Here is a 42500-nt window from a genome sequence, read left to right as displayed (position 1 = left end):
TTCAGCGCCGGCGGATTGACCGCGTCATACTTGCCGGTCACCCAGGTGAAGGTGTCCTCGGACGCGGCTTGCACCGCCGCCTGATAGTGCTTCGGCAGCGCGTTCCACTTGTCCTTGTTTATCACATTGTGGCCCTGGCCGGTGCCTTCCCACCAGCCGGGATAGTAGTAGAACTTGGCGACCTTGACGAAGCCGAGCTTCTCATCGTCATACGGCCCGACCCATTCGGCGGCGTCGATGGTGCCTTTTTCCAGCGCCGGATAGATATCGCCGCCGGCGATCTGCTGCGGCACGCCGCCGACCTTCGCGATGATGGTGCCGGCGAAGCCGCCGACCCGGAATTTCAGCCCCTGAAAATCCGCCATCGACTTGATCTCCTTCCGGAACCAGCCGCCCATCTGGGCGCCGGTCGAACCGGTCGGAATACCGAGGCAATTGTATTCCTTGAGCAGGTCGTTGAGCAGGTCGGTGCCGCCGCCCCACTGCAGCCAGGAAATATGCTGGCGGGTGTTGAGGCCGAACGGCAGCGACGTGCCGAACGTGAAGGCGGGATTCTTGCCCCAGTAATAATACAGGGCAGTGTTGCCCATCTCGACCGTGCCGTTGGAGACGGCGTCCAGGACCTGCAATCCGGGTACGATCTCGCCGGAGGCAAAGGACTGGATCTGGAAACGATTGTCGGTGATCTCGGCGACGCGCTTGCAGAAGAATTCACACCCGCCATAGAGCGTATCGAGCGCTTTCGGCCAGCTCGCCGCGAGCCGCCATCTGACTTCGGGCATCGATTGTGCGACCGCCGGTGCCGCGACCGCCGTCGCAGCCAGGCCGACGCCGCCTGCTTTCAAGAATTCACGACGCTTCATGCAATTCCCTCCTGTTTGCCGATAGCTCGACAAGGGAACGATCTTGGTGTCGTCTTTTCTTCGCCGGTCGATCGACGTTGCTGTGGTGAGTGTGTCCGGCGGCCCTCGACGGGCTCTTGTCCGTGGAAATCCGAGTCTCTGGTTCCACCGGTCAGGATGATCGTTTGCCGGAGGAAATCAAGCGCCTGCCTTCATCGCAGGTGCGAAGGAAATCGGGCGCAGACGGATTTCATCCGGCAGGCGCCGCGACGGACGCTGTCGCCCCTGCTGCGATCTGCTACGCAGGACAGGTGGATTGATGGGAGTTCGAAGACATGGCCGCCAAGAAAGTCGTGGTCGCCGGTGCGACCGGCCTCGTGGGCGGCGCCGCCTTGCGACACTTCGGCGCATCCGGAGATTGCGAGCGCATTGCGCTGTCGCGCCGCAAGCCGCGCGATCTCCACGGCGCGCGGCACGTGCCGATCGATCTCACCAGCGCGGAGGATTGCCGCCGCGCCGCGGCCGAGCTCCGCGGCGCGACCCACCTGATCTATGCCGCGCTTTATGAAGCCCCGAGCCTGGTCGATGGCTGGCGCGATCCGGAGCAGATCGCAACCAACGACCGGATGCTGCGCAATCTGATGGGCGTGCTCGAGCCCGTCGCGCCCGATCTCAAGCATGTCGCGCTGCTGCAGGGCACCAAGGCTTACGGCGTGCACGTCCGGCCGCTCACGGTGCCGGCGCGTGAGGGCCGTTCGGAGATGTACGAGCAGCCGAACTTCTATTGGGCGCAGGAGAATTTCTTGCGCGAGCTGCAGCGGGGCAAGAACTGGTACTGGAGCATCCTGCGCCCGGTCTTGATCATCGGCGAAGCCATTGGCGGCGCGATGGACCTGATCCCGCCGCTCGGCGTCTATGCCGCGGTGCTGCGCGAGCAGGGCAGGCCGCTGGATTATCCCGGCGGCGCGCCGCGGGTCGCGCAAGCGGTCGACGTCGATCTCTTGGCGCGCGCGACCGCCTGGTCGGGCGATGCGAAGGCTGCGCGCAACGAGGCCTTCAACGTCACCAATGGCGACGTCTTCACCTGGGAGAATATCTGGCCGGCGGTATCAGATGCGCTCGAGATGGCGCCGGGCCGGCACGTGCCGCTGTCGCTGGCGCAGGAATCTCCAAAATGGATCGCAGTGTGGGATGAACTGCGCAAGAAGCACGATCTGATCGCACCTGGTCTCGAAGAGTTCGTCGGCCTGTCGTTCCAATATGCCGATTACAGCATGCGCTACGGGCAGACCGAGTCCGGCCCGCCTTCGATCGTCTCGACGGTGAAGATCAACCAGGCCGGCTTCACCGAGATGATGGATACGGAAGCGATGTTCCGCAAATGGTTCAAGCTGGCGAAGGCGAGCCGGCTGCTGCCGTAGTCATCAGGGCAATGCTCTCTCGTCTCCCTCGCCCCGCTCTTGCGGGGAGAGGGCGGGGTGAGGGGCCTCCATCCGGCGGGCACTTCGCTGCTTGCTGAGCCGCGTGCCTCGCCCCTCACCCGGATCGCATCTCGCGATGCGATCCGACCTCTCCCCGAAAAGTGCGGGGAGAGGTGAAGAAGTCGCCCCGTTCGGGCAGACGGGAGAAAACACGTTAGCGCGAGAACGCCTTCTCCATCGCCTTGCGCGTCTTGATCGTGTCGTTGGCCTCGTCGACCTCGACATCGCTCCAGCGCACCACGGCGCCGTGGGCGACGTCGTTCTTCAGCTTGACGCGATGCGCGAGCCCGATCGGCAGTGCGCCGGCGGCGAGGCTGGCGGCGGCGGGCATCAACTTGCCCCACACCGTGTAACCGCCTTCGCCGTCGAGCATCTCGCCGGCGCGCAAATTGCGCTTGGCCACCGCTGCGACGTCGCCGCGGAAGCCGCGCGGCTGTCCGGTCGGCTCGTTGCGCAGCGCCGCCGACAGCACGGAAATGTTCAGCTCGAGCCCGATCAGATGATACGGCTTGTACATCGCGGCATAGCGGCCGGACGAATCGGTCTTGAGGCCATACTGCCTGAAGCAGTCCGCGGCATAGTCGTTCGGCGCCTCCAGCACCACATAGACGCCCCAGCGCAGATCGCGGAACACCGGGCGGCCGTCGCGCTCCAGCGACGACACCACCTCGACGATGCCGGATTTCTCCAGCACGCCGCCGTTGTCGCGCGGTCGCATCACATGCGGCAGGTCGTCGACGCCGCAGGGCGGAAACAGCAATCCCTCCGAGGGCACGTCAAGCGTGCAGGCATTGGCGATCGCCGCCATCTCGATCGCGGATTTGGTGCCGTCGAGGAAGGAGTTGAACATCTGCGGGTTCATGCCGGCCGATTGCGCCTCGCTGGCGGTGAGCCCGTAATGCTGCCACACGCCTTCCGGCGTCACGTCATGATAGGCGGGCAGGTACTTCGTGCCCTTGCCGGCGGCGACGACGCGAAAGCCGGTGGCGCGCGCCCAATCGACCATCTCCGCCGTCAGCGCCGGCTGGTCGCCATAGGCAAGTGAGTAGACCACGCCGGCCTTGCGCGCTTCCTCGGCAAGCAGCGGTCCGGCCAGCACATCGGCCTCGACATTGACCATCACGACATGCTTGCCGGCGGCGATTGCCGCGCGGGCATGGCGGATGCCGACCGCGGGATTGCCGGTCGCTTCCACCACGACATCGAATGCGCCGGCGGCGATGGCGCGCGCGCCGTCGTCGGTGAAGGTGGTTGCGCCGATCCGCGCGTCGTCCCAGCCGACCGTGCGGCACGCCTCGCGCGCGCGCTCGCGGTCGAGGTCGACGATGACGGGCACCTCGAGCCCCGGCGTGTGCGGCACCTGCGACAGGAACATCGAGCCGAACTTTCCGGCGCCGATCAGGGCGACGCGAACCGGCTTGCCGGCGGCGGCACGGGTTTTGAGGAGGTGATGCAGGTTCATGATGGGTATCCGGGATCGTTGTCGTGTCCCGGACGCGGTGCGGCACGAAGTGCTGCTCCGCAGAGCCGGGACCCATGGAAGAAGTTGAACAGGAGTGTGGGCCCCGGCTCAGCAGCGCATCGCTGCGCGCTGCGCTGCGTCCGGGGCACGAACGTGTCTTACTCCGCCGCCTGCCGCGGCGCACGGGCGAGCCGCAGCAGCGCGTCGTCCGCCACGGTCTGGATCGGCGCGAAGTCGCGGTGCGCGATGTACTCCGGCCGCGTCGGGGTGCGGATGTAGTTCGAGACCGCGTTCAGCGTCAGGTAGACGATCTTGCGCGGGTAGGGCGTGATGTTGCCGCTCGAGCCGTGCACCAGATTGCCGTGGAACATCAGCATGCCGCCGGGCTTGCCGGTCGGCGCAACGATGCCGCCCTGCTTCACGAGGCGGGTCACCGTCTCTTCGTCCAGCGTCCACAGCGGGTAGGACGTGGTCTCGAGATCGTGCGACGCCTTCAGGTCGCCCGCGGTCTGGCTCTGCGGCACCAGCATCAAGGGGCCGTTGATCGGCATCACCTCGTCGAGGAAGATCGCGATGTTCATCGCGCGCGGCTCCGGCATGCCGTCGTCGCGCTTCCAGGTGCCGTAATCCTGGTGCCATTGCCAGACGTCGCCGGTGAAGGCCGCCTTCGCGTTGATCTTGAACTGGTGCATGTAGACCTTCTCGCCGAACAGCTGCTCGATCGGGTCGATCATGCGCGGATGCGCGCCGAGGAGGCCGAACGCCTCGTTGTAGAGATGCGCGGCGAAGGCGGTGCGCGGCGCGCCGCTCTTCTCGCGCCACACCTCGGGACGGTTGGCGTCATAGATCGAGACCGCCTCGCGCGCGAGGAAGTCGACCTCTTCCTGGCTGAACAGCTCGGGCAGGAACAGCCAGCCTTCGCGATGAAAAAATTCGACCTGCTCCGGGGTCAGTTTCATGGTGCTTTCCTCCTTTGATTATTGGTCTTCGTTCTTGCGACGGCGTGACAATCCTGTTCACGCCGCCACGTCGATCGCTCTCAGCTTCTCTTCCGTCATTCGTCCTGCAGTCTGCGCATGTGCCAGCGCAGCGGCTTCTGCGGCTGCAGCATTGCCGGAGAAAACATGCGCGGCGATGGTCTCGTGTTCGGTCCAGGCGCTGCCGCGGTAATCCAGCTCGGCGAGCACGGTCGCCATCGAGCGGCGCATATGCGGCCATTGCGGCGCGATCATTTCCTCGATCGCGGAATTGCCGGCGAGCCGATAGATCGCGCTGTGGAAGTCGACATCGAGCGCGATCAGGCGTGCCAGCGGCACGCTGTCGTCGATCGTGCGTCCGGCTTCGAGCGCGGCTTCGAGCTGGGTGCGCGCAACGCAATCCTCTTTCACGCGCCTCGCGGCGAGCCGCGCCGCCAGCGCATCGATGGCGCCGCGGACCTCATAGAGCTCGCGGATGCGCCGCGGATCGAGCTGCGTCACCTCGAAGCCGCGCTTGCCGCTGTCTGCGACGAGGCCCTGGCGATGCAATAGATGCAGCGCATGCGAGATCGGTTGGCGCGAGACGCCGAGCTTCTCGGCAAGCTCGTTCTGGGTGATGCGCTGGCCGGGCAGCAGCGTGCGGTCGATGATCGCTTCGAGCAACCGGCCGTAGACCTGGTCGATCAGGTTCGGGAGCGGGTCCAACGGGATCATGCCATCAGTCCAAATTGGAATACGGAATTCCGTGTTCGAAAATGAAACTACTGCGAGTGGCAGGAGCGGTCAAGGCTCCAGTTTGTGATGGCGCTAAGTGACTGAGAAAGGGATGATTTTGCGAAGCACGGGACCCGCAAGGCCGATGTTCGTCGCAGCAACGGTCGACCTCCGGACTCTCGACCACGGACCAGAAAGTGTCCACGATGTCTCCGAACACCCGTCCGCCATCTCCCCGGTCTGAACAGTGGGGGAGGGTGGGGTGGCCCTGGGCGCAGGCGCGAACGATGAACTGCCGGTGCGTCGATCGGCAGCAGAAACGTCCACTTGTTCGAGCCCGCTACTTCGCCTTGCCGAGATCCATCAGCATCCGCGTCATCAGATAGAGCCGCGGCACGATCGAGTTGGTGTCGATGTATTCGTCGCGGGCGTGATAGCCCCAGCCGGCGAGGCCGAAGCTTTCAACCACGATAGCCTTGCCGCTGCGCGCAGCGTAGCCGGCGTCGGTTGCGCCGCCGGTCATCTCGGCGATATCCAGCTTCCGGTCGAGCTCGGCGTAGATCGCCTGTCCGTCTTTCGCGAGCGCGCGGCCGCGATCGTTTGCCACGAAGGGCGGACGGCCTGCCGCGACCTTCACCGTCACTTCGGTGTCGGCGATCAGTTTGTTCTTTACCTTTTCGTCGAGCGCGGCCTGCAGCTTCTCGACGCCATCAGGAATGGTGAGGCGGATGTCGGCGCCTGCGCTGGCGTGGTCGGGGATCTGGTTGCGCACGGTGCCGGCCTTTGCGGTGGTCCAGTTCAGCTGCGTGCCCGGTATCGATTTCGCGACGTCCTGGGTCTGCAGCAATTGATGCGCGAGCTCGATCAGCGCGTTGCGGCCGAGCTGCGGCGCGGCGCCGGCATGCGAGGCCTTGCCCTTCACATCGATTGTGCCGGTGGCGGTGCCGCTGGCGCCGAGCAGCAGGCTTTCATTTTTGGCGACCGGCGGCGCAACCGTCGGCTCGCAGGACAGCACCACATCGTGCTGGTCGGCGAGCTCGGCGATGATCTCGCCGGAACCGATCGAGCCGACCTCTTCATCAGGATTGAACGACACGGTGAGCTTGGTGTAGTCGCGCCAGCCCGCATCATTCAGGATCTTGAGCGAATGCAGGATGACGGCGATGCCGCCCTTGTCGTCAGCAATGCCGGGCCCGTAGATCCTGTTGCCGTCGACCTTATAGGGCTGGGTGTCGAGGATGCCGTGCTCATAGACGGTGTCCATATGCGCGATCAGCATCAGCTTCTTGCTGCCGCTGCCTTCAAAGGTGCCGATCACCATGTCGGCGCCGGCGCCGCGCGTGGTCTTGCGCCGCTCGGTCCTGGCGCCGAGCGCCTTCAGCCGCGCTTCGGTGTAGTCGGCCATCTTCTTCAGGCCCTCGACATCGCTGGAGCCTGACTCGATCAGCACCATGTCGTGCAGGCTCTCGATCACGGCCGGCTGGGCCTGCTCGGCCGCCGCGCGCAGCTTTTCATCTGCGGCGGCAAAGGCGGGGGACGAGGCGAGGGCGAGCGAGAACACGCCGGCCGACGCGAGCAATTTGATGGTTAGTTTCATGATTGTCCTCCCTTGGTGGCGCGGGAGAACGATAGCATCGCGACCCTTCAGCCTCCAGCCGCGTCAGGTGCGGTCGAGCACCTCGACATCGAGTGTCTCGATCGCGGCAGCATCGGCGGTCGCATCGATCGCCGCGATCCTGTCGCCTGAAATCGTGACCCGCAGCACGACGCGCAGCGCGCCGCCGAAGATGACGGCAACGCCGATCGCGCCATCGACCAGCGCGGGCCGCGCCGCCTGTGCGCGTCCCTTGAAGCTTTCGGCGACCGCTGCAGCGCCGCGGATCACCGGCAGCGAGCCGAGCCTTTGCGCGGCCTGATCGGCGCGCACCACGACGTCGGGCGCGAGCACGGCGAGCAGCGCTTCGAAATCGCCGTTGCGCGATGCGGCGAGAAAGGCCTCGACGATGCCGCGCTGCCGGCCGAGATCGGCGTCCGGCGCGGGCGGCGCGCCCTGGACACGACGCCGGGCGCGGCTGGCGAGTTGCCGTGCGGCAGCCGGCGTGCGCCCGACGATCGGCGCGATCTCCTCGAACGGCACCGCGAACATGTCGTGCAGCACGAAGGCCAGCCGCTCCGCCGGCGCCAGCGTTTCCAGTACCACGAGCAGCGCCGCGCCGACGGAATCAGCCATCTCGGTCTCGCGCTCGGACGGATTGTCTGCGACCGGTTCCGGAACGTGCGGGCCGATCGGCTCCTCGCGGCGCGATTTGCGCGAGCGGAGCATGTCGAGGCAGATGCAGCGCGATCACCGTGGTCAGCCATCCCCCGAGATTGTCGACCGCAGCAGTGTCGGTGCGGCCGAGCCGCAGCCAGGCCTCCTGCACGGCATCGTCGACCTCGGCGGTCGAGCCCAGCATGCGGTAGGCCACGGCCCGCAAGCGCGGCCGGTTGGCCTCGAACTGCTTGGTGAGAGAATTTTTCTCGTCCATCGGTCACATTCCCTTTGTCCGCTCCGTCATGGCGATGACGAACGAAAGTTGGCCGATGTGACAGCAGATCGGCGCGGCGACGTCAAAAGCAAATCAGGAGAGTGACATGATGAAAGCCCGCATGAACCATCCGGTGATGGTTGTTCCCGATGCCATGAAGGCGCTGCAGGCGCTCAGCGAGAGCACCAAACAGGCTTTGCCGGAAAAGCTGCTCGAATTGGTCCATCTGCGCGCCAGCCAGATCAATGGCTGCAGCGTTTGCGTCGATATGCACCCAAAACTCGCCCGCCGCGCCGGCGAGACCGACGAGCGGCTGTTCGCGGTCGGCGCCTGGCGCGACACGCCCTATTTCAGCGACGCCGAGCGCGCCGCGCTGGCACTGACGGAGGCGGTGACCCGGCTCAGCGACCGCGAGGATCCGGTAACGGATGCGGTGTGGGACGAGGCTGCGAAGCATTTCAACGAGCAGCAGCTGGCTTCCCTGGTGCTGGGGATCGCGGCGATCAACGTCTGGAACCGGGTGAACGTCGCCGTGCGCCAGCCGGTCGGTGTTTGGAAGGTGTGAGCAGATCTCTTGCCGCGCAGGCGGTGCACCCTCTCCCTTTGTGAGAGAGGGTGGCGCGATAAAGCGCAGCGTCATCGCGCCGGGTGAGGGGTTTTCTCCGCGGAGACAGGCCCCTCACCCGGATCGCATTTCGCTTTGCTGCATGCGACATAGCCGAAGCTGCGCTTCGGCGTTCTTGAGAACGGCCGCCGTGGGCGGCCTATGCCTCTCCCACAAGGGGAGAGGTGCATTGCCTATGCCGCCAGAAACTCCAGCACGATCTCGCAGTATCGTTGCGGCGCCTGCTCGAACATCGGGTGCGTGGTGCCCGGGATCATCTCGGTGCGCGCGCCCTTCACATTGGCGGCGAGGGCGTGCAGCACCTTCGGCAGCATGCCCTTGGTGTTGGCGCCGCCGATGAACAGCGTCGGCGTCTTGATCGCTTGCGCATCTGCTTTCGAGAACGGCGGGCGCTGGTCGCGGGTCTGGCCGATCAAGGTGGTCGCGTTGTCGCGCAAGAGCTGCTTGGAGGTTGCCGGAAGCCGCTTCCAGGCGCCGAGGCCTTCGAGCGCGTCCATGAAGATCTGCAAGCCGCCATCGATGTCGCCTCCGGCAATCACGTCGGCTGAGGCCGCGATCCGCGCCGCAAGCGGCGAGGGACCGGGCTGATAGTCGAGGTCGAGCGTGCCGTCGAGCTCACCGCCGGGCTCGGCCAGGACGAGCTTGTGCAACAGATCCGGCCGCCGCTGCGCGACGCGGAAGCAGATGTGGCCGCCGCGGGAATGCCCCATAAGGTCGACGGGGCTGGTGTCGAATTGCTCGATGAAGGCGATCACGTCGTCGACATGCTGGGCGATCGAATAAGTGTCGCCGACGCCGTCCCAATGCGCCGGGAAGAAATGCCGCAGGCTGACCGCGATCACCCGATGCCGGCGTGTCAGCGGGCCGAGTACCGCCGACCAGATCCGGAAATCGCACAGCGAGCCGTGCACGCAGACCAGCGGCGGGCCCTCTCCGATATCGAGATAGGGCATGTCGAAACCCTTGACGGGAAGGCTGTGCATTTGGGGCTCGCGGGCGGGGCAGATGTTGTTGATTTAGCCCAAGTTCCCACGGAATTCGGGTGGATAGCAACATTCTCCAAGCCTAGATTTCAGGTCAGCAGCAGGCTCGCGCGCGTGAGCCCAAGGGATATATCAAGGAACATTCGGAGCGAGCCATGATCGGCCAGCATTTTGCAATCTTCGAGACCACGATCGGCGCCTGCGGCGTCGTCTGGGGCGAGCACGGCGTCACCGGCGTGCAGCTGCCGATGGGCACCGAGGAGAAGACCCGCAAGCGGATTTTTCAGCGCAATGGCGACGTCGCCGAGGCGGCGCCGCCGGCCGAGGTGCAACACGCGATCGACGGCATGATCGAACTGCTCGCCGGCAAGCCGAACGACCTCGCCGACATCGTGCTCGATCTCGACGACGTGCCGGAATTCAACCGCGGCGTCTACGACATCGCGCGGAAGATTCCGCCCGGCAAGACCGTGACCTATGGCGATATCGCCAAGCAGCTCGGCGGCGTGGAGCTGTCGCGCGACGTCGGCCAGGCGCTCGGCCGCAACCCGTGTCCGATCGTGGTGCCCTGCCACCGTGTGCTGGCGGCCGGCAACAAGCCGGGCGGCTTCTCGGCCAATGGCGGCGTGGTGACCAAGCTGAAGATGCTGCAGATCGAAGGCGCGGTCGTGAACCACACACCGAGTCTGTTTGATTGAGGCACCGGTCTTTCCGGGCTCCCTCTCCCCGTTCTTCACGGGGACAGGGTTGGGGTGAGGGGCTTTATCCGCGTGAATACTGAGAGCCGAATTCGCGGAGGGCCCCCTCACCCGGCTCGCATTTCATGCGACATTGCCGAAGCTTTGCTTCGGCGTCCTTGTGGACGGCCGCCGTAGGCGGCCTGTGCCTCTCCCAGCAGGCGGGGAGAGGCGAAGCACTACGCCGTCTCACACACAAACCCATTCCCCTTCCGCTTGATCTTGCCGACCGAGGGCGAGGGGAAATGCGCGGGGCAGCACAGCGTGTCGGTGTCGCAATAGCGCTCCAGGAAACTCCGCCGCGTCGTCGCGGCCTGCGCCTGGTCGACATCGAACTTCGCCGACAGTTCCGGATAAAGCGTCTGGATCGGCGAGTGCATCAAATCGCCGGCGAACACTGCATCGTCCTTGCCGCGGCCGAAGGTGAAGGCAACGTGGCCCGGCGTGTGGCCGGGCGTCGGCAGGATGCGCGCGTGGTCGCCGATCGCAAAATCATTGCCGACAATCTCGGCCCGCTTGGCCTCGACCACCGGCAGCACGCTGTCCACGAATGGCGGCACCTCGGCCTTCGCGTTGCTCTCGGTCCAGTAGTCGAACTCGGTCTTGTCGAACACGTAACGCGCGTTCGGGAAGGTCGGCACCCAGCGGCCGTTCTCCAGCCGCGTGTTCCAGCCGACATGATCGACGTGCAGATGCGTGCACATCACATAGTCGATGTCGCCGACCGAAAAGCCCGCCGCCGCGAGACCGCGCAGATAGCTGTCATCGGTCTTCATGTTCCATTTCGGCCGCGCCGGCCGCGGCTTGTCGTTGCCGATGCAGCTGTCGATCAGGATGGTGTGGTGCGGCGTCTTCACGATGTAGGACTGGAACGCCAGGATCAGCGTGTCGCTGTCGTCCAGCGCGCCTGCGGCTTTCATCCAGGCGCGGTTCTCGGCGAGGACTTCCGGCGTCAGCCCGGGCAGCATCTCATGCGCGGGCAGGAACGTGGTTTCCTGCTCGACGATGCGATGAATGGTGAGATCGCCGGCCGCATATTTCAGGCTCATGGGTGGTTCCTTCGGCGTTAGCGTTTTCAAGCGAAGTGGAGTCCGGTTTGCGTGAAGAAACGCGCAAAAGAATTTCTAGTGCGCGTCACGCACGGCGGGAATGATGATGTTGGCGAGGATATCCATTGCCGCAAGGCCTTCCTTCGGCTGGCCGTACTGGGCTGCCGTCGTCATCATCACAAGGTCGAGATCGGGCACGGCGATGATGCGCTGGCCGCCCCAACCGAAGGCGCCGGCCCACCTGACTTCTTTCCCCGCCGCAAATGATCGCCCCACCCACCATTGATGGCCATAGAACAGCGTGCCGCCGAAATAGCCGACCGCCTGGAAGTGCGGTGCGATCGACTGGTCCATCCATTCGGCCGGGACGATCTGCTGCTCCTTCCATCGCCCGTGGTCGAGCACGAGCTGGCCGATCTTTGCGGCGTCGCGCGGCCGCAGCCTGAGGCCGGACGCAGCAGCGATCTTGCCGTTCTTGTAGGTCTTCCATTCGAAATCGGTGATACCGAGCGGCTCGAACAACGTCTCGCGCGCGAACGCTTCGAGCGATTTGCCGGAGACTTGCTCGACGATGTTGCCGAGCAGATCGGTACCGCCGCCATTGTAGGTCCACAGCGTATCCGGCGGTGCTGCGATCGGCTTGCCCAGCACGTAGCCGATCGGATCGGTATCGAAGGCGAGATGCGGTTCGTCGTTATCGGGATCGGTCCAGGGCAGAGTCTCGTCCCATTTGATGCCTGATGACATCGTCAGCAAATGGTGCAGCGTGATTGCGTCCCAGCCGGCTGATTTCACCTGATGATGCTCGGGAAAGAACTTCACCACGGGCTCATTGGCGCTGGCGATCAGCTTGCGGTCGATGGCGATGCCGAGCAGCAGCGCCGTCACGCTCTTGGTTGCCGAACGCATGTCGTGCTTGGTCGTCGCGGTGAATTCGATGTGACCCTCGGGCTGGCCCCACGGCTGGTCGATGCCGGCAAAATACTGCTCGAACACCAGTCTGCCGTGTCGCGCCACGACAACTGAATGGATCTCTGTGCTGCGTAGCGCCAGCCGCGCGGCGATGCCGCACAGTCGTTCGCTATCCATGCCGACGCTTTCCGGCGAGGCAATCACCCAGCCGTCGTCGAGCGCGGCCGGCGATCCGCAAGGCTGGCGTTGTTGTCCAGGTGTCATATCGTCGGCCTTCAGATTGGTGATTGAGGCCGTCAACGCGAGCGCGAGGCTCGCGCCGAGACGTGAGAGGCGGGGGAAGCGTTCGCGCATCGTCATTCTCCCCGCCTTCGCTTTGCTACGCCACAGGCGGCGCCGAGATCTTCACCGACGGCCGTTCCAGCATTCGCTGGTAGAAGGCGTCGAGCTTGGGATAGGCCTTGCGCCAGCCGCAATCGGCGAAGCGGAAATCCGCATAGCCGAGCACGCAAACAAGGCCGATCTGCGCGATGTCGAACGACGAACCGTTCAGCACGTCCGGCCGGTTCTCGAACCGTGCCATGCCGGCCCAGGCCCGGTTCCAGTGATCGTCATGCCAGGCTTGCCACAGCGAGCCCTGCGGCCGCACCATCTTCTCGTAGCGGCACAGCAGCATGGAATCGAGCATGCCGTTGATCAGCGAGTGATCGGTCTTCAGCTTCCAGCGCCGCGGGCCGTAACCCGGGATCAGCCGGCCGCCGCCGATCTCGTTGAGATATTCGACGATGACATAGGAATCCAAGATGGCATCGCCATGGTCGAGGATCAGCACCGGCAGTTTCTTCAGCGGCGAGATCTTTGAATATTCATCGTTGGCCTGTCCCGGCGCAACGCTGGCCGGCACCAGCTCGATCTTATCGATCAGGCCAAGCTCGATCGCCGCGATGCGCACCTTGCGGGCGAACGGGGAGGCGGGAGAGAAGGTGAGTTTCATGGAGAACTCCTTGCGAAGGTTCTTTCCTCTGTCATAGCCGTCTGAAGGACGGCGTCGCTTTCGCTCGCCTATGCCCGGCCATCCACGACTTTGCTTCCGTACACGACCCAAGACGTGGATGCCCGGGTCAAGCCCGGGCATGACGAATTCAGGAACAATGCGTGCCGCTCACGCCGCGACGATTTCCTGGCGCTGCTCGCCGAGACCTTCGATGCCGAGCGTCACAACGTCGCCGACGTTGAGGAAGGTTGGCGGCTTCATGCCGAGGCCGACGCCGGGCGGGGTGCCGGTGGTGATGATGTCACCGGGCAGCAGCGTCATGAACTGCGAGACGTAGGCGATGCACTTTGCCATCGAGAAGATCATGGTCTTGGTCGAGCCGGTCTGGCGGCGCTGGCCGTTGACGTCGAGCCACATCGACAGGTCTTGCACGTCCTTGATCTCGTCCTTGGTGACGAGCCAGGGGCCGACCGGGCCGAACGTATCGTGCGACTTGCCCTTGGTCCACTGTCCGAGCCGCTCGGTCTGGAAGTTGCGCTCGGAGACGTCGTTGCAGACACAATAGCCGGCGACGTGGTTCAGCGCGTCGGCTTCCGAGACATATTTGGCGCGGGTGCCGATGATCGCGGCGATCTCGACTTCCCAGTCGAGCTTGGTCGAGCCGCGCGGCTTTTCGACCGCGTCGTTCGGGCCGCTCAGGGAGGTGTTCGCCTTCATGAAGATGATCGGCTCAGTCGGGATCGCCGCGCCGGTCTCCTTGGCGTGGTCGGAATAGTTCAGGCCGATCGCGACGAATTTGGAGATGCCGGTGACCGGGGCGCCGAAGCGCGGCTTGCCGGAGACGGCGGGCAGGGAGGCGGCATCGAGGGCGGCAAGCTTCTTCAGCGAGTCCGGCGAATAGGCGTCGCCGGTCAGGTCCTTCAGATGGGCCGAGAGGTCGCGCAGCTGGCCGGATTTGTCGATCAGACCGGGCTTTTCCGCACCCTTTTCGCCATAACGAACAAGCTTCATGTTGATCACTCCCTACGATGTCCTGAGGATTATTACTGGTATACCTCGACACGCTTCATGGAACAGCGCGCCGGGAAATTCAACCGCCATGAGCGCGCTGCATTGCTGCCAAGCCTTATTTTCAAGGCCAGTTCGGGCCGATCATCCCAGCGCGATGAAGCGGAACGCGTCGCCGTCGCGCTTGATGTGGCCGGCACTGAAATGGCCGCCGATCACCAGCGTCGGCGTATCGGCAAAGCGCGAGAACAAGTCGCGCCGCGTCGCGGCCGATTGCTTCGGATCGGAGTCTACGGTCGCAGACCAGTCGAGGTGATACATCTGGCAGGGATGATGCGCGGCATCGCCGGTCAGCAGCGCTTGCTCGCCGCCGGACTTGATGTGGATGCTCATGTGCCCGGGGCTGTGACCCGGCGTCGGGATCAGCGTGATCTCCTCGGTCAGCCGGTGGTCGCTCGGCACCAGCTCGGCCTTGCCGGCATCCGCGATTGGTTTCACGGAGTCCGCGAACACGGCGGCGTGGGCGGGATCGTCGCTGTGGTCGCGCCAGTAATCGTATTCGGTCTTGCCGAACACGTAACGCGCCTTGGCGAAGGTCGGCACCCATTTGCCGCCGACGAGTTTGGTGTTCCAGCCGACATGATCGACATGCAGATGCGTGCACAGCACGGTGTCGATGCTGTTAGGGGCAAATCCGGCCGCGGTCAGCTTCTCCAGGAACGGATCGCTGCGGTTATTCCAGGTCGGCACGTTGCGGCCCTGCTTGTCGTTGCCGAGCCCGGTGTCGACGATGATGCGGTGCTCCGGCGTTTCCACCAGCAGCGAATGGATCGACATTTTCAGCCGGCCCTCCTCGTTGGCGAAATGCGGGATCAGCCAGGGCAGGCTCAGGATCTCTTCCCGGCCGGCCAGCGGCAGGATGAAGCGTGTGCTGCCGACGGTCTCGAGCTCGACGACTTTTGTGATCGTGACCTTGCCGATCGTCCATTGCATGCGGCGTGTCCCCTATTATCGCTATCGTGCGCAGTCGACGATCACGGTGCCGACCTTGTCGCCCTTCTCGACGGCGAGATGGGCTTCTGCCGTCTCGACCAGTGCGAATTGCGCGGCGATGTTGTGCACCCGGGTGCCCGACTCCAGCCATTTCGTGATATCGGCCTGCGCGGCCGCGAGCAGTGGCGGCGGCAGTGCGAACAGCACCAGCGCGCGCACCGTGATGCATTTCTCCATCAATTCGCGCACCGGCAGCGTCGGCGTGCGGTTGCCGTTGGTGGCGTAGACCGCGATCGTCGAGTTCATCGCCATGATTTTCAGCGTGGTCGCGAGGTTGCCGCCGAAATCGACGTCGATCACGCGGTCGACGCCGCGGTTCTCGGTGAACGCCATCACCTTCGAGACGACGTCCTCGGTCCGGTAGTTGACGACCGTGTCGGCGCCGGCGAGCCGCGCTTCGACGTCCTTGACCTGCGAGCTCACGGTCGCGATCACCCGCGCGCCGCCCCATTTCGCGAGCTGCACGGCATAGTGGCCGACCGCGCCGGCGCCGCCGGTGACCAGCACCGTCTGCCCGGCGATCGGACCGTCCGCATACAGCGCGCACCACGCGGTCATGCAGGGGATGCCGAGCGTAGCACCGGCCGCGAACGACACGTTCTGCGGCAGCGGCGTCACCAGATAATCGGCAAGCGTGATGTATTCGGCCGCGGTGCCGAAGGCGCGGCCATTGCGCTGGCCATTGAACAGCCAGACCCGGTCGCCGACCGCAAAGCGGGTGACGCCTTCACCGACCTGGTCGACGATCCCGGCGCCGTCGCTGTTAGGGATCACGCGCGGAAATTCCATCGCGCGATAGTTGCCGCTGCGGCGGCCGACATCGGCCGGATTGACGCCTGAAGCCTCGAGGCGAACGCGGACCTCGCCGGGGCCGGCCTCAGGTGTCGGCATCTCGCCGACGGTAAGCACCGTCGGCGCCGCGCCTGTCCGCTCGTACCAGACCGCTCTCACAGCGTACCGGGGAAGGCGCCGCCATCGAGCAGGATGTTCTGCCCGGTGATGAAGCCGGCCTTGTCGCCACACAGGAAGGCGCAGGCGTAGCCGAATTCATCGGGATGACCGAAGCGGCCGGCGGGGTTCAGCTTGGCACGCTCGGTCATGACAGCCTCGATCGAAAGGCCGCGCTTTTCGGCTTCCGCCTTGCCGGTGCCGCGCAGACGGTCGGTGTCGAACGGGCCCGGCAGCAGGCCGTTGATGGTGACGTTGTTGATCACGGTCTTGCGCGACAGGCCGGCGACGAAGCCGGTGAGGCCGGCGCGGGCGCCGTTGGAGAGGCCGAGAATCTCGATCGGCGCCTTCACCGCCGCCGAGGTGATGTTGACGATGCGGCCGAACTTGCGCGCCATCATGCCGTCGACGGTCGCCTTGATCAGCTCGATCGGCGTCAGCATGTTGGCGTCGATCGCCTTGATCCAGTCGTCGCGGGTCCAGTTGCGGAAGTCGCCGGGCGGCGGGCCACCCGCATTGTTGATCAGGATATCCGGATCGGGGCAGGCCTTGAGCACGGCTTCGCGTCCTGCCGGGGTCGTGATGTCGCCGACGATCTCGGTGACGGTGACGGCGGGATGGCCTTTACGGATCTCGTCGGCGGTCTGCTTCAGCGCCTCGGCGCCGCGCGCCGTCAGCGTGACATGCACGCCCTCATTGGCGAGCGCGATCGCGCAGGCGCGGCCCAGTCCCTTGCTCGATGCGCAGACGATGGCGCGGCGGCCTTTGATTCCAAGATCCACGAGTTTCACTCCCTGTGATGTTGGGTCGGTTTGTAAGGTTTTGATGGCGCCAGTCTAGCCAAGCCCGGCGGCGCAAGTAAGGGAGGTGCAATGCATAAGTGCATGCCGGACCGGAACAGGCGGGGCGAGCACCGTGGGTTAGATGTGTTGCTCCCGCCGCAACCGCTCGATCGCCATGGCGGCTTCGGGCGGCAATGAGCGGAATCCGGCCTGTCCGGCCGCGGAAAACAACGGCCGCAATTGCGATCCGTTGAGGAATTGCGGCTGCCTGGCAACCGGCACCAGCTGATCGAACACCAGCACCAGCGTGGTCACGACAAGGCCGACCCTGATCGCGCCGAGCAGCGCGCCGCCGAGCCGGTCGCCGATCCCGACCTCCGCACCGATGGTGTCGTCGAGCATCGTCCGCGCCATCTTTCCGAGGATGACGCCGATCAGCAGGAACAGGCCGAACAGCAGCACGCCGTTGGGCGGAAACGGCGACGACGGAAGCGTCGCGATGTGCGGCCCGATCATCGCCATCGCGGCGACCGCGAGCGGCATGGCGACGAGATAAGCCAGGATCGTGACCGCGCTGCGCAGCAGGCCCGTCGTGAAGCCAGTAACCACCGCGAACAGCAACCCAAGGGTCACGACAATGTCGAAGAGGTTCATGGATAAGGATTTCCTGCCCCGATCTCCTGCGGTCCCCCGGTTGATGAAACCGGCATACATCAAGGACAATTTTAGTGATCAATCGTCCGCTTCAATCCGGCAACCTGTAGATGTCCGGCCTATGCGATGTCGGTAAAGAAATCATCCTCATCGCAGGCCGCTTCGCAGGGGCTGGGGCGGCATCGGTGCGTAGCCCGGATGAAGCGCAGCGAAATCCGGGACCCGTACACGGTCGTGGCCCTGGATTGCGCTTCGCTCCATCCGGGCAACGCTCCCTGAACTGACGATCCTGTCATTGCCGGGCTTGACCCGGCAATCCATCCGCTTCGCAAGACTCTCGCGAAGATGATGGATGCGCGGGTCAAGCCCGCGCATGACGATCCTGCTTGGTGGCCGCTATCCCGCCCGCATCTCCGCCTTGATCATGTCGGCGGCCTTTTCTCCGATCATGATGGTCGGAGCATTGGTGTTGCCGCCGATCAATGTCGGCATGATAGAGGCGTCGACCACGCGCAGCGCTTCGAGCCCGTGCACGCGCAACTTCGGATCGACCACCGCAAGCGGATCGTCGGTGCCCATCCTGCAGGTGCCGACCGGGTGGTAGACCGTGTCGGAGCGCGCCCGCAGGATGCTGCGGATGTCGTCATCGGTGCGGACATCTGATGTGAACATGTCCTTCTGCTGTAGGGCGCGTAGCGCCGGCGTGTCGAGCAGCCGCTTCGTCATCTTGAAGCCTGCGACCATGGTCTCGACGTCGCTGTCCTCGCCGAAGAAATTCGGATCGATCGCGGGGGCTGCCAGCGGGTCGGCGCTGTTCAGCCACACGCTGCCGCGGCTTGCCGGGCGCAGCAGGCAGACATGGCAGGAGAAGCCGGTGCCCCAGCGCGGCTTGCGGCCGTGGTCTTCCACCATGGCCATGCAAAAATGCAGCTGGATGTCGGGGACGTCGAGGTCCGGTCGCGTCTTCAGGAAGCCGCCGCATTCGGCGACGTTCGAAGTCATCGGGCCGCGCCGCTCGCGCCGGTATTGCCCGATGCCCTTGATGATCCGCCCGATGCCGCTCCACGACAGCCCCGAGAAATAAGGTGCGTCGGAGGCGAAGCCGAACACGAAATCGGGATGATCCTGCAGGTTCTGTCCGACACCCGGCAGATGATGCACGCTGGCGATGCCGTGCTTGCCGAGCGCCGCTGCGTCGCCTATGCCCGACAGCATCATCAATTGCGGCGACTGGAACGCGCCCGCTGAGAGGATGACCTCGCGCCGCGCGCGCAGCGCCTTCTTCTCCTTGCCTTGCATGTATTCGACGCCGACGGCGCGCTTGCCCTCGAAGATGATGCGCGTCGCCTGCGCTTGGGTCTCGATGCGCAGGTTGGGCCGGCGGCCCATTTGGGGATGGATGTAGCCGCGCGCTGCGCTCCAGCGCTCCCCATTCCTCTGAGTCACCTGGTAGATGCCGAGGCCTTCCTGCTCGGCGCCGTTGAAATCGTCGCGGATCCGGAACTGCGCCTCGCGCGCGCCCTGCAGGAACATCTCCTTGACCGGATTGTCGGACTGCAGGCCCGTGACGTTGAGCGGCCCGCCCTTGCCGTGATATTCGCCGTCGAGCTCCGTGTTGTGCTCCGAACGCTTGAAGTAGGGCAGGACGTCGTCGTAGCTCCAGCCCGTATTGCCGAGCGAAGCCCAGTGATCGTAGTCGGCGCGATGGCCGCGGATGTAGACCATGGCATTGATGGCGCTTGAGCCGCCGAGCCCCTTGCCGCGCGGCTGATAGCCGATGCGGCCGTTCAGGCCCTTCTGCGGCACCGTGTCGAACGCCCAATTGTTGATCTTGCCGGAGAGCATGAGAATGATGGCGCCGGGCGTGGTGACGACCCAATTGTCGTTCTTGCCGCCGGCATCGAGCAGCGCCACCGAGGTCGCCGCATCCTCCGACAACCGCCCCGCCACCGCGCAGCCGCCGGAGCCTGCGCCCACCACCACGAAGTCGAATGTGTCTGTCACGTTTCCCCCTTGCTTGTTCTTGTTCGTCATTCCGGGGCGATGCGCTAGCATCGAACCCGGAATCTCGAGATTCCGGGTCTGGTCCTTCGGACCATCCCGGAATGACGGCGTACGCGCTACGACAACAACCGCATCAGCTTCTCCAGCCGTGCGATCTTCGCGCCATAGGGCGGATAGAGATCGGCGAGCCGGTTGAAGCGCGAGCGGTAGAACACCGGCTTCAGCTTGGTCAGCGTCTTGAATCCCCATTCGCCGTGATAGGCGCCGGTGCCGGACGCGCCGACGCCCCCCATCGGCTGATAGGCCTGCGCGAAATGGAACAGGCAGTCGTTGACGGTGACGCCGCCGGACACCGTGCGCGTCAGCACCTCGTCGCGGGCGGCGCTGTCGGTGCCGAACCAGTACAGCGCCAGCGGGCGGTCGCGCTTGTTGATGAAGGCGATCGCCTCGGTCGCGTCGCGCGTGCCCATGACCGGCAGCAGCGGTCCAAAGATCTCCTCCTGCATCACGGTCATCTCAGGCGTGGCGTCGACGATCAAGGTGGGTGGGAATTTGCGCCTCGCCTTCCACTCGGGATCGTTCGGCGCCGCCGGTTGCATGATGGTCGCGCCCTTCGCGGCGGCGTCGGCAACCAGGCCCTCCAGCCGCGTGTAATGCCGGTCCGAGACGATCGAGCTGTAGTCGGCATTTTTCGGATCGGTGCCGAACATGTGCTGCATGTGGCCCTGCACCCGCATCGCGAAGGGCTGCACCGCGGTCTGCGGCACCAGCGCGTAGTCGGGCGCGATGCAGGTCTGGCCCGCATTGAGCAGCTGCCATAGGCGATGCGTTGCGCGGCTTCGTCGATATCGGCAGAGCCGTCGACGATCACCGGCGACTTGCCGCCGAGCTCGAGCGTCACCGGCGTCAGGTTGCGGCCGCAGGCCTCCGCGACCAGCCGACCGACCCGGGTCGAGCCGGTGAAGATCAGATGATCGAACGGCAACGCGGCAAAGGCCTTTGCGATGTCGTCGTCGATATCGGTGACCGCGAGCTCGGTGGTGTCGAACTTCTTCTCGATCACCTCGGCCAGCAGCTCGGCGAAGCGCGGCACCAATTCGCTCGGCTTGATGATCGCCCGGTTGCCGGCCGCGATCGCGGCGACTGCGGGCGCCAAGGTCAGCTGCAGCGGATAATTCCAGGGCGCGATGATGCCGACCACGCCGAGCGGCTGCGGGATCAGCCGGTTTTTGGCCGGCGCGAACTGCACCGTGGTCGGGATCTTCTCGGGTGCCATCCAGCCCTTGAGGTGCTTGGCCGCATGCTTGATCTCGCCGAGCACCAGCATGGTCTCGGCGATCGCGGTCTCGACAGTAGAGCGGTGGCCGAAATCGGCCGAGATCGCCGCCTCGAATCGCGCCTCGTTCTCGGTCAGCGCGGCGCGCAGGCGGCGCAGCCGGTCGAGCCGCGCCTGCAATGTCGGCGCCGGCTCGCTCCGCGACAGCTCGATCTGGCGGTGAAAGGCCTCCTCAAGCGCATGCAGCCCCGGGCTCTTCAATGGCCGGTCCATGGCGTTCCCCTCGGCGTTCCCCCTCGGATGACGTGTCCTTGACGGACTTTGTTGGGCGCCAAGCTCCGCTTTTGCGCGCGATCTGGCAAGAGCGGGTTCCCGGCGGTAAATTTGCGAGGAAAACCACAGATTTCGGCGTCACAAAAACCTCAAAAACCCGCATCCGGGGCTTTCCAAACCGCACTCACGTTGATACATACCCCTCGCACCCGGACGGCTTCGGCCCGGGTCGCCTTCTCAGGAAGCCTCCGGACGGATCGATCGGCGCCATCTGATGCGTTGGCCGACCGGCTCGGGCTCTCTTTCAGCAAGGCACGCAACGGTTTAACGCGGGGTGGAGCAGCCCGGTAGCTCGTCAGGCTCATAACCTGAAGGTCATAGGTTCAAATCCTATCCCCGCAACCAAGATCGACAACGGAAACCCAGCAATCTCAATGGATTGCTGGGTTTTTGTTTTTGAGGTCGAGCAGTCGCTCCGACAAGATCAATGGCTTGGTTTCGTAGGTTCAAATCACCCGCAACCAATTGCGGTCGGCATAATCACATCGGGTGTCCCATGCGGCTTGAGTGAGGTCTCTCGCGGCTTGTCGAGCGCGTATCATGACCAGGGCGACGAGGCGTGGATTTCGTAATGTGATGCCGAGCGCGGAGGGCTGGGCTCTCACTGGCTCATCCAGCGAAAACGACCACCATCACCGATCCCCACGTCGTGAGCAGAATGTTCGAGATCGGATAGGCGGGCGTGTAGCCAAGCACCACCACAGAGCTCGCCGAGCGCTCCTGAATGGCAGCCATCGCCGCCGTGACCGTCTGCGCTCCAGTCAATGCGCCGAGCAGGAGGATCGGGTTCATGCGCAAGATGAAATGGCCAAAGCAGAAGCCGACGATCTGGGGCAGCAGGGTTACGATCATGCCGCCCAGAAGCAGGCCGATGCCCGACTCCCGTATGGCGGAAAGGAAGATCGGTCCGGCATGAATCCCGGTAAGACCGACAAAGGCCGCCAGTCCGAGCGACGTCATCAGGCTGATCGCGCCGTCGGGGATCCGGCCGAAATACGGTAGACGTGTGCGGAGATAGCCGACTAGAAGTCCGGCGAGCAGGGTGCCGACGCTGGTGCTCAGCGAGATCGTGATACCACCAACCGAAAAGCTCAGGAGAACGCCAACGAGGCCGCCGAGGAAAATCGCGAGCCCCAGCACCACGAAATCGATGCTGGTGCTCGGCGCAACGATGACGCCGATGCTCTTGGCTGCATTTTGCACCACCGGTTCAGGACCCACGACGCGAAGCAGATCGCCGCGTTGCAGGACGACGCCGGCAGCAATGGGAAGTGCCTCGCCACCCCGGCTTATCGAGCGCAAGTAGAGGCCGCGGGCCCAGCTCTGTTCCGACGCCTGCTGGAGACTGCTGCCCGCGAGCTTCGGGTTGATCAGGAACACGTCGGCCGAGATCAGCGGGATATCGAGCAGCTCCTGGTCTTCGACCTCCTCGCCGCGCGGTTCGATCAGCTCCACGATGATGTGGCGCGGTGCGGACAGTGCGACGACATCGCCTGCCGCGAGCATCGTTCCAAGCTCCGCCTCGAGGATGCGTTCTCCGCGACGAATGCGGTGGATGAACACGCGCTGCCCGGGCACGCGAGCTTCGGCGGCGGCAACGGTCAGTCCGGCAATCGCCGCGTCGTTATCCAGCCGGTAGGCGCGCAGCTCGAACTTGCGCCAGGCGGACACCAGGCCGGGCCTGGTGCGCGTGATGCCCAGGGCCTGCTCCAGCTTGAGCGCTTCCGTCTTCAGATCGATCTTCAGCAGCGCCGGAACAATGATCGTGCAGAATGTGATCACGCCGGCATAGCCGAAGATGTAGCAGACCGCATCGGCCACCGCGATGTGCGAGACGAACAAGGCGCGCTGTGCTTCGGACACGGGCAGCCCATTCACTGCGTCGGTGGCCGTTCCCATTGCAGCGCTCTGGCTCAAGGCGCCTGACAGGAGCCCCGCCGCAAAGCCGGGGTCAAGTTTCAGCACGCGCCCCACAACGATTGCGGCCGCAAGACCGGTGAGGCTCACGACAATGGCCATCAGCATCGGCTTCAGCCCGTCACGCTTCATCGCCAGCACGAATTGCGGACCGACCGAATAGCCCACCCCGAACAGGAACAGCAGGAACAGGAACGATTTGGTCATGCTGGAGACGGGCACATGGGCGAAATCGCCGACCGCGAGGCCGGCGAACAGCGAGCCCGTCACCGGGCCAAGGCTGAAGGCGCCGATCCTGAAGCTGCCGATCCAGTAGCCCGCCGCGATCACCAGGAACAGTGCGAGTTCCGGATAACGGACGAGAAACTGCTGCAGCCAAATAATCATCGTTTCAACATCGTCGCTCGCCGCGGCTATGTCATCATCATCACCAGTACCATGCCCCAGATCGTCAGCAGCGTGTTTCCGACCGCGTAGGTGACGGTATAGCCAAGGCCGGGAATCTGGCTCTTCGCGCGATCATTGATCATGCCCAGCGAGGCGGTGGTCGTGCGCGCGCCAGAGCAGCATCCGAGCAGGATCGCGTCGTGGAAACGGAACACGTATTTGCCGACGAACATCGCCAGGATCAGCGGCACGGTGGTCACGACGACGCCCCAGAGGAACAGGCTGAAGCCGAGCTTTTGCAATCCGGCGACAAATCCCGGTCCCGAGGAGATGCCGACCACCGCAATGAAGACGTTCAGGCCGACCGAGTTCATGAACCATACGGTGGGTGACGGGATGCGGCCGAAAGTCGGGTGCACGGATCGGAGCCAGCCGAAAAACAGACCGGAGATCAGCGCGCCGCCGGAGGTGGACAGGGTGAGCGGCACGCTTCCGATCTTGTAGACGAAGGCGCCGACAAGGGCGCCGATCGCAATCGCGGCGCCGATGAACGCGACGTCGGCAATGTCGGTCGCACGATCCGGCCGGCCCAGCATCTTTGTGGTGGCAGCGACGTCGGACGTGCGGCCGACCAGGGTGACGATGTCGCCCCGATTTATCTTTGTGTTCGGCAGGATCGGGATTTCGGTCGCGATCGCGCCCCGGGCGATCTTGCGCAGGAATACGCCGCGAGCGCCCGGCGCTTTCGCCAGTTCCTCCAGCGTCTTGCCATCGACGTCCTTGCTGGTCACGTAGACATCGACGCCCTCGATCGGCACCGCAAGCAGCTCGCGATCGTCAACTTCCTCCGCCTGCTCGCCGATCAGCTGCACGAGCACATCGCGGCGGCCAGCAACGGCGACGACATCGCCGGCATGTATCACGGTGTCGGAAGTTGCCTCCACGATCTTGCCAGCTTGCCGAAGCCGGAGGACGAAGATGCGATGATCGGGAATCAGCGCCTCGGCCTGCGCGACGGTCTTGCCGACGACAGGCCCGCGCTCGCGAACGCGGTAGGCGCGCAAATCGAACTGGTGCCAGGCCGTTCCCGCGCCGCCCAGCTCCTTCTTGCCGCCATGCTCTTCCTCGTATTTCTTGCACGCGGTCTCGAGATCGATGCCGAGCAGCGCGGGCCCGAGCAGGGCCAGGACGATCGCCGACCCAACCGTGCCGAAAATATAGGTCACGGCATAGGCGACCGGCATGGCATCGAGCAGCTTCTTGGCTTCGTCTGCGGGCAGACCAGCGCGATTGATAGCATCGGTGGCAAGCCCCATCGACGCGGAGATTGTCTGTGAGCCGGCATAGAGCCCGACCGCCGATCCGACATCGTAGCCCGCGAGCTTCGCGCCGAGATACGCCGAGAGAAGACAGAAGACACAGACCACCGCCGCGAAAATCGCCTGCGGAATGCCGTCCTGTGCGATGCCGCGCACGAATTGCGGTCCGACGCCATATCCGATTGCGAACAGGAACATCAGAAAGAAGAATGGCTTGAGCGGGCCCGAAATGGTGATGCCGATCTGGCCGATGATGACCGCAGCGACCAGCGTCGCGGTGACGGCGCCGAGGCCGAGACCCTTATAGGTGAAGGATCCGAAATAGTAGCCCAGGGCCAGCGAGAGGAAGATCGCGATTTCGGGGTAGGTGCGGAGCGTCTGGAAGAACCAATCGATCATGATGTCACCCGTTCATGCTGTCCCGGCGCTTCGGCATGCACGCTTCGATCTCGCGCAGGGCCGAAAAGGGCGAGCAACTGTATCGATCGACATCAGGCCGCGGCTGGCGAGAAGGATGTTGATCTATGTCAATCGCAACTGCGAGAGCGTTGCGATTTCATCGTCTTGCCGACACCACCGCATGGTGCGCAGATTGCATCGTGACGCGGCTATCCGTCGCTGCGGTCGCGTCGCCTGCGCAAAGGACCGTTGACATAGATCAAGGTTCGTCACCGGCCGCCGATCATGCTTGGCGCTATCGTGCAGGCAAGGAGCGTGTCCGCCTCCATTCAACAGCTCGCATCCCCCGGGAGTGTCCAATGGCCGATCTTCTGACCTTAAAGAAATTCGAGGCGTTGAGCCCCTTCGAGATCAAGGACGAACTGATCAACCTCGCGAAGAGCGCTTCGAAGCAGAGTCAGATGGCCTTTCTGAACGCCGGGCGGGGCAACCCCAACTGGGTCGCCACCACGCCACGCGAGGGCTTCTTCCTGCTCGGACAATTCGCCATCACCGAGAGCAAGCGGGTGGCGGAGCACCCGGCGGGCATCGGCGGCATGCCGCAGGCCAAGGGCATTGCCGGGCGGTTCGAGGCCTGGCTCGCCCAGCACAAGGACATGCCGGGCGCGAGCTTCCTGACCGAGATGCTGCCCTTTGCGGTCAAGAAGTTCGGCTTCGATCCCGACGCCTTCGTCCACGAACTGGTCGATTCGATCATCGGCGACAATTACCCGGTGCCGGACCGCATGTTGGTTCATAACGAAAAGATCGTCCATGAATATCTGATGTGGGCCGTCTGCGGCGACCCGCGGCCGGCCGGAAAGTTCGACATTTATGCCGTCGAGGGCGGCACGGCGGCGATGTGCTACCTCTTCAAGTCGTTGAAAGCCAACCGGCTGCTCGTGCCTGGTGATACGATTGCGCTGGCGACGCCGATTTTCACGCCCTACATCGAGATGACGCACCTGGAAGACTACGATCTGAAGGTCGTTCAGATCAGGGCTCCGCAGGAAAACAAATTCCAGTTCACCGACGAGGAAATCAAGAAGCTGGAAGATCCGAAGGTTAAGGCCTTCTTCGTCGTCAATCCGTCCAATCCTCCGGGGATGGCGTTGAGCAAGGAGACGGTTGCCAAGTTGGCCAATTTGGTCAAGACCAAGCGCCCCGACCTGATGATCCTCACCGACGACGTCTACGGAACCTTCGTGCACAACTTCCGTTCGCTGCTGGGCGAGCTGCCGCACAACACCATCGGTGTCTACTCCTATTCGAAGTATTTCGGCTGCACGGGATGGCGGCTCGGGGCCATCGCCATCCACGAAGACAACATCTTCGACAAGATGATCGCCAAGCTTCCAGACGCCGCCGTGAAAGCGCTGGACAAGCGCTACGGGCCGCTGACGCTGGAGCCGCGCAAGCTCAAGCTGATCGACCGTATTGTGGCCGACAGCCGCGACGTGGCGCTCAATCACACGGCGGGACTATCGTTGCCGCAGCAGGTGATGATGAGCCTGTTCTCGCTCTCTGAAATGCTGGACGTGAAAAAGGCCTATCAGGCTGCCTGCATGGAAATCGTCAACAAGCGCCTGTGGTCGCTGCTCGACGGGCTCGGGCTTGCTGATAAGCTAACCCCCAACCCGAACTACGATGCCTATTACGGCCTTATCGATTTCGAGTTCTGGGCTCGAAAGAACATCGGCGACGATGCCGTTGAACACCTGAAGAAGAATGTCCATCCGTTGGATCTCGCGTTCAGGCTGGCCGAAGCCCACGGAATCGTGCTGCTGAACGGAGGCGGCTTCGATGCACCGGAATGGTCGCTTCGGGTATCGCTTGCGAACCTCCCTGACGATGTCTACGACGATATCGGACGAGGTGTCCGGGCCATCGCCAGGGGCTATCGCGATGCGTACGAAGCGGCGACCGGGAATAAGGGAGGCGCAAAGCGCTGACGAACGGGACTCTCCGCATCGTTGAAACTTGTTGATCTCCGGCGCGCGAGCTGTCGCTGACAAGGCTGCCAGGTCATTCGCCATTCAGGGCGCCGCGCGGTCAACCGGGCCACTATAGTCCGATTGGGTGAGCCAGCTTGTCGCACGCAATTCCAATCGTCTGGCACAAGCTGCACTGGTCACTCGATTTCTCCGTGATCTACCATGACCATCATGGGGAACGGCAGCGACATATTTCGGCGAGCGTTTCATCGCTGGCTTGAAGCGATCGACGGCGATTTTGCCTTCAGGTTGACGGTCGTGACGGCCGGGATGCTGTCGACTGTCGCGTTTGCCTTTGGATTGCTGTCGCTCTGAGCGAACCCCTCATCTCGAGCCTCTCATCTGAAGCTCAGCGAACTGATGTCGGCGATGAGTTCGGCGCCTGCGACCGGAGATACCAGTCCGGGGGCCATGGATGCGCTTCAAAATAGTTGCAAATTCGACCGGACGTCGAGGCCATCTGGCCGCAAGGTCAGGAATCGGGCTCTCGGCCACGATTGTCCTGTTCTGCTCTGCACAACAAACGGTCGCGGTGCCGCTAACGTCCTTCCGTTATGAAGCCCAGGCCCAGCGGCATTGTCCTGGCAATACCGTGGTCTGGCTCGATTTCCGCCGTGGACGCTATTACCTCAAAGGCCAGAGCCGCTATGGCAGGGGCTTTGACGGCAGTTTCGTGTGCAGGAACGAAGCGCGCGATAGCGGCTATCGGCGTTCGTTGCTCGGCCTCCGGTGACGTCACGGGCAGACGCGTGACGCTTGATCTGGATCAAGCGATGCGCGCCAAGGCGATGGCACCGCTTCCTGCGTGCCTGTTGACGCTCAATCGAGAGCACGTTCTTGAAAACCCTTCGCCAGCTCGTGGCCGGAGACGAATTCATCCAGCTCGCAATTCGCCTCGGATTGCTGGCGCTGCTGATCTACTGGTCGTTCGTCCTGGTCCGCCCGTTCGTGCCGATCCTGGCCTGGAGCGTCGTGCTCGCGGTCGCGCTCTATCCGGTCTTCAACTGGCTCACAGGGATGCTCGGCGGCCATGCGGGCATCGCCTCCCTGGTCCTGACCCTGATCGCACTGGCTGTCGTCATCGGACCGGCGGCCTGGCTCGGGATCGGGGCGGTGGAGGGGGTGAGGGAACTCGCCGGACAACTGAGCGCCGGTAACGTTGTCGTGCCGTCGCCGATGCCGGAGATCAAGGATTGGCCGCTGATCGGCGGCCCGCTCTACGACTTCTGGGATCGGGCGTCGACCAATCTGCGCGCCGTGCTGCGCGAGGTCGTGCCGCATCTGAAGCCGCTGGCCGGGGTCCTGTTTGCGTTTGCCGGCAATGCCGGCGTCGGGATGCTGAAGTTTCTGCTGGCGGTCGTGCTCGCGGGGTTCCTGTTTCCCCACGGCCGGCAGCTTGCCGCGGCATGCAGGGGCTTCCTGTCCCGCATCGTGCCGGAGCAAAGTGAGCACTTCCTCGACCTCGCAGGCGCGACAATTCGGGCGGTCTCCCAGGGCGTCATCGGCGTCGCCGTCCTGCAATCGCTGCTCGCCGGCATTGGGTTCAAGTTGGCGGGGATCTCGAACGCAGGTCTGCTGGCGTTTGTCGTGATGCTGCTAGCGATCGTGCAGATCGGGGCGGCGATCGTGCTGTTCCCCGTCATCATCTGGCTCTGGTTGGCCAAGGACTTCACGACGGCACTCGCGCTGACGTTGTTCTTCCTGGTCGTCGGCGTCCTCGACAATGTGCTGAAGCCGCTGGTCATGGGGCGAGGCCTGACCACGCCGGCGCTCGTCATCTTCGTCGGCGTGATCGGAGGCACGCTTGCCCACGGCATCGTAGGCCTGTTCATCGGCCCAATCATTCTCGCGGTCGCCTGGGAGTTGATCACAGCGTGGATCCGGGACGACCGTGCCCGGCTGGCGGGTGAGCGATGATATTGTTTCAGCTCATCGTTGGATCGGCGGTCAGCGCGATCAACATCGTGCTCCATTCATTATTCACCGTCTTGGTGATCGGACTGATGCGGAACGTCGCCCTGAGTGCCGCAGGTCGGTTTGGGTTGCAGCTCAGCGGCGTGATGGTGACGACCGCGCTGATCCTGATGGTGGCTCACACCTTGGAGATCATGGTGTGGTCACTGGCCTATTTTGCAATGGGTGCAGCGCCCACGGGTAGCGATCTGATCTATTTCGCTTTTGTGAACTACACCACGCTCGGCTACGGCGACGTAATCCCGGTCAAGCAGTGGCTGCTGGTCGGACCGATGGCCGCCATGAACGGGATCCTGATGTTCGGCTGGTCGACAGCGGTCCTGTTCGAGGTGCTGCAAAGGACCATCGAACGCCAGGGGGCACTTACGAAATCCTCATAGCGTCCCGGTCAGTTGTCCAGCCTGGACAGCTGGTCGCGGTCAACCAGCATGATTTCGCGCTGGTTCGAGCCGAGGAAGTCGAGGGCTCCGTAGGCGTGCAGCTTGGATAGCGCACGCGATACGGTCTCGAGGGTCAGCCCGAGATAGTCGGCGATATCGCGCCGGCACATCGGCAGGGCGACGACGCCGACGCCGGTCAGCCGGCGATCCATTTCGAGCAGAAACGCGGCCACCCGCTCCAACGCGGTCTTGCGGCCGAGGAGCAGCATATGGTCTTCGGCATGCTGCAGGTTGCTGGTGGTCATGATCAGCAGGTTGCGAGCCAGGGCGGAATCGGAATGCGCCACCCGTTCGAGGCTCATCCGCCTGATCAGGCGCACGTCCGTGTCGACGACGGCTTCGGCTGTGAAGCGATGGGTTTCGGCGTTCTCAAGGCCGAAAATGTCCCCGACGAGGTGAAAAGCACCGATCTGACGTCGTCCGTCGGAGAGGAGCTTGTAGCTGCGGACAGCCCCTGAAACGACCTGGTAGACGTACTCCGCGGGCTCCTCCTCGCCGTAGATCTCGGCGCCCCTTCTGTAGTGGAATTCGCTGGTGATGAAGTTGGCATGGGGGGCGGTCAACCCACCGAGGACGCTCGGTACATTGGCCGGTCTGACATTGACGCGAGCGAACATGGACCAACCCTCTTCACGATGACCTTGCGGCGTCCGTAGCGGTTCGAAAATGCTTGTCCGCGTGCAATGACTACGACACGGCCCGACCAGGCTCTATTGGTCTTGAGGCCATTGTCCCAAAGGACAGGGGGCCCGGAAATGCGGCAATTTGTTCGCAATTGGTACGCGAGTGTTGGATTACTTTTCAGCATTTACGACGATAACCGTGCTAGTTTTTCTTGAACCCGTTGGTCTCCGGCTCCGAGCGCTATGGGCAAGGCAATTCGGCTCTCTGGACTGATCATCCTGCTGGCTAGCTTGCTGTCGCCGGCTGGTCTCCGGGCGCAGGAGATGCGCCCACATTCCATACTGGTGCTGGACCAGTCCGATCGACGTGGCCCGTTCTACTATCAGGTCTTTGTTGGATTGCGGGATGCCGTGAGCGCGCACGGTCACGCTCCGACGACGATCTACACGGAAAGCCTCGATCTCAATCGCTTCGGCGGTGAGGCCTATCAGGAGGGCTTTCGGCGGTTTCTCGAGACGAAATATCGCGATCGACCGATCGGTGTCGTGGTTGCCGTTGGAGCGGCTGCGCTCGAGCTTGTGCTCCGCTGGCGCCCGCAACTCTGGCCTGACACGCCAATCGTGTTTGCGCTGGTCGAAGAGAATGATTTCAAGCGATTGCGGCCGCCTGCCTATGCCACCGGCGGCATCGTAGCCTTGAAGTTCAAGGATGCCGTCTCGGTCGCCCGCGCCGTGGTGCCGGACCTCAAAACTGTCGCGATCGTCGGTGCGGAATGGGAACGGCAAGTTCTGTTTCGCAACTGGAAGGACCAGGCTGCGGCCGGCATTCCGGGCCTCGACATTATCGAGATTATCGGACGTCCGATGCCTGAGGTCATCGAGCGGGTCGCCGCGCTTCCCGACCACAGCGCGATCATCTACACGGGCCTCTATAGCGACGGCAAAGGCAACTACTATCCGCCCTCGGACGCTCTTGCATTTGTCGCAGCGAAGGCAAATCGTCCCATCGTAATCGCGGCGGAGACTTTCCTCGAACCGGGCGGCATAGGCGGTTTCGCTCTTGTCCCGTCCTTGATCGGTGCCGACGCTGCACAAAGGGCGCTGCGAATCCTCGATGGCGAAGCGCCGGAGAACCTGCCGCCGTCGGTCATCGATGCCGTGAAGCCGATCTTCAATTGGCGGCAGATGCAGCGCTGGAATGTCAGCGAAGCCAGTCTGCCGCAAGGCAGCGAAATCCGCTTCCAGGAGCCGACCTTCCTGGAAAAATATCGCTGGCCGGCCGTTGCGTTCACTGCGGCGTTGCTGCTCCAGACCATGCTGATCGCGTTCCTGCTGCACGAGCGGTACATGCGACGAGAGGCCGAAGTCGAGGCCCGCAATCGCCTGTCCCAGCTTGCTCACAGCAATCGGCAGGCGACCGCCGGAGAGCTGTCGTCCTCGATCGCCCATGAGCTCAACCAGCCGCTCGGCTCAATCCTGACCAATGCCGAGACGGCGGAGTTGATCCTCGGTTCGCCGACTCCTGACCTTCAGGAGGTGCGGGAGATCATTTCCGACATCAAGCGCGATGATTTGCGTGCGAGCGAGGTGATCCGCCGGATGCGCAGCCTGCTGAAGCGTGCGCCATTTGAGAAAAAGGAGATCGACCTCAACCAGACCATGCGGGAGGCATTCGATTTCCTCAAGCTGCAGGCCTCGACCCGCAACGTCGCGATCTACCTGCAGACGTCGCCGCAGACCCTGCTGGTGGAAGGTGATCCGGTTCAGTTGCAGCAGGTCATTCTCAACCTCGTGGTCAACAGCATGGACGCGATGGCCAGGATGCCCTACGGACGGACGATCATCGGCCGTACCGAAGTCAATGGAGGGGCGTCGGCCGTGATTTCGATCTGCGATTCCGGTCCGGGAATTCCCCAAGACAGGCTGAACGAGATTTTCGATCCATTCTTCACCACAAAGGAGCAGGGAATGGGTATTGGCCTGTCAATCGCGCGGACGATCGTTCTGGCGCATAGCGGTCAGATCTGGGCCGAGAACCAGTCCGGGGGCGGAGCGGTTTTCCATCTTTCATTGCCGCTGGCGGCATAGCGCGTTTGGGCTCTTACTTTGGCAGGAGGCAGTGCTAACTTGACGAACGCAGTCTTTGCCGTCGGTCGTGTAGGAGAGAGGGTAATGCACGCTTACGTGCATATTGTCGACGACGACGCCTCGTTTCGCACGGCACTTGAGCGCAGGCTCAAGCTCGCCGGCTACCGTGTGGCGACGTATGCATCGGCCCGGCAACTGCTCGATCAATTGCCAGGCGACGAAGACGCCGGCTGTATCCTGCTCGACGTGCGCATTCCCGGAATGAGCGGTCCGGAGCTGCAGATCCGTCTCAACGAGCTGGAGTCGACGCTTCCGATCGTATTCCTCACCGGACATGCGGACACAGCGACGACCGTGCAGGCGATCAAGGCCGGAGCCGAGGATTTTCTGACCAAGCCGATTGCATCAGAGCAGCTGATCGAGGCAATCAATCGTGCCGTTGCGCGGCACGAATTGGCCCGCAGCCAGCGAACCAGGCTCGACTCCCTCCGCGCGCTGCTGGCGAAGTTGACCCCACGCGAGCGGCAGGTGTTCGATCTGATTGTACGCGGTCGGATCAACAAGCAGGTCGGCTATGAACTCGGCACGACGGAACGCACGGTCAAGGCGCATCGTCACCAGGTCATGGAGAAGATGCAGGTGCAGTCACTTGCCGAGCTCGTCTCGATCGCGGAGCGGCTCGGCATGCACGAGCTTGATGGCGAAGTTAAGGGTTAATCCGCCGCGGCAGCTGCGGCCTCCTGTCCCATGGTACAATATGAAAGCTTTGTGACGGCGCGTATCTCCGTATTGGCCGTGGCGATGCCGTGCGCCGGTGAGATTTCAATGTGTCCTTCGTCCAGGCGTGGACGTTGGGCAGCAAGTCGAGATTTTGCTTCTCGATAGGGTAGAGGCCCACAGGATTTGCCGACCGCGAAACTAGTCTTCGTCGTGGATGATAACCCCTCCATGCTCCGTGGAATCGGACGGCTGCTGCGGGAATATGGATTTGCATCCAGATTATTCGAGACTGGAAATGCCTTGCTGAGAGATGGCAGCTTCGATGGCGCGCTGTGTCTGATCCTGGACATCAATCTCAGCGATGGTTCAGGGATCGAACTGCGGCACCGCCTGGCGGATCAGGGCATCGACGTCCCGGTCATCTACATCACCGGAAATGACAACCCGGCGACACGGATGGCCGCAATGTCATCGGGCTGCGTGGCCTATCTGACCAAGCCCTTCACGGCAAAATCGCTGATGCAGCCGATCGAACAATTGTTGGCGGGCGCAGTCTAGCGATCGCGGCTCTCAATCATTCGTCAATGGCTTGATCGAGCGTCAGCGCGGGTGCTCCCTTGCGGATGGTCGCAAAGCGGTCCAGCGGCACCGATGTCGTCACCGTCAAAATGCTGGTGTCGACGACGTCGACCGACAGCGCCTTTCCGCCATCCATTTCCTCGAGCAGCTTGGGGTCGGCAACATCGGCTGCGATGCACATGTTAGTCACGCACCAGGTATAGGGCAGGCGATGGACCTTCTGCTGGTCGACCGACAGCTTGACGCCGGCTTGCAGGTACATCCCGACCGGCAGGAATAGCTGGAGGCGGGAGGTCCCGTCTTCGCGCTCGATCAGATCGACGCGAAGGGCCGTCTGGCCGGTCCCGAGGGTGCCGGTGATCGTCGTTCGGCATAGTGTCCTGGCGCCGGCAGGGGTGAAGCAGACCTTTCGCCATTCGCCATACTTGACGTCCCGCGCCGTGCGTGCCCCTCGCGTGGCTACCTCGGCGCCGTCCTTGACCGCAGCGGACGGCGAAGGCGTCTGTTGACTGCGCGCAGCACCGATGCTGACCGCAAACAGCACCAACATCGCCAAAGGACCATACAAGGGACCATATCGGACCATGGATACTCCTCCAGCGAGATGCGCCTAGCGAACCTTGTCCAGAAATCGCTCGACCAGTGGCGACCAGATAGGAATGGAATCGGGAGAGCCGATCAGGAAATGCCCTTCGTCGCCGAACGGCGGCAGTAGATGGTACTCGGTCCTGCCGCCGGCGCGCGTGAAAGCCTCGTACATTCGCTTCGACAGAGCCGGGCCGAAGAATGTGTCGTTCTCGATGTAGAGCCACAGCATGGGCACCCGCGACGTGTGGCCGAACACGCCGGTCGCTTCGACCAGTTTGTCGGGGCCACAATTGTTGTTGGGCTTGCCATCGACGCGGCCGCCGCGGCCCGCCGCGAAGGTGATGATGGCCTTGACCTGCGGCGGGTTGAGGCTCGACAGGGCGATCGCGGCCCAGCCGCCGGCCGACTGCCCGACGACGATGACGCCGTCCGGCAGGGTGCGCTTTTCGGCGGCCATGTAGTCAATGATCCAGAGATCGACCTGCGCGACGGCGAGACCCGGGTCGAGGAAATTGGGATTGGTGCATTTCCCGATCTTGGAGAAGAACGGGCCATAAAGACCGCGTTCGGGAATATCGATAGCCGCGGCGCCATAACCGGTGCCGACCGGCGCCACCACGAGATAACCGCGCCGTGCAAACCACATTGCGGCGTCGCGAAATTCGACCAGCGGGAAGAAGCTGCGATCCCGGGCGTTCAGCGACACGCCGTGATTCATGATGACCAGCGGGAAAGGACCATCTCCGAGCGGTCGGACCAGATAAGCGAACATGGGTAGCGGCAGCGGCAAGGCCCAGATTTCTTCCTGGATGCGCTGGGACGCGCTGTTGTCGTCGGCGCGTGCCGGGGTGGCCAGACCAAGCAGCAGCAGTGTTGCAGTTGCGAGGGCTCGTAAGCCGTGCTGACGCATGTCATGCCCTCCGGCGGTTGACGTAGATGTGCAGGTTGCGACGATCGTAGTGCCGATCTGCGAGGGCGACGCTTGATCTGAATCAACGTGGATCGGTCCACCCCGGCGCAACCACATGCGTCCAATGCGGCTTGATACGGCGGACTTGATGTCAATCCAGAGCGAGACGAGTTGGGTCCGACGGTTTCCGCTGGCGAGTTGGCTGGCCGACTATCGCGCATCCTGGCTTGGTGCGGACGCCATCGCCGGGGTCACGCTGGCGGCCTACGCGATCCCGGTGTCGCTGGCCTATGCCGGGCTCGCCGGTCTGCCGCCGCAGGTCGGCGTCTACGGTTACCTGCTTGGCGGCGTGGGTTACGCCTTGCTCGGCTCGTCGCGGCAACTCGCGGTGGGACCGACCTCGGCGATCTCTCTGATGATCGCCGGCGCCGTCGGCGTGCTGGCCGGCGGCGACGCCACACGTTACGGGCAGATCGTCAGCCTCGTGGCCTTCAGCGTGGCGCTGCTCTGCCTGATTGCCTGGCTGTTCAGGCTCAGCCTGCTGGTGCGGTTGATCAGCGATAGCATTCTGGTGGGCTTCAAGGCCGGAGCAGGGCTCACCATCATCATGAGCCAGCTGCCAAGCCTGTTCGGCGTGGCAGGTGGCGGCCACAATTTTTTCGACCGTGCGATCAAGCTTGCCGGTCAGTTGGGCGATACCAGGCCGCTGGTGCTCGGCATTGGTCTGGTTGCGACCGTGCTGCTCCTGCTCGGCGAGCGCAGGCTGCCCGGAAAGCCTGTTGGCCTCGCCGTGGTCGCGCTGTCGATCCTCACGGTCTCCGTCCTTGGGCTTGCGGAAATGGGATTGCCGGTGACCGGAAAGATCCCGACCGGGTTGCCGACCCTTTCGCTACCGACCTTCGGCTTGCTCGAATTTGACGATCTCTTTCCCATCGCCGCCGGATGTCTCGTGCTGGCTTATGTAGAAGGCGTGTCCGCGGCGCGAAGCTTCGCGGCAAAGCACGGCTATGCACTGGATGTCCGGCAGGAGTTTCTGGGGCTCGGCGCGGCCAATCTCGCCGCAGCCTTCGGGCATGGCTATCCCGTCGCCGGTGGGCTGTCGCAGTCGGCCGTGAATGACGCAGCCGGTGCGCGAACGCCGCTGGCCCTCCTGTTCTGTTCGGCAACCCTTGCCCTCTGCCTGCTGTTCTTCACGGGTCTCTTGACCAATCTGCCGAAGACCGTGCTTGCCGCGATCGTTTTTTCGGCCGTCTACAAATTGGTCGATATTCCGGCGCTTGCCAGAATGTGGCGGATCAGCCGGATCGATTTCTATGCGGCGGTCATCGCGCTGGTATCGGTGCTGTTCCTCGGGATCCTGCAGGGCGTGCTGCTGGCGGCCGTCGCCTCGATCTTCCTGCTGCTGTTGCGTGCGTCCCAGCCCAATGTCGCGTTTCTTGGCCGTCTCCCTGGCAGCGGCCGCTATTCCGACCGGGCGCGCCATGACGACGTGGAACCGCTGACCGGGATCATCGCCTTCCGCCCGGAAACCTCGCTGCTTTATGTCAATGCCGAGACGATCTTCGAAACTGTGCTGGCTGCACTGCAGACGTCCACGGACGTCAAGCTGGTGGCCTGCGACCTGTCGGCCTCGCCGTTCATCGACCTGGCGGGGTCGCGCATGCTGCACGATCTTCACCAGGAACTCGCCTCGCGCGGCATCAAATTCTGCATCGTCGGCGCGCACGCGCAGTTGCGCGATCTGCTTCAGGCGGATGGTCTTGCAGACAAGACCGACAGCGGCGACTGGATGCGGACGCTCGACAGCGTATTAAGCAGCAGGAAGCCGCAGGCAAACGACTGATGTGCGCTGTCCCGCGGACCGTTCCCCGACATTCGAGCTCTGCTGCATCGCAAGACGTTGCGCTCGCTCGATGGCGACAAGGTTGTCTCAACCGCTGCGGATTGATTTGGATCAAAGGGAGCGGTGTGCGCGGTTCGTACGCTTTGACGGGGAACACCGTCAAGATCGGAACACCGCCAAGATCGGGAGACATTCATGGCCAACGACGCGAAGCAGGCCCAGCAGCGTATCGACCAGTTCTTCTCGGGACCCGGCGGACGCGCCGACAATTGGCGGGATCTGGTCGAGGCGGCAAAAGCGTGGAACCGGGGCGGCGACCGTGCGCCGTACGACAAGGCGCTGTCGGCAATCGCGGTCACCGAGGAGTTTCACGGCTACCCGGGCCTTCGCTTGATGGCGGCGCTGAAGGAAGCCGCGGCGGCGGGCGATGCCGCCACCTCGCATATCCTTTCGACCCGGATCGCGCAGGCACTTCAGACAAAATCCTTCCGTCAGCATGCCGGTGACTGGAGCACGCAGGACGAGGGCAATGGCGACGTTCCCGATCTGCTGCCGCCAACGCTCGGGCAATCGGCGGCGCGCCGTCCCTACTTCGAGACCCTGATCGTGACCGGGGTGCCAGCCAGCAATTGGCCGGGACTCTTGGCGGAATGGCGCAGGCTGCGGCGTCCGGTCGACGCCTTCATCTATGAGCCCGTGGTGGTGGGCAGTCTCGAGGACGCCTTCTGTGCGGCAATGCTAAACCCCAACATTGCGGCGGTGGTGATCAATGAAGGCTTCGGGTTGCGCTCGCGCCACGATGCGCCTGTGCTTCGTGCCATGACGGGCGCCATGGGGCTCAACGAAGAGTCCGATGCTTCCGCGCTACGGCTGGCCCATATCCTGAAGCGGATCCGTCCCGAGCTTGATCTCTACCTGATGTCCAATCGCGACGTCGAGGAGTTGGCCGGCAATCCTGAGGCCGACGTGGTGCGCCGGGTGTTCTACTCGGTCGAGGATATCCTCGAATTGCACCTATCAATTCTGGAAGGCGTGCAGGACCGCTTCGACACGCCGTTTTTCGACAATCTGAAGAAATACGCGCAGCGGCCGATCGGGACCTTCCACGCGCTGCCGATCGCACGCGGCAAGTCCGTGTTCAAGTCGGACTGGATCCGCGACATGGGCGAATTCTACGGGCTGAACCTGTTCCTTGCCGAGAGCAGCGCCACCACCGGCGGCCTCGACAGCATGCTGGAGCCGACCGGCAACATCAAGAAGGCGCAGGAGAAGGCCGCGCGCGCACTCGGTGCCGACCGCGTCTACTTCGTGACCAACGGCACCTCGACCTCCAACAAGATGGCGGTGCAGGCGCTGCTGGGTCCCGGCGACATCGCGATCGTCGATCGCAACTGCCACAAGTCGCACCATTATGGCATGGTGCTGGCGGGCGCGCAGCCGCTCTACGTCGAGGCATTCCCGATGACGGAATACTCGATGTACGGCGCGGTGCCCCTGAAGACGATCAAGCAGGCGCTTCTGAACGCGAAGGCGGATGGCCGGCTCGACCGGGTCAAGATGATCGACCTGACCAATTGTACCTTCGATGGTCACATCTACAACACGCGGCGGGTGATGGAGGAATGCCTCGCGATCAAGCCTGACCTGATCTTCCTTTGGGACGAGGCCTGGTTCGGCTTCGCGCGGTTCTCGCCATTCCTGAGGCGACGAACCGCGATGGGCGCGGCGAACGAGATCGAAGCCTGGATGCGCGATCCCAAATCGGTTGCGGCCTACGAGAAGCAGCAGGCCGAACTCGGCAAGAAGCCGTCGGACGAGGTGCTGCTCAAGACCCGGCTCATCCCCGATCCGCGTCAGATCCGGTTGCGGGTCTACCAGACCAACTCGACGCACAAGTCGATGTCGGCAATCCGGCAGGGCTCGATGCTGTCCGTCAAGGACATCGAATTTCACACGGTCGAAGCGCAGTTCAAGGAGGCCGTATTCACGCACGCTTCGACCAGCCCGAACCAGCAGCTGATCGCAAGCCTCGACGTCTCGCGCCGCCAGATGGAGCTCGAGGGTTATGGACTGGTCGCCAATGCCATGGAGATTGCGTTCGCCATCCGCAATGCGGTCAACACCAATCCGCTGATTTCCCGGTATTTCCGTGTCCTGGGTGCCGATGCGATGGTCCCCAAGGAATATCGCCAGAGCGGCTTCACTGACTATCTCGCGGTCGGCACCAACTGGGCGAGCGCCCTGAAGAGCCTGAACGACGACGAGTTCTGCCTCGATCCGACCCGCATGACGCTGGTCTGCGGCACGGCCGGGTACGACGGAACGCAGTTCAAGGGTCTGCTCGCCAACCGCTACAACATCCAGGTCAACAAGACGTCGCGCAACTCGGTCCTGATCCAGTCCAACATCAACAATACGCGCAGCGACGTCGCGCATCTTGTCCGGGTGTTGGCCGAAATCTCCGGTGAAATCGATCGGGGTCTGGCCAAAGGCGGAGCGAACGCCAGGGTCGATTTCGACTTGCGGGTCAACAGCCTGATGAAGGACGTACCGGACCTGCCGAATTTCTCGCATTTCCACGAGACCTATCGCGGTGATGCCGGCACCAGCACGAATGAAGGCGACATCCGCAGCGGATTCTATTCGGCCTATGACGCCGCCGGATGCGAATACATCCGCCTGCACGATCCCGAGATCGACAGGCGTCTGAAGAACGGGCCCGCTCTCGTGTCCGCGAGCTTCGTGATCCCCTATCCGCCGGGCTTCCCGATTATGGTCCCTGGCCAGGTCATCACGCAGGAGACGATCGACTTCATGCGCAAGCTCGATGTGAAGGAGATCCATGGCTATGACGCGGCTGAGGGCCTGAAACTCGTGACGACCGAGGCTCTCGCCAGGATGGGCAAGCCGAAAGCGTCAGCGCCGAAGCTCAAGGCCGCATCATAGATCCGTTCGCGCAACCGATCCCTGGAGGGAAATCATGAGGAAAGTGGATTTGCTTGGAGCCGTTGCCGCGCTGGCAATCGGATTGGCTGGCTTCGGCACGCCGTCGCTGGCCGAAACCGGCGCGGTCGCCGTCATCTTCACCAAGGGTGGCTTCATCGTTGGTATCGGAGGCGGCGAGGGCGTATTGACCCTGCGCGGCAAGCATTATCCGTTCACCGTGTCGGGCATGAGCGTCGGCTTCACGATCGGCGCCTCGACCACCAAGTTTGTCGGGCGCGCGATCAACCTGAGGGGGCCCGGCTCAATCGAAGGTTCCTACAGCGCCGCAGGCGCTGGAGGTGCGATCGCCGCGGGCGCCGGAGGCGTGCAACTGCAGAACGCCAATGGCGTGATCCTGCAGCTCAGCGGTCCGAAGGTCGGCGCCGAAGTCTCGGCCGCCGTGGGCGGCGTCACGATCCGCCTGAAATAGGCCGGAAGAGCCCAGGCCGCGCATCCGGCGCGGCCTGGCTTTTCAGTAGCGTTCCTCGACGAAGTTCATTCCCCGCAGACCGACCTGATCGTTGTAGCGCCCTTTGTCGGAGCGCCTGGGCAGTTTCACCTTGTCGCGCTTCACCCGTCCGTAGGGGATCGTCTTCAGGAGGTGCGAAATGCAGTTCAATCGCGCCCGGCGCTTGTCGTCGGAGCGGATGACGTGCCAGGGCGCGTGCTTCGAGCTCGTCGCCTTGAACATCAGGTCGCGTGCCCGGGAATAGTCGTACCAGCGCCGGTACGACGCCGTGTCCATCGGGCTCAGTTTCCACTGTCGCAGCGGATCGTCGATCCGGGCCCTGAAGCGGCGTTCCTGCTCGTCCATCCCGACCTCGAGCCACAACTTGATCAGGATGATGCCGCCCTCGATAATGTATTGCTCCATCTGCGGACAGAGTGAGAGGAACCGCTTGTGTTCCGCCGGCGTGCAGAATCCCATCACATATTCGACGCCTGCGCGATTGTACCAGCTGCGATCGAAGATGACGATTTCGCCGGCGGCCGGAAATTGCTGCATGTAGCGTTGGATGAAGAGCTGGGACTTCTCTCGATCGGATGGCGCGGGCAGGGCGACCACCCGAAACACCCGCGGGCTGACCTTCTCGGTCAGGGCCTTGATGGTTCCGCCCTTGCCGGCTGCATCGCGCCCCTCGAACAGGATGATGACCCTGAGCTTGTTCGCTACCACCCAGTCCTGGAGATGGCAGAGCTGAATCTGCAGCTTGTGCAGCTCTTCTTCATACTGCTTGCGCTTCATCTTTCCGGTGGAATTGTCCTTCGCCATGGATCCCCGTCCATCGTTTGAGCTGTCAGCCCCAGGCAATGACGATGCCGATGTCGCCGGGCATGCCGCCGGGGTATTCAACGACCTGGTAGCGGATGCGGTAGCCGCGCGGTTGCAGGTAGTCCGCCCAGAGCTGGTATATTTCCTTGGGTATACCTGTCAGCGTTTTTTCCCAGCCCGCTTCCATCTGATTGATGGCCCGCCCCTTGTCGGTGCACAGCGTGTTGGGGAAGCGATAGACCTGTACTTCGGTCAGCCCGTTGCGCACCGCACGCTGAATCACCGTCGAGGCCAGCTTGACCTTCTCGTCTTCGCTGAGACCGGACGGCTTGCTCAACCGTTCGATCAAGGCGCGCTTCTCGGCCTCCGCAGCGGCCGCACGCTTGGCGTGCTCCTCAGCTTTCTCCGCTTCCTGGTGCGCCGCCAGCTTCTGGATTTCATGCGCCTTCGGGATCAGATCATCGATTTTGTCTCGCATGGCCGGGACTCCTGGGATCGATCTTGAGCCTTGCCCGAGAACGGTAGGAGCAAGCTGGCCGTCTTCTTTGATCCAAATCAAGCAAGCCGCGCGTCAGGAAGGCAGGGTGCGAGGCACGGTTGCGAAGCGCCAGCGCCCGGAACGGAGATAAAATTTGAGCGAACAGATGCATCCGGCAGCCCCCCATCATCTGCCGTTCTTCATTCCCGGCGTCGACGGGTCGGACACCCTGATGGTGGTGATGGGCATTTTCCTTGTAGCTACAGTCTTCTGGGTTGGCACCCTCTACTGGAAACTGCACAGCCTGCCGGAGCGCATGGCGCACAAGTGGCAGAAGCTGCAGTTTGAGATCGTCGCCGTCCTCGGCCTGATATCGCTTTTCACCCACATGCATATCTTCTGGGTCGCCGGCCTGCTGCTGGCACTCATCGACCTGCCGGATTTCGGCACGCCGATGCGCAGCATTGCCGATTCCGTCGAGCGCATAGCCGACGCCAAGCCGGGCGCGCCCGCTGCCGAACCGGAAGCCGAATCCGTATCTGGCGGCAGTCCCGACGTCCGGACGCCCGCGAAGCAAGAGGT

37 protein-coding genes, 1 tRNA gene and 2 pseudogenes (1 of these 40 running past the window's edge) are annotated in these 42500 nt (G+C 63.5%); 16 read left to right on the top strand and 24 right to left on the bottom strand.

The features are described from left to right. A protein-coding gene (locus K359_RS0112715) for a TRAP transporter substrate-binding protein (protein ID WP_029079696.1) crosses the window boundary here: on the bottom strand, window positions 1-863 show its 5' portion. It extends 226 nt beyond the left edge of the window; only the first 863 of its 1089 coding nucleotides appear in the window; it begins with the start codon at window positions 861-863; its stop codon lies off the left edge, out of view. A gap of 314 nt (window positions 864-1177) precedes the next feature. On the opposite strand from K359_RS0112715, the gene K359_RS0112710 reads away from it, so the two are divergent. Continuing rightward, a complete protein-coding gene (locus K359_RS0112710; RefSeq protein WP_029079695.1) occupies window positions 1178-2263 on the top strand; it encodes an NAD-dependent epimerase/dehydratase family protein in 1086 nt (361 codons plus the stop codon). Between the two features lie 214 nt (window positions 2264-2477). Here the strand turns inward: K359_RS0112710 and K359_RS0112705 are convergent, their stop codons facing one another. From K359_RS0112705 to K359_RS51785, 5 genes and pseudogenes are all read right to left on the bottom strand, one after another. Next, entirely contained in the window at window positions 2478-3785 is a 1308-nt protein-coding gene (locus tag K359_RS0112705) for an NAD(P)H-dependent oxidoreductase (protein WP_029079694.1), read from the bottom strand. A 158-nt stretch (window positions 3786-3943) separates the two neighbouring features. Next, window positions 3944-4744, bottom strand: a complete 801-nt coding sequence (locus K359_RS0112700) for a phytanoyl-CoA dioxygenase family protein (protein WP_029079693.1) — start codon at window positions 4742-4744, stop codon at window positions 3944-3946. Window positions 4745-4801: 57 nt separating this feature from the next. Next, entirely contained in the window at window positions 4802-5476 is a 675-nt protein-coding gene (locus tag K359_RS0112695) for a GntR family transcriptional regulator (protein WP_029079692.1), read from the bottom strand. A 340-nt stretch (window positions 5477-5816) separates the two neighbouring features. Further along, window positions 5817-7073 (bottom strand): M20/M25/M40 family metallo-hydrolase, encoded by a 1257-nt coding sequence (locus tag K359_RS0112690; protein WP_029079691.1) that lies wholly within the window; start codon window positions 7071-7073, stop codon window positions 5817-5819. A gap of 63 nt (window positions 7074-7136) precedes the next feature. Continuing rightward, window positions 7137-8004 (bottom strand): annotated as a pseudogene (locus K359_RS51785) (sigma-70 family RNA polymerase sigma factor). 109 nt (window positions 8005-8113) lie between these two features. Here K359_RS51785 and K359_RS0112680 point away from each other — a divergent pair. Further along, window positions 8114-8569, top strand: a complete 456-nt coding sequence (locus tag K359_RS0112680; RefSeq protein WP_029079690.1) for a carboxymuconolactone decarboxylase family protein — start codon at window positions 8114-8116, stop codon at window positions 8567-8569. Window positions 8570-8802: 233 nt separating this feature from the next. Here the strand turns inward: K359_RS0112680 and K359_RS0112675 are convergent, their stop codons facing one another. Beyond that, window positions 8803-9612 (bottom strand): alpha/beta fold hydrolase, encoded by an 810-nt coding sequence (locus K359_RS0112675; protein ID WP_029079689.1) that lies wholly within the window; start codon window positions 9610-9612, stop codon window positions 8803-8805. 155 nt (window positions 9613-9767) lie between these two features. Here K359_RS0112675 and K359_RS0112670 point away from each other — a divergent pair, with 155 nt between their 5' ends. Next, window positions 9768-10310 carry a methylated-DNA--[protein]-cysteine S-methyltransferase gene (locus tag K359_RS0112670; protein WP_029079688.1) on the top strand — a complete coding sequence of 181 codons (543 nt, stop codon included), beginning with the start codon at window positions 9768-9770 and terminating at the stop codon, window positions 10308-10310. A gap of 218 nt (window positions 10311-10528) precedes the next feature. Here K359_RS0112670 and K359_RS0112665 read toward each other — a convergent pair whose 3' ends face one another. The 10 genes and pseudogenes from K359_RS0112665 to K359_RS51780 form a co-directional block, all read right to left on the bottom strand. Then, window positions 10529-11398, bottom strand: coding sequence for an MBL fold metallo-hydrolase (locus K359_RS0112665; protein ID WP_029079687.1), 870 nt, complete (start codon window positions 11396-11398; stop codon window positions 10529-10531). 75 nt (window positions 11399-11473) lie between these two features. After that, a complete protein-coding gene (locus K359_RS0112660) occupies window positions 11474-12664 on the bottom strand; it encodes a serine hydrolase (RefSeq protein WP_029079686.1) in 1191 nt (396 codons plus the stop codon). Window positions 12665-12689: 25 nt separating this feature from the next. Next, complete coding sequence (locus K359_RS0112655; RefSeq protein WP_029079685.1) at window positions 12690-13304, bottom strand: glutathione S-transferase family protein; 615 nt, start codon at window positions 13302-13304, stop codon at window positions 12690-12692. A 168-nt stretch (window positions 13305-13472) separates the two neighbouring features. After that, complete coding sequence (locus K359_RS0112650) at window positions 13473-14315, bottom strand: fumarylacetoacetate hydrolase family protein (RefSeq protein WP_029079684.1); 843 nt, start codon at window positions 14313-14315, stop codon at window positions 13473-13475. Window positions 14316-14456: 141 nt separating this feature from the next. After that, a complete protein-coding gene (locus K359_RS0112645; protein ID WP_029079683.1) occupies window positions 14457-15305 on the bottom strand; it encodes an MBL fold metallo-hydrolase in 849 nt (282 codons plus the stop codon). Between the two features lie 21 nt (window positions 15306-15326). After that, a complete protein-coding gene (locus tag K359_RS0112640) occupies window positions 15327-16274 on the bottom strand; it encodes an NADPH:quinone reductase (protein ID WP_245284587.1) in 948 nt (315 codons plus the stop codon). A gap of 38 nt (window positions 16275-16312) precedes the next feature. Next, window positions 16313-17095 (bottom strand): SDR family oxidoreductase, encoded by a 783-nt coding sequence (locus K359_RS0112635; RefSeq protein WP_029079681.1) that lies wholly within the window; start codon window positions 17093-17095, stop codon window positions 16313-16315. Between the two features lie 138 nt (window positions 17096-17233). Continuing rightward, the gene (locus K359_RS0112630; protein WP_029079680.1) at window positions 17234-17749 is read right to left on the bottom strand and encodes a CvpA family protein; all 516 of its coding nucleotides are present in this window, start codon (window positions 17747-17749) and stop codon (window positions 17234-17236) included. 396 nt (window positions 17750-18145) lie between these two features. Next, window positions 18146-19753, bottom strand: a complete 1608-nt coding sequence (locus K359_RS0112625) for a GMC family oxidoreductase (protein WP_029079679.1) — start codon at window positions 19751-19753, stop codon at window positions 18146-18148. A gap of 116 nt (window positions 19754-19869) precedes the next feature. Next, a pseudogene (locus K359_RS51780) lies at window positions 19870-21302 on the bottom strand (coniferyl aldehyde dehydrogenase). A gap of 328 nt (window positions 21303-21630) precedes the next feature. Between K359_RS51780 and K359_RS0112615 the strand changes: the two are divergent. Beyond that, window positions 21631-21707, top strand: a tRNA-Met gene (locus K359_RS0112615). A 264-nt stretch (window positions 21708-21971) separates the two neighbouring features. Here the strand turns inward: K359_RS0112615 and K359_RS0112610 are convergent. Next, window positions 21972-23609 (bottom strand): aspartate-alanine antiporter, encoded by a 1638-nt coding sequence (locus K359_RS0112610; RefSeq protein ID WP_245284596.1) that lies wholly within the window; start codon window positions 23607-23609, stop codon window positions 21972-21974. On the opposite strand from K359_RS0112610, the gene K359_RS64350 reads away from it, so the two are divergent. Beyond that, on the top strand, window positions 23502-23756 hold the full coding sequence (locus K359_RS64350) for a hypothetical protein (protein WP_245284597.1): 255 nt from the start codon (window positions 23502-23504) through the stop codon (window positions 23754-23756). The genes K359_RS0112610 and K359_RS64350 overlap by 108 nt on opposite strands. Here K359_RS64350 and aspT read toward each other — a convergent pair. Beyond that, window positions 23693-25384 (bottom strand): aspartate-alanine antiporter, encoded by a 1692-nt coding sequence (gene aspT, locus K359_RS0112605; protein WP_029079677.1) that lies wholly within the window; start codon window positions 25382-25384, stop codon window positions 23693-23695. The two genes, K359_RS64350 and aspT, sit on opposite strands and share 64 nt — an antisense overlap. Window positions 25385-25743: 359 nt before the next feature. Between aspT and aspD the strand changes: the two genes are divergently transcribed. The 4 genes from aspD to K359_RS0112580 all read left to right on the top strand — a co-directional run bounded on the left by aspD (window position 25744) and on the right by K359_RS0112580 (window position 29771). Next, complete coding sequence (gene aspD / locus K359_RS0112600; protein ID WP_029079676.1) at window positions 25744-27375, top strand: aspartate 4-decarboxylase; 1632 nt, start codon at window positions 25744-25746, stop codon at window positions 27373-27375. Between the two features lie 457 nt (window positions 27376-27832). Beyond that, complete coding sequence (locus tag K359_RS0112590) at window positions 27833-28150, top strand: hypothetical protein (RefSeq protein ID WP_051346106.1); 318 nt, start codon at window positions 27833-27835, stop codon at window positions 28148-28150. Window positions 28151-28254: 104 nt separating this feature from the next. Further along, window positions 28255-29334 (top strand): AI-2E family transporter, encoded by a 1080-nt coding sequence (locus K359_RS0112585; RefSeq protein ID WP_029079674.1) that lies wholly within the window; start codon window positions 28255-28257, stop codon window positions 29332-29334. Next, window positions 29331-29771, top strand: coding sequence for an ion channel (locus K359_RS0112580; RefSeq protein WP_035976512.1), 441 nt, complete (start codon window positions 29331-29333; stop codon window positions 29769-29771). The genes K359_RS0112585 and K359_RS0112580 overlap by 4 nt, the downstream gene beginning before the upstream one ends. A gap of 8 nt (window positions 29772-29779) precedes the next feature. On the opposite strand, the gene K359_RS0112575 is transcribed toward K359_RS0112580, so the two are convergent. Continuing rightward, window positions 29780-30448, bottom strand: a complete 669-nt coding sequence (locus K359_RS0112575) for a helix-turn-helix domain-containing protein (RefSeq protein WP_029079672.1) — start codon at window positions 30446-30448, stop codon at window positions 29780-29782. A gap of 330 nt (window positions 30449-30778) precedes the next feature. Here K359_RS0112575 and K359_RS0112570 point away from each other — a divergent pair, with 330 nt between their 5' ends. The 3 genes from K359_RS0112570 (at window position 30779) to K359_RS0112560 (ending at window position 33820) form a co-directional block, all read left to right on the top strand. Continuing rightward, window positions 30779-32542, top strand: coding sequence for an ABC transporter substrate binding protein (locus K359_RS0112570; RefSeq protein ID WP_245284586.1), 1764 nt, complete (start codon window positions 30779-30781; stop codon window positions 32540-32542). 84 nt (window positions 32543-32626) lie between these two features. Beyond that, a complete protein-coding gene (locus K359_RS0112565; RefSeq protein ID WP_084518372.1) occupies window positions 32627-33259 on the top strand; it encodes a response regulator transcription factor in 633 nt (210 codons plus the stop codon). A gap of 186 nt (window positions 33260-33445) precedes the next feature. Then, window positions 33446-33820: a response regulator transcription factor gene (locus K359_RS0112560; RefSeq protein ID WP_035976508.1), complete on the top strand. Its 375-nt coding sequence runs from the start codon at window positions 33446-33448 to the stop codon at window positions 33818-33820. A 16-nt stretch (window positions 33821-33836) separates the two neighbouring features. Here the strand turns inward: K359_RS0112560 and K359_RS61195 are convergent, their stop codons facing one another. Together K359_RS61195 and K359_RS61190 are read right to left on the bottom strand one after the other, a co-directional pair. Continuing rightward, complete coding sequence (locus K359_RS61195; RefSeq protein WP_245284585.1) at window positions 33837-34391, bottom strand: invasion associated locus B family protein; 555 nt, start codon at window positions 34389-34391, stop codon at window positions 33837-33839. Between the two features lie 60 nt (window positions 34392-34451). Then, the gene (locus K359_RS61190; RefSeq protein ID WP_029079667.1) at window positions 34452-35339 is read right to left on the bottom strand and encodes a S9 family peptidase; all 888 of its coding nucleotides are present in this window, start codon (window positions 35337-35339) and stop codon (window positions 34452-34454) included. A 148-nt stretch (window positions 35340-35487) separates the two neighbouring features. On the opposite strand from K359_RS61190, the gene K359_RS0112545 reads away from it, so the two are divergent. From K359_RS0112545 to K359_RS0112535, 3 genes are all read left to right on the top strand, one after another. Then, the gene (locus K359_RS0112545; protein ID WP_029079666.1) at window positions 35488-37182 is read left to right on the top strand and encodes a SulP family inorganic anion transporter; all 1695 of its coding nucleotides are present in this window, start codon (window positions 35488-35490) and stop codon (window positions 37180-37182) included. 195 nt (window positions 37183-37377) lie between these two features. Then, window positions 37378-40128 (top strand): decarboxylase, encoded by a 2751-nt coding sequence (locus K359_RS0112540; RefSeq protein ID WP_029079665.1) that lies wholly within the window; start codon window positions 37378-37380, stop codon window positions 40126-40128. A gap of 34 nt (window positions 40129-40162) precedes the next feature. After that, window positions 40163-40597 carry a hypothetical protein gene (locus K359_RS0112535; RefSeq protein WP_029079664.1) on the top strand — a complete coding sequence of 145 codons (435 nt, stop codon included), beginning with the start codon at window positions 40163-40165 and terminating at the stop codon, window positions 40595-40597. A gap of 42 nt (window positions 40598-40639) precedes the next feature. Here the strand turns inward: K359_RS0112535 and ppk2 are convergent, their stop codons facing one another. Both ppk2 and K359_RS0112525 read right to left on the bottom strand, forming a co-directional pair. Beyond that, window positions 40640-41440 carry a polyphosphate kinase 2 gene (gene ppk2 / locus K359_RS0112530; protein ID WP_029079663.1) on the bottom strand — a complete coding sequence of 267 codons (801 nt, stop codon included), beginning with the start codon at window positions 41438-41440 and terminating at the stop codon, window positions 40640-40642. 25 nt (window positions 41441-41465) lie between these two features. Next, window positions 41466-41918: a hypothetical protein gene (locus K359_RS0112525; protein ID WP_029079662.1), complete on the bottom strand. Its 453-nt coding sequence runs from the start codon at window positions 41916-41918 to the stop codon at window positions 41466-41468. Window positions 41919-42072: 154 nt separating this feature from the next. Here K359_RS0112525 and K359_RS0112520 point away from each other — a divergent pair. Continuing rightward, window positions 42073-42500 (top strand): hypothetical protein (locus tag K359_RS0112520; RefSeq protein ID WP_029079661.1); only part of this gene is annotated, 428 nt, incomplete at its 3' end.

Origin of the sequence: Bradyrhizobium sp. th-b2 (assembly GCF_000426785.1) — a bacterium.
In the GTDB taxonomy this organism is placed as follows: domain Bacteria; phylum Pseudomonadota; class Alphaproteobacteria; order Rhizobiales; family Xanthobacteraceae; genus Bradyrhizobium; species Bradyrhizobium septentrionale.
This window is presented reverse-complemented; position numbering and strand designations above follow the sequence as displayed.

Coding starts and splice junctions, on each gene's coding strand:
- K359_RS0112710 (WP_029079695.1), top strand. CDS start 1,178: ATGGCCGCCAAGAAAGTCGTGGTCGCCGGTGCGACCGGCCTCGTGGGC.
- K359_RS0112705 (WP_029079694.1), bottom strand. CDS start 3,785: ATGAACCTGCATCACCTCCTCAAAACCCGTGCCGCCGCCGGCAAGCCG.
- K359_RS0112700 (WP_029079693.1), bottom strand. CDS start 4,744: ATGAAACTGACCCCGGAGCAGGTCGAATTTTTTCATCGCGAAGGCTGG.
- K359_RS0112695 (WP_029079692.1), bottom strand. CDS start 5,476: ATGATCCCGTTGGACCCGCTCCCGAACCTGATCGACCAGGTCTACGGC.
- K359_RS0112690 (WP_029079691.1), bottom strand. CDS start 7,073: ATGAAACTAACCATCAAATTGCTCGCGTCGGCCGGCGTGTTCTCGCTC.
- K359_RS0112680 (WP_029079690.1), top strand. CDS start 8,114: ATGAAAGCCCGCATGAACCATCCGGTGATGGTTGTTCCCGATGCCATG.
- K359_RS0112675 (WP_029079689.1), bottom strand. CDS start 9,612: ATGCACAGCCTTCCCGTCAAGGGTTTCGACATGCCCTATCTCGATATC.
- K359_RS0112670 (WP_029079688.1), top strand. CDS start 9,768: ATGATCGGCCAGCATTTTGCAATCTTCGAGACCACGATCGGCGCCTGC.
- K359_RS0112665 (WP_029079687.1), bottom strand. CDS start 11,398: ATGAGCCTGAAATATGCGGCCGGCGATCTCACCATTCATCGCATCGTC.
- K359_RS0112660 (WP_029079686.1), bottom strand. CDS start 12,664: ATGCGCGAACGCTTCCCCCGCCTCTCACGTCTCGGCGCGAGCCTCGCG.
- K359_RS0112655 (WP_029079685.1), bottom strand. CDS start 13,304: ATGAAACTCACCTTCTCTCCCGCCTCCCCGTTCGCCCGCAAGGTGCGC.
- K359_RS0112650 (WP_029079684.1), bottom strand. CDS start 14,315: ATGAAGCTTGTTCGTTATGGCGAAAAGGGTGCGGAAAAGCCCGGTCTG.
- K359_RS0112645 (WP_029079683.1), bottom strand. CDS start 15,305: ATGCAATGGACGATCGGCAAGGTCACGATCACAAAAGTCGTCGAGCTC.
- K359_RS0112630 (WP_029079680.1), bottom strand. CDS start 17,749: ATGAACCTCTTCGACATTGTCGTGACCCTTGGGTTGCTGTTCGCGGTG.
- K359_RS64350 (WP_245284597.1), top strand. CDS start 23,502: ATGGGCGAAATCGCCGACCGCGAGGCCGGCGAACAGCGAGCCCGTCAC.
- aspT (WP_029079677.1), bottom strand. CDS start 25,384: ATGATCGATTGGTTCTTCCAGACGCTCCGCACCTACCCCGAAATCGCG.
- aspD (WP_029079676.1), top strand. CDS start 25,744: ATGGCCGATCTTCTGACCTTAAAGAAATTCGAGGCGTTGAGCCCCTTC.
- K359_RS0112590 (WP_051346106.1), top strand. CDS start 27,833: ATGCGCTTCAAAATAGTTGCAAATTCGACCGGACGTCGAGGCCATCTG.
- K359_RS0112580 (WP_035976512.1), top strand. CDS start 29,331: ATGATATTGTTTCAGCTCATCGTTGGATCGGCGGTCAGCGCGATCAAC.
- K359_RS0112575 (WP_029079672.1), bottom strand. CDS start 30,448: ATGTTCGCTCGCGTCAATGTCAGACCGGCCAATGTACCGAGCGTCCTC.
- K359_RS0112570 (WP_245284586.1), top strand. CDS start 30,779: ATGCGCCCACATTCCATACTGGTGCTGGACCAGTCCGATCGACGTGGC.
- K359_RS0112565 (WP_084518372.1), top strand. CDS start 32,627: ATGCACGCTTACGTGCATATTGTCGACGACGACGCCTCGTTTCGCACG.
- K359_RS61195 (WP_245284585.1), bottom strand. CDS start 34,391: ATGTTGGTGCTGTTTGCGGTCAGCATCGGTGCTGCGCGCAGTCAACAG.
- K359_RS61190 (WP_029079667.1), bottom strand. CDS start 35,339: ATGCGTCAGCACGGCTTACGAGCCCTCGCAACTGCAACACTGCTGCTG.
- K359_RS0112545 (WP_029079666.1), top strand. CDS start 35,488: ATGTCAATCCAGAGCGAGACGAGTTGGGTCCGACGGTTTCCGCTGGCG.
- K359_RS0112540 (WP_029079665.1), top strand. CDS start 37,378: ATGGCCAACGACGCGAAGCAGGCCCAGCAGCGTATCGACCAGTTCTTC.
- K359_RS0112535 (WP_029079664.1), top strand. CDS start 40,163: ATGAGGAAAGTGGATTTGCTTGGAGCCGTTGCCGCGCTGGCAATCGGA.
- ppk2 (WP_029079663.1), bottom strand. CDS start 41,440: ATGGCGAAGGACAATTCCACCGGAAAGATGAAGCGCAAGCAGTATGAA.
- K359_RS0112525 (WP_029079662.1), bottom strand. CDS start 41,918: ATGCGAGACAAAATCGATGATCTGATCCCGAAGGCGCATGAAATCCAG.